This window comes from Blautia ammoniilytica (assembly GCF_025566965.1).
Lineage (GTDB): Bacteria > Bacillota > Clostridia > Lachnospirales > Lachnospiraceae > Blautia_A > Blautia_A ammoniilytica.
Genome location: NZ_JAOQJL010000028.1, coordinates 1 through 50,023, shown reverse-complemented (window position 1 = coordinate 50,023; position 50,023 = coordinate 1). Strand labels below are relative to the sequence as shown.

Annotated in this window: 47 protein-coding genes, 1 tRNA gene and 1 riboswitch; of the genes, 18 read left to right on the top strand and 30 right to left on the bottom strand. The window is 40.8% G+C overall.

Annotation, left to right across the window (positions count from 1 at the left end; translation table 11 throughout):
* Positions 1 to 59: 59 nt before the first annotated feature.
* The 18 genes from OCV61_RS13175 to OCV61_RS13090 form a co-directional block, all read right to left on the bottom strand.
* Positions 60 to 218: a Maff2 family mobile element protein gene (locus tag OCV61_RS13175; protein WP_005929973.1), complete on the bottom strand. Its 159-nt coding sequence runs from the start codon at positions 216 to 218 to the stop codon at positions 60 to 62.
* Positions 219 to 301: 83 nt separating this feature from the next.
* Positions 302 to 694, bottom strand: a complete 393-nt coding sequence (locus OCV61_RS13170; protein WP_118629860.1) for a helix-turn-helix domain-containing protein — start codon at positions 692 to 694, stop codon at positions 302 to 304.
* 3 nt (positions 695 to 697) lie between these two features.
* The gene (locus OCV61_RS13165) at positions 698 to 1,018 is read right to left on the bottom strand and encodes a hypothetical protein (protein ID WP_002304332.1); all 321 of its coding nucleotides are present in this window, start codon (positions 1,016 to 1,018) and stop codon (positions 698 to 700) included.
* 12 nt (positions 1,019 to 1,030) lie between these two features.
* Positions 1,031 to 2,782: a VirD4-like conjugal transfer protein, CD1115 family gene (locus OCV61_RS13160; protein WP_148342135.1), complete on the bottom strand. Its 1,752-nt coding sequence runs from the start codon at positions 2,780 to 2,782 to the stop codon at positions 1,031 to 1,033.
* Positions 2,782 to 3,264, bottom strand: coding sequence for a PcfB family protein (locus OCV61_RS13155; RefSeq protein ID WP_002304320.1), 483 nt, complete (start codon positions 3,262 to 3,264; stop codon positions 2,782 to 2,784). Before OCV61_RS13155 ends, OCV61_RS13160 begins: the two co-directional genes overlap by 1 nt.
* A gap of 36 nt (positions 3,265 to 3,300) precedes the next feature.
* Entirely contained in the window at positions 3,301 to 3,612 is a 312-nt protein-coding gene (locus OCV61_RS13150) for a DUF5720 family protein (RefSeq protein WP_117416131.1), read from the bottom strand.
* 10 nt (positions 3,613 to 3,622) lie between these two features.
* Positions 3,623 to 4,264, bottom strand: coding sequence for a DUF3846 domain-containing protein (locus OCV61_RS13145; protein WP_158422177.1), 642 nt, complete (start codon positions 4,262 to 4,264; stop codon positions 3,623 to 3,625).
* 54 nt (positions 4,265 to 4,318) lie between these two features.
* Positions 4,319 to 4,846, bottom strand: a complete 528-nt coding sequence (locus OCV61_RS13140) for a hypothetical protein (RefSeq protein ID WP_148342137.1) — start codon at positions 4,844 to 4,846, stop codon at positions 4,319 to 4,321.
* 8 nt (positions 4,847 to 4,854) lie between these two features.
* A complete protein-coding gene (locus OCV61_RS13135; protein ID WP_148342138.1) occupies positions 4,855 to 5,781 on the bottom strand; it encodes a ParB/RepB/Spo0J family partition protein in 927 nt (308 codons plus the stop codon).
* Positions 5,738 to 6,565 carry a ParA family protein gene (locus OCV61_RS13130; RefSeq protein WP_148342139.1) on the bottom strand — a complete coding sequence of 276 codons (828 nt, stop codon included), beginning with the start codon at positions 6,563 to 6,565 and terminating at the stop codon, positions 5,738 to 5,740. The genes OCV61_RS13135 and OCV61_RS13130 overlap by 44 nt, the downstream gene beginning before the upstream one ends.
* 6 nt (positions 6,566 to 6,571) lie before the next feature.
* Positions 6,572 to 7,501 carry a DUF6017 domain-containing protein gene (locus OCV61_RS13125; protein WP_148342140.1) on the bottom strand — a complete coding sequence of 310 codons (930 nt, stop codon included), beginning with the start codon at positions 7,499 to 7,501 and terminating at the stop codon, positions 6,572 to 6,574.
* On the bottom strand, positions 7,498 to 7,701 hold the full coding sequence (locus tag OCV61_RS13120; RefSeq protein WP_242700963.1) for a hypothetical protein: 204 nt from the start codon (positions 7,699 to 7,701) through the stop codon (positions 7,498 to 7,500). Before OCV61_RS13120 ends, OCV61_RS13125 begins: the two co-directional genes overlap by 4 nt.
* A 569-nt stretch (positions 7,702 to 8,270) precedes the next feature.
* A tRNA-Arg gene (locus OCV61_RS13115) sits at positions 8,271 to 8,347 on the bottom strand.
* 210 nt (positions 8,348 to 8,557) lie between these two features.
* Complete coding sequence (locus tag OCV61_RS13110) at positions 8,558 to 9,427, bottom strand: DUF3881 family protein (RefSeq protein WP_158422176.1); 870 nt, start codon at positions 9,425 to 9,427, stop codon at positions 8,558 to 8,560.
* 109 nt (positions 9,428 to 9,536) lie between these two features.
* Positions 9,537 to 10,832 carry a serine--tRNA ligase gene (serS, locus tag OCV61_RS13105; protein WP_158422175.1) on the bottom strand — a complete coding sequence of 432 codons (1,296 nt, stop codon included), beginning with the start codon at positions 10,830 to 10,832 and terminating at the stop codon, positions 9,537 to 9,539.
* 168 nt (positions 10,833 to 11,000) lie between these two features.
* Positions 11,001 to 11,525, bottom strand: a complete 525-nt coding sequence (locus OCV61_RS13100) for a DUF4446 family protein (RefSeq protein WP_158422174.1) — start codon at positions 11,523 to 11,525, stop codon at positions 11,001 to 11,003.
* A gap of 9 nt (positions 11,526 to 11,534) precedes the next feature.
* Positions 11,535 to 12,482: a ParB/RepB/Spo0J family partition protein gene (locus tag OCV61_RS13095; RefSeq protein WP_158422173.1), complete on the bottom strand. Its 948-nt coding sequence runs from the start codon at positions 12,480 to 12,482 to the stop codon at positions 11,535 to 11,537.
* Complete coding sequence (locus tag OCV61_RS13090; protein WP_158422172.1) at positions 12,482 to 13,249, bottom strand: ParA family protein; 768 nt, start codon at positions 13,247 to 13,249, stop codon at positions 12,482 to 12,484. The genes OCV61_RS13095 and OCV61_RS13090 overlap by 1 nt, the downstream gene beginning before the upstream one ends.
* Positions 13,250 to 14,823: 1,574 nt before the next feature.
* Between OCV61_RS13090 and OCV61_RS13085 the strand changes: the two genes are divergently transcribed.
* Entirely contained in the window at positions 14,824 to 15,783 is a 960-nt protein-coding gene (locus tag OCV61_RS13085; protein ID WP_158422171.1) for an alpha/beta fold hydrolase, read from the top strand.
* Between the two features lie 781 nt (positions 15,784 to 16,564).
* Here the strand turns inward: OCV61_RS13085 and OCV61_RS13080 are convergent.
* The 12 genes from OCV61_RS13080 to rpmH all read right to left on the bottom strand — a co-directional run bounded on the left by OCV61_RS13080 (position 16,565) and on the right by rpmH (position 29,614).
* On the bottom strand, positions 16,565 to 18,304 hold the full coding sequence (locus tag OCV61_RS13080; protein ID WP_158422170.1) for a DUF4340 domain-containing protein: 1,740 nt from the start codon (positions 18,302 to 18,304) through the stop codon (positions 16,565 to 16,567).
* Positions 18,304 to 19,782, bottom strand: coding sequence for a GldG family protein (locus OCV61_RS13075; protein WP_158422169.1), 1,479 nt, complete (start codon positions 19,780 to 19,782; stop codon positions 18,304 to 18,306). Before OCV61_RS13075 ends, OCV61_RS13080 begins: the two co-directional genes overlap by 1 nt.
* A gap of 12 nt (positions 19,783 to 19,794) precedes the next feature.
* Entirely contained in the window at positions 19,795 to 20,658 is an 864-nt protein-coding gene (locus OCV61_RS13070; protein ID WP_158422168.1) for an ABC transporter permease, read from the bottom strand.
* Positions 20,642 to 21,778, bottom strand: a complete 1,137-nt coding sequence (locus OCV61_RS13065) for an ABC transporter ATP-binding protein (RefSeq protein ID WP_158422167.1) — start codon at positions 21,776 to 21,778, stop codon at positions 20,642 to 20,644. The genes OCV61_RS13070 and OCV61_RS13065 overlap by 17 nt, the downstream gene beginning before the upstream one ends.
* A gap of 298 nt (positions 21,779 to 22,076) precedes the next feature.
* On the bottom strand, positions 22,077 to 22,826 hold the full coding sequence (gene rsmG, locus OCV61_RS13060; RefSeq protein ID WP_158422166.1) for a 16S rRNA (guanine(527)-N(7))-methyltransferase RsmG: 750 nt from the start codon (positions 22,824 to 22,826) through the stop codon (positions 22,077 to 22,079).
* 66 nt (positions 22,827 to 22,892) lie between these two features.
* Positions 22,893 to 24,761: a tRNA uridine-5-carboxymethylaminomethyl(34) synthesis enzyme MnmG gene (gene mnmG / locus OCV61_RS13055; RefSeq protein WP_158422165.1), complete on the bottom strand. Its 1,869-nt coding sequence runs from the start codon at positions 24,759 to 24,761 to the stop codon at positions 22,893 to 22,895.
* 20 nt (positions 24,762 to 24,781) lie between these two features.
* Entirely contained in the window at positions 24,782 to 26,155 is a 1,374-nt protein-coding gene (gene mnmE, locus OCV61_RS13050; protein WP_158422164.1) for a tRNA uridine-5-carboxymethylaminomethyl(34) synthesis GTPase MnmE, read from the bottom strand.
* A 323-nt stretch (positions 26,156 to 26,478) separates the two neighbouring features.
* Positions 26,479 to 27,444 (bottom strand): RNA-binding cell elongation regulator Jag/EloR, encoded by a 966-nt coding sequence (gene jag / locus OCV61_RS13045; protein ID WP_158422180.1) that lies wholly within the window; start codon positions 27,442 to 27,444, stop codon positions 26,479 to 26,481.
* 29 nt (positions 27,445 to 27,473) lie between these two features.
* Complete coding sequence (locus OCV61_RS13040; RefSeq protein ID WP_262582973.1) at positions 27,474 to 28,769, bottom strand: membrane protein insertase YidC; 1,296 nt, start codon at positions 28,767 to 28,769, stop codon at positions 27,474 to 27,476.
* Positions 28,770 to 28,811: 42 nt separating this feature from the next.
* Positions 28,812 to 29,024, bottom strand: coding sequence for a membrane protein insertion efficiency factor YidD (yidD, locus tag OCV61_RS13035; protein WP_158422163.1), 213 nt, complete (start codon positions 29,022 to 29,024; stop codon positions 28,812 to 28,814).
* A complete protein-coding gene (rnpA, locus tag OCV61_RS13030; protein WP_158422162.1) occupies positions 29,021 to 29,365 on the bottom strand; it encodes a ribonuclease P protein component in 345 nt (114 codons plus the stop codon). Before rnpA ends, yidD begins: the two co-directional genes overlap by 4 nt.
* 114 nt (positions 29,366 to 29,479) lie before the next feature.
* Positions 29,480 to 29,614, bottom strand: a complete 135-nt coding sequence (rpmH, locus tag OCV61_RS13025) for a 50S ribosomal protein L34 (protein ID WP_158422161.1) — start codon at positions 29,612 to 29,614, stop codon at positions 29,480 to 29,482.
* A gap of 568 nt (positions 29,615 to 30,182) precedes the next feature.
* Between rpmH and dnaA the strand changes: the two genes are divergently transcribed.
* The 17 genes from dnaA (at position 30,183) to OCV61_RS12940 (ending at position 49,910) form a co-directional block, all read left to right on the top strand.
* Entirely contained in the window at positions 30,183 to 31,544 is a 1,362-nt protein-coding gene (gene dnaA, locus OCV61_RS13020) for a chromosomal replication initiator protein DnaA (protein ID WP_158422160.1), read from the top strand.
* Between the two features lie 277 nt (positions 31,545 to 31,821).
* Complete coding sequence (dnaN, locus tag OCV61_RS13015) at positions 31,822 to 32,937, top strand: DNA polymerase III subunit beta (RefSeq protein ID WP_158422159.1); 1,116 nt, start codon at positions 31,822 to 31,824, stop codon at positions 32,935 to 32,937.
* Between the two features lie 83 nt (positions 32,938 to 33,020).
* Entirely contained in the window at positions 33,021 to 33,242 is a 222-nt protein-coding gene (locus OCV61_RS13010) for an RNA-binding S4 domain-containing protein (RefSeq protein ID WP_158422158.1), read from the top strand.
* An 8-nt stretch (positions 33,243 to 33,250) separates the two neighbouring features.
* Positions 33,251 to 34,327 carry a DNA replication/repair protein RecF gene (gene recF / locus OCV61_RS13005; RefSeq protein ID WP_158422157.1) on the top strand — a complete coding sequence of 359 codons (1,077 nt, stop codon included), beginning with the start codon at positions 33,251 to 33,253 and terminating at the stop codon, positions 34,325 to 34,327.
* 88 nt (positions 34,328 to 34,415) lie between these two features.
* Positions 34,416 to 36,827, top strand: coding sequence for a hypothetical protein (locus OCV61_RS13000; protein ID WP_330382940.1), 2,412 nt, complete (start codon positions 34,416 to 34,418; stop codon positions 36,825 to 36,827).
* 13 nt (positions 36,828 to 36,840) lie between these two features.
* Positions 36,841 to 37,710, top strand: coding sequence for a 16S rRNA (adenine(1518)-N(6)/adenine(1519)-N(6))-dimethyltransferase RsmA (rsmA, locus tag OCV61_RS12995; protein WP_158422155.1), 870 nt, complete (start codon positions 36,841 to 36,843; stop codon positions 37,708 to 37,710).
* Positions 37,711 to 38,169: 459 nt separating this feature from the next.
* Positions 38,170 to 38,619 carry a DUF1002 domain-containing protein gene (locus OCV61_RS12990; RefSeq protein WP_158422154.1) on the top strand — a complete coding sequence of 150 codons (450 nt, stop codon included), beginning with the start codon at positions 38,170 to 38,172 and terminating at the stop codon, positions 38,617 to 38,619.
* A 481-nt stretch (positions 38,620 to 39,100) separates the two neighbouring features.
* Positions 39,101 to 40,003: a 30S ribosomal protein S1 gene (locus OCV61_RS12985; RefSeq protein WP_158422153.1), complete on the top strand. Its 903-nt coding sequence runs from the start codon at positions 39,101 to 39,103 to the stop codon at positions 40,001 to 40,003.
* A gap of 32 nt (positions 40,004 to 40,035) precedes the next feature.
* Complete coding sequence (locus OCV61_RS12980) at positions 40,036 to 41,706, top strand: putative manganese-dependent inorganic diphosphatase (RefSeq protein ID WP_158422152.1); 1,671 nt, start codon at positions 40,036 to 40,038, stop codon at positions 41,704 to 41,706.
* Between the two features lie 87 nt (positions 41,707 to 41,793).
* Positions 41,794 to 42,375, top strand: coding sequence for a flavin reductase family protein (locus OCV61_RS12975; protein ID WP_158422151.1), 582 nt, complete (start codon positions 41,794 to 41,796; stop codon positions 42,373 to 42,375).
* Between the two features lie 63 nt (positions 42,376 to 42,438).
* Positions 42,439 to 42,933: a shikimate kinase gene (locus OCV61_RS12970; RefSeq protein ID WP_158422150.1), complete on the top strand. Its 495-nt coding sequence runs from the start codon at positions 42,439 to 42,441 to the stop codon at positions 42,931 to 42,933.
* 82 nt (positions 42,934 to 43,015) lie between these two features.
* Positions 43,016 to 44,308: a UDP-N-acetylglucosamine 1-carboxyvinyltransferase gene (locus OCV61_RS12965; protein WP_158422149.1), complete on the top strand. Its 1,293-nt coding sequence runs from the start codon at positions 43,016 to 43,018 to the stop codon at positions 44,306 to 44,308.
* A 147-nt stretch (positions 44,309 to 44,455) separates the two neighbouring features.
* Positions 44,456 to 44,559: riboswitch (SAM riboswitch) on the top strand.
* Between the two features lie 77 nt (positions 44,560 to 44,636).
* On the top strand, positions 44,637 to 45,827 hold the full coding sequence (gene metK, locus OCV61_RS12960) for a methionine adenosyltransferase (protein WP_158422148.1): 1,191 nt from the start codon (positions 44,637 to 44,639) through the stop codon (positions 45,825 to 45,827).
* A 166-nt stretch (positions 45,828 to 45,993) separates the two neighbouring features.
* A complete protein-coding gene (locus OCV61_RS12955) occupies positions 45,994 to 47,148 on the top strand; it encodes a sensor histidine kinase (protein ID WP_158422147.1) in 1,155 nt (384 codons plus the stop codon).
* Positions 47,145 to 47,834, top strand: a complete 690-nt coding sequence (locus tag OCV61_RS12950) for a response regulator transcription factor (protein ID WP_158422146.1) — start codon at positions 47,145 to 47,147, stop codon at positions 47,832 to 47,834. Before OCV61_RS12955 ends, OCV61_RS12950 begins: the two co-directional genes overlap by 4 nt.
* A 40-nt stretch (positions 47,835 to 47,874) precedes the next feature.
* Complete coding sequence (locus tag OCV61_RS12945; RefSeq protein ID WP_158422145.1) at positions 47,875 to 49,305, top strand: aminotransferase class I/II-fold pyridoxal phosphate-dependent enzyme; 1,431 nt, start codon at positions 47,875 to 47,877, stop codon at positions 49,303 to 49,305.
* Between the two features lie 20 nt (positions 49,306 to 49,325).
* Positions 49,326 to 49,910, top strand: coding sequence for a nucleoside/nucleotide kinase family protein (locus OCV61_RS12940; RefSeq protein ID WP_158422178.1), 585 nt, complete (start codon positions 49,326 to 49,328; stop codon positions 49,908 to 49,910).
* Positions 49,911 to 50,023 lie beyond the last annotated feature (113 nt).

Sequence of the window (50,023 nt, the reverse complement as noted above, 5' to 3'; positions counted from 1 at the left end):
TTCTTGTAGCCTGCCGCTGATACCGTCTGGATTGTGCATTCCCTTTCTTTTTGTTCCCTTTAATTAGCCATGAACTGCTTCATACCCTGGGACTTTGCGCCGGGGTTATCGTTGCCGTAGCCCTCAAGCAGATTGATTGCACCCCAGATGCCAAGACCTGCGCCCAGAGCGATAACGAGAGTCTGAAGAACGGTTACTGCGCTATTGAAAAATGCCATAATATTTTCCTCCTAAAATTTGAAATTGTTTTGAGAATAGAAAAAGCCCTCCGTACTACCGGTATCAAAACCGGACGGAAGGCTTAGTTTGCGAGAATCTTTTCAAGGAACTCCTCAACGGTTATCACGCCAAGTTTCTGTTCCATTCTGCTTCTTGCATATTCAGTTTCACAATCATATATATCACCACCACCTTTCATGAGAAACAGCCAATACATTGACTGCAACAAATCTTCACGAGAAGCACAGATCGTCGGTGAAAAAACAGCAGGTGAAACCTTCAGAACCTCTGCGAGTTTCGCTGTGGTTTCTGCATTAGGGGTTCGAGCGTTTTTCTCATACTGAGCAATACGGACATCCGCTGTTTTCTCGGAATACCCCATCAGGAGTCCAAGCTCTTTCTGTGTAAGGCGGCGAAATCGTCTAATGAACTTCAAACGCTGCCCAATAGAGGTATCTGTGATCCACCAAGTCATTTTTTACACCTCGCTTTCTGCAAATTCTCGATATACAACCTCATTTTTTGCTCTGCGTTTGCCTACGGCTTCACTGGGAGCAAGGTCAGGGTAGGTTGCCTGCACTTTCTGTCTGCTTCTGCGGACAGTTTCAAACCCCGGAAAGCTGCGTCTATCCAGTTCCTTCAAAAACACAGGAACCGTCATGGCATGAATGTCGATGCCACGCAGCCCGGAATAGTGTTCCAGTACCATCAGGTACAAATGATTGTCGGTATTTCTTGCCTTGTGGTCGTGTTCCAAGATGTTCTTAACCAGGGCAGATACCGTTTTCAGATTTTCCAAACAGAAACCTCCTTAATCCGCATCGACTACCACAAACTCATCACCTGCCTTGAGCTTCAACCTTCGACTCAGAAACTGTTCAATGTTGAACTCATTTCTCTTATCAAAGTCTGATGTGTACTTATAATTGGGGTGCTGCGTCAGATCGTACTTGTCAGAAAGAAACGGTCTGACACCACGCAACTGCAAAATACACTTGCTTCCATCCAGAACCGCAAGCTCATCTACGCTCGCAAGGTCTTTGCCTAACTTCTGATAATTCAAGCCGTAAGACGGGCTGTTACCTCTGGTGTTGGAGGTGTTGTAGGTGTCGATAGTTTCTTTTCCCAATGCCTGATTTAGTTCTTTAAGCGTGGTTGGCTCAGAACCACCCAGGAAAATTCGGGAATCCATGTTGCCGATGATGGTATCGGCATTGTCTTTATAAATGGCTTTCAGCTGTGATTGTGCCTGGAGAACAAGGCAAGCTGATATTTCACGGCTTCGGATTGTCGCTACCAGTTTTTCCAGATTGGGAATCTGACCGATGTTTGCCATCTCATCAATCAGGCAGCGCACATGAACCGGCAGTCTGCCGCCGTACACATCATCTGCTTTCTCGCACAGCAAGTTGAACAGCTGTGTGTAAATCATGGAGATCAAAAAATTAAAGGTCGCATCCGTATCTGACATAATCAGAAAGAGCGCCGTTTTCTTATCTCCGAGAGTATCCAACTGCAACTCATCATAGGCAGTCACATTTCTGACCTCCTGAATATCAAAAGGAGCCAGACGAGCGCCGCAGGAAATCAAAATCGACTTAGCGGTCTTGCCGGCAGCCAGCTTGTATTTTTTATACTGACGGACTGCAAAGTGATTTGGCTTTTTCTTTTCCAGGGCTTCGAACATCAGATCCACCGGATTCTGGAACTCCTCATCATCTTCCCGCACCTCCATTGCGTTCAGGAACTCAATCAGGGTGGAGAAATTCTGTTCCTCAACCGGAGCTTCATAGTGGATATATCCGATCAAGGCGCAGTAGAGCAGCGTTTCCGCCTTCGTCCAGAACTCGTCACCGGCTTTTCCATCACCCTTTGTGTTGGCAATCAGCGTTGTCACCAGTTTCAGAATGTCTTTTTCTGAATGGATATAGGCAAAAGGGTTATAGTGCATCGACTTCTGAAAGTTGATGGTGTTGAAAATCTTTATGGTGTAGCCATGCTTCAAAAGGGCGTTGCCGCACTCAATCACGATGCTGCCTTTGGGGTCAGTGACCACATAGGAGCTGTGCATCTGGAGAAGGTTTGGCTTCAACCAAAAGCGAGTCTTACCGGAACCCGAACCGCCGATAATCAGAACATTCTTATTTCGGGCATTGGCAGGATTCTTCGGGCGATTGCTCATCATCAACCGCTCCGTTTTTGTCAGGATCACATTGTCCTCGAACTTTGGTGCAATAAACGGCTCAATATCTTTTGCCGTTCCCCAACGAGCAGAACCGTACTCAACATTGTGTCGGTACTTCTTTGCGTTTTTGCCTTTTAGATAGACAGCCAGCCGGAGTCCTGCGCCGCAGAAAATGCCAATCAGCAAATCCAACGGGTGAAAGCTGGGCAACGGATTGTTCAGGGCTATCGGAAGGGCATTAAAAAAGCTGAGGATTTTCGCAGATGAATCTGCACCCTCAGCCAATCTCCATGCTTCTCCTAAATTCGTAGCGAACAACCCTACCAGAAAATACGGTAAATTCAGAATCAGGAGCTTTTTAATTTTTCTCTTATCCATCACAGATCACGCTCCTGTTTCTTCTCTCGAACCTTCTTCGGAATCGCTGCGACAATTTCCTTGAACTTCTTCAGTTGCGCCAGAACGCTCGGCTTTTCATTCTTGGTTAATGCCCTTGCCTGATGTTCCTTGCAGATCGCATCCAAAGCATCTGCATCTTTGGAACGGACAAAGACAAGAAACCGGGGAGGATCAACGGACTTATCTTTCCTTACGGCAAAGTCCACGCCGTACTTCTTGGCGAGCTTTTCAAAATCACGGATACTCTCTTTGTCGATCTCAACATTCGTAGCACCCTGATTCTGTCCCAAAAGCTGTTTCACGGATTGTTTTCCATGAACGGCAGGGTCTCGTGCCTTTTTCATTTTCACTTTTTCCCGGTGCTGCAAATACTTGCGGATACCGGCAATGATAGTGCGCCCCGTCAGCTTGGTAGTGCTGATCGCCAGGTTCACTGTCCTGTTTTCAACTTCTTCCTGCATGATTCATCACCTCCTGCAAGCAGTAGAGTGAACAGATTATCGTGCCATATCTCTGTGGTCGTAATACAGATTGCCCTTGGCAACTGCGGCATGGCTGATAATCTTGATATTGCCAGCTTTCTGGTTATCCAGAGCCTTCTGATAACCCACATCGCTCAAATACAGGCGATTTCTTTCGCCTTTCCAACCGACAGGCGATTCATCGGTCAGCACATCGAAAATAATCATGTGCTTGGTGGCTTCATCAAATCGTGCCAAGTCCATATAGGTATGTCCCTGGTACTCCTTGGCACCATCCTGAATCCGCTTTCGCTCCATCAGCTCTCCAATCGTCGAATTTCTTTGCATAAGAACCTCCTTACAGAACATCTCGGTCAGGGTTAATTTTATGGGGAACCGAATCAGCTTTGACAGGTGCATCTTCTTTCTTCACCATGTCATCCGGCAGGGGAAGCGCCATAATGCTGCGCCCCATGCGTACAAAAGTCTCAGGCTGATGAAAGTGTTCCTCAAACTGCTTCATCAGTTCCGGGGACAGAGAACAAAAATCCTCCTCACCCAAACCAACCACCAGGAAATCACCGGCGATAATGTCATAAATATCGCCGTCATCATCACGCAGCGCACGGTTCAGGTCTTTGCCTGCGAGTTTACCTTCGTCGTGCATGAGCAGTGCAACCGGCTCATTGAACGGATAAGTTGCCTCAATATCGCCACCTACGGCTTTCTGCAACTCCTCCAGCTCACAGCCGATCTGCACAGCCTGCGGATACATGAACGGCTTTACCAGCAACACATTCATGGTATCTGCCTGTTCTTTCTGAACCTCCCGTTCCTCGGTCGTGCCGAACGCAACACCGGTAAAGTTTTCGGAGTCCAGAATGTACTCCGAATTGTAATAAGCGGCTCTAACCTGTTCCTCTGCCGCATCGTGAGATTCTGCTTGCACCGTAACCGTTTTCTCCAAGGTTTCGGTAATCTTCACATCGTATTCTTTCAAGTTTCGATACCTCCGTTTCTTTGGAAATAAGAAAAGCGACCATCCATGAACCTGTTACAGTTCATAAATAGTCGCATCCGCATCGGCTAAAAGCTCGAACAAGCAAATATCGTCCAGTTCGCAAATCAGGGAACCCATGTCGAAGAAAATATCGTCCTCGCATTCCACCGTAGTAACTACACTGCGGTGTTCGTTAAGACAAATGGCTTCTTCCTTGTCCATCGTAATCGTGGACATACAGGACACCACATAGAAGGTCATATCTTCTGTTAACCACAGCTCCTTGCTCTGAATCGTGCGAACTTTTTCATTGCCGCTCGTATCTTCTACATAGGACAGAAGCCGCACGGCTCTGCTGTTCAGAAGTACCGTTCCCTGATAGTCGATACCCTCACCAGCAGAGGACAATACTCGGTACTCGCAAACCATCTCGGCATTTTTCTGGAACGACCTTGCCAGAAGCGTAGGAGAAATATCATCGAACTCCTCACTGTAATTTACGAGCATATCTACCATATAATCAGGATCGCAAAGGTCGTAGAGTTCTTCCAAAGCGCCCTGAATGTTTTTGGGTGTAAACATTTTTTACCTTACCTTTCCATAGATTTTTCTCTTTTTTTCTGCCACTGTTCCAAAAGCTGAATAATTTTATCCTCCATCTGCTTGTTGGTATAGGACTTCGGGAAGTATTTTCGCAACGAATCCGTTTTGAAGGTTACTCTGTCCAGCTCTCCCTTCTTGATTTCATTCATAATCTCGCACATCGCATCCAGCGTACACTCGCCCTCCTGTGCGAGCTTTTTAATTCGCTGTGCTTGCGAAAGGGAAGGAGCTGCTTGAGCATAATCCATTGCAGAAAGAAAATCCTGCTGTTCTTCTCTTGCCAGATAGGAAAGCTCCACCGCAGGATTGAATTTGATCTGACCCGTATCCACCATATCCAACAGTTCCGGAATCAGTTCGGTTAGACGGATATAGCGTTGCACATTCTTGTAGCTTTCACCGGTTCCTTCAGCCACTTTTTCTACTGACAACAACTTCTGGACAAGTTGTCCAGAAGTTAAATCTGTCCTTTCGCCCTGATGTTTAATTGCATCCAACTTCATCTTGTAGGCAAATGCTCTTTCGCTCGGAAGAATGGTTTCTCTCTGCAAATTCGCATCGACCATCAGAATAATGGCTGCATCATCGTCCAGGTCACGAACAATCGCAGGCATGGTTTCCTTACCCGCAAGCTCCGATGCCCGGTGCCGCCTGTGACCAGAAACGATTTCATAACCACCATCGGGGTCAGGACGGACAATCGCCGGGGTGAGAACTCCGAAATCTCGGACGCTCTCTGCCGTTTTCATCATTTCTTCATCATCAACCACACGGAAGGGGTGTCCCTCGAAAGGGTGCAATTCAGAAAGCGGAATTTCCTGCACTCGCTCCTGCTGAGATTCGGCTCTGGATTGCTCGGTCGAGAAAATATCATCGTACCCCTTCAAGCTGATGTTTGCGCCTTTTCTCTGCATTGTTTAACACCTCCTTCGTCAAGACTCGGTAAGCATCCGCCACTTTTCCTTTTGGATCATGCTTAAAAATGCTGTGTCCTTCGGCACTGATTTCTTCTGCACGAACAGAGCGGGGAATGTCTGTCTTGTAAACCTTCAGCTTTCCTCCATAGCTCTCCCGAATCAGATTGCTGATGTCTTTGGAATAGTTGGTGCGATTGTCTACCATAGTCAGAAGAATACCCTCAATCCTCAATTTCGGGTTGATTTGTCTCTTGACCTTGTTGATGGTTCCAAGCAGCTGTTCCAGACCCTTTGCAGGAAGGTATGCTGCCTGAACCGGTATCAGCACATTGTCGGCAGCTGCCAACGCATTGACGGTCAGCATACCCAAAGACGGCATACAATCCAGAAGAATGTAATCATAGTTCTGTTTGACCGTATCCAGGTATTGCCTGAGAATGGTTTCCCGGCTCATGGCATTGACCAGTGCAACTTCCATACCGGACAGTTCGATGTTGGACGGCACCAAATCAACGCCCTCCGGATGATGAAGAATCCCTTCACCGGGAGCAATGGGGCTTTCCACCATAATCTTTCCCATCAAATCGGAAAGTGTCGGAGACAGCTCATCCGGGCAGGGATTGCCCAAACTGACTGTCAGGGAAGCCTGGGGATCGGTGTCTACCAGAAGCACCTTTTTTCCTTCAAGTGCCAAGCCAACGCCCAGATTTTCGGTGGTGGTGGTCTTGCCGGTTCCTCCTTTCTGATTGACCACCGCAATGATGGTTGCTTTTTTCGACATTTTTCGTCACTCTCCTTCCTCTCGCTTCATTTTCAATTTCTTAAATCCTCCTTCCAAATATCCGTGTGACATATCGTGCCGAACAAGAGCATCGTAGTAGGTGTCTATTGTCGTCGGCGCATTGTATATCGTAGTCAGCATATACTGACGGATATTTCTAATCTTTGTGGTGTTCTCTTTGAAGCAGTCCATAACATATCGAATGTGTTCGGCATTCAGTTTCATAAACCGACTGCGGACAATTTCTGTCGGACGCTCCTCTGCACCAATGCGAATCAACGGTCGCTTTGTGCAAACCGTTTCAACGATCAGTTCCAGAATGTTATCCAGCATTTCAGAATCGTAAGGGTAATCTTTCTTCAACAAATCCATACTGAGCTGATCCGAGAAATAATCAAAGTATTCTTGATACCGGTCATTCTCGTCCATCATTCCACCATTTCCGGAAGGAAAGATAGAATCAGTATCACTAAATTCAGTATTTTTAATATCAGTATTATTACATTGTGATTTCGGAAGTTCTTGAGTTGTGATTTCCATTGTTCCAGAATTGTGATTTTCACAATTCAAGAGTTGTGAATCCACAGCAGAGATAAAGTTCTTCACATAGATCAGGTTGGGTTTTCCCAAACCCTGACGCTTACGTTCAATCAATCCTGCTTTCTTCTCAAGTTCACTGAGCAGCTTGATAGCCTTTTGTTCAGCACAGTTCAGAGCCATCTTCGCTTCGTCGATTGTAAAAATTATATACACTCGACCGTTTTTATCTATCCAACCATTCTTGGCAGACAGGCTCATGCGGTCAAGCAAAATGCCATACAGCATCTTGGCATCGGCAGAAATATTCCAGAACCTCTCGTTCGTGAACAACACCTTCGGAACTCGATAGAATGTGAATAGATCGGATTGCTGACCGTAAAAATAATCAAAACTCACACGGCTTCACCACCTTCTTTCTGCGGAAAACTTTCTGTTGTCAGCGGAATGCTGCGGAAAGTCGTATCCGTCTTTTCGTAAGGACATCGGGCAAAATAGCAGAAGCGGTATTCCTGTTCATACGCATTTATATCAACGAAGCCCCACTTCACGCATAACCTTCTTCGTACACCAACCAATGCACGGGTGATCTCGCCCATAGGGACAGCCATCACATTCCGACTTAGGTTTCGGTGGCAAAGAGATTAAGTAGTAGCAATTATTTCTACCCAGACGGCAGCCCTTTCTGCCATTCGTCCAATAGTAGCAGTAATGGCAATCGCTCGGCTTGTCTGCGGCATAAACAGGCTTGCTCAAATAAAACACCTCCAATCTCTTGTATTTGCCCATGGTTTTGGGCATAAAAAAAGAGCGCCTATCCATCCCCAATGCGGGGCAAATAGACGCTCTATGTATATAACGATATTCAATTTTATCTGCTATAACTGCATGGTACTCAAAACATCCGCCTTTTTTGATTAGCAGGATTTTTGGCACGATTTTGGGGCTGATTAGCAGGAAGGGCATTTTCATTAGCAAGAACAGCCCGTTTTCTGCTAAAAATTAGCTGGCGATTTTGTCTTATAACAACCGTTCGATTCTGGAGGGGTTGTCAAAAATCAAATTTTGGAGTAGAATTTTATCTCATACAGTGAAAGAGCTTTTTCGTGCCTTTTCATATAAGAAAAGCCGAAAACCCTTGAAAACAAAGGCTTTCGGCGTTGTTAGCTGGCGTCCCAGAGAGGATTTGAACCTCCGGCCCCACGCTTAGGAGGCGTGTGCTCTATCCAACTGAGCTACTGAGACATGGCTGGTTTTATGACTAAGCCCGAAGAAACTCGAACTTGAATCCTATATGAAGTTTTTCCAAGGTGGCCGTTGTAACGCAACCTTAGGAGGCGAGTGCTCTATCCAGCTGAGCTATGACGACACATGTGATTTTATATATTCCAAAACCACATCGACAATTGTACTATATTTGCACCTAAAAGGCAAGGTCTAAATCAAATTTAACTTTTAAAAATGCAGCTGTCCCTGAAGCCAGATGATTCCTTTAAATCTTCTTCCCACCTGCGGTTCTCCAAATAGATCCTGTTTGTTAATGCATATATCAAACTGCATATCATTGCTTTCCACGGTCATCTGATAAAGGTTTTCACCTGTAAGCACATTCTGGAAGCTTACAACATCTCTAATCTCTCCCATAATATTATACTGATCACATTCAATACCATATGGCATAAAATAGGAATCGACGATAGTCAAAATATCATCATTCACAATTCGCTCGGAAATCATTGAATAAGTGTCCATATCTTCCATTGTCAGGCTTTCCATGGCTTCCTCGTCACCATTTCTGGCAGCCTCGATCAAATTAGTACGATTTCTTGTCGATTCCTGAGCCACTATCACTGCTTCCTTATCTTTCTGAACAGGCAGGAGAATTGTTCCCTTTTTGGCAAGTCCGGTAAGGGTCAATGGCTGCCCGCCAAAAGTTCCCTTTGAACTTTCAAGTATATATTCTGCAGGATTTTGCAAATAAAAAATCAATGTTACACCAATTCTAAGATCATCACAGGCACCTGCAAAAGATTCCTTATCCGCATGTCGTTCAATCGTAACTTTCTCCTGTGTGGTAATCCCTGTCCCCCTAAAAAAGGGGAAGGAATATTCCACCTGAAACTGATTGTCTTCATCATACTGTCCGCAGACGGTGATCCCGCAATCACATCCATAATTTTTAGAGAATTCAGCAAAAGCACCATCCGGATGGTTCTCCACAACATATTTTTCGTCATAAGAATCAATCACGTCACGGATCAATTCCTGCATTTCTTTTCTTTTTGTGATCTTTGAAAATCCGATTGATCTCAAATAGCTGTGCACGAAAACACCTCCTGTTTTGCTGTACGTTTAATGACACTTTATTATTTAAAATATCAATGCTTTCTTGTTTCGCTTCAATATTGTGCTGGAAACGCCTTACATATGTGTATTATTTATTGGACTTTTTCTCGATTTTTGTCATTCCACCCATATATGGCTGAAGTGCTTTTGGAATATTAACACTTCCATCTGCATTCAGATTATTTTCAAGGAATGCGATCAGCATTCTTGGCGGTGCTACAACAGTATTATTTAAGGTATGTGCAAGGTATTTCTTTCCATCTGCTCCATTTACACGGATTTTCAAACGGCGTGCCTGTGCATCGCCCAAGTTAGAACAGCTTCCTACTTCAAAATACTTTTTCTGTCTTGGAGACCATGCCTCTACATCCAGGGATTTTACCTTAAGATCTGCCAAATCACCGGAACAGCATTCCAAGGTACGTACCGGAATATCCAAGGAACGGAACAGATCTACTGTATTCTGCCACAACTTCTCAAACCACATTTTGCTTTCTTCAGGCTTGCATACAACGATCATTTCCTGTTTTTCAAATTGATGGATGCGGTAAACGCCTCTCTCCTCCAGTCCATGTGCACCTTTTTCTTTACGAAAACAAGGAGAATAACTTGTAAGAGTCTTTGGAAGTTCTTCCTCTGGGATGATCTGGTCAATAAATTTACCAATCATGGAGTGCTCACTGGTTCCGATCAGGTATAAATCTTCACCTTCGATCTTATACATCATTGCATCCATCTCAGCAAAACTCATAACACCCGTTACCACATTGCTGCGGATCATAAAAGGAGGTACACAATATGTGAATCCCCTGTTGATCATAAAATCTCTTGCGTAAGCGATTACTGCGGAATGAAGTCTGGCAATATCGCCCATCAGATAATAAAAGCCATTTCCGGCAACTCTTCTTGCACTATCAAGGTCAATCCCGTCAAAGCTTTCCATAATATCCGTATGATATGGAATCTCATAATCCGGCACAACCGGCTCTCCAAACTTTTCAATTTCAACATTCTCGCTATCATCTTTTCCAATAGGAACAGATGGATCAATAATATTCGGAATAACCATCATATCTTTCAGAAGCTCTTCTTCTACTTCTTTCTCTCTTACGGAAAGCTCCTCAATACGTGCACCAGATGCAGCTACCTGTTTCTTTACTTCTTCTGCCTCTTCTTTTTTGCCCTGTCCCATCAGAGCTCCGATCTGCTTGGAAATTTTATTTCTCTGTGCACGCAGTGCTTCGACTTCCTGTTTGATTTCTCTGTTTTCTTTATCCAGTTCCAGTACCTTGTCTACCAGTTCAAGCTTATTATCCTGAAATTTATTACGAATATTCTGTTTTACTACTTCCGGGTTTTCTCTTACAAATTTAATGTCTAACATAATGTCCTCCTGATACTAATATTCCTTTTGGTATACTTTCTTTTTTTCATGATCTTATTGTATAGAAAACGTCACTTTGTTTTCTGTTTTTCGTTTTGCATTCTTTTCAAGTTTATTTCTTTATTGTTTTATAACAACAATCTAACCCTGCATTGATACCACACTATTTTACTCCTCAGTCTCAAGATTTCCAAGGCCAAAATTAACAGCTTTTCTCAATGCTTCAACTTCTTCCTGACTTAAAACAACATATGATTCGCCTTTTACTATTTCTTTCAAATACAGGAAACAATTGTCACGGCTATGCACTGCATTTAGTATAAGACCTGTATTATCTTTGTCAAGTAAGGCAAGCGCAAAACTTAATTTTCCACCTACATCATCAAAAGCATCGTACTTTTCTATCCCATATTTGCTGAACATAGTTTCCATATTATGCTTAATAAAACTAATGTCATGTTCATGATCCTCTTTTGCTTCATAAAGCCGGTCAATCTGATTAAATTTTCTCACAAATACCTTTTCCAGTGATTGGGCATCGCTGCCTTTCATGAACATTTTGTACTTACGTTCCAATCGACTGAGACGCATTTTACTGCCCAACACATTTGCCAGGAGAATTAATGTGAGGATCAGCAATATAATGATAATAATTCCTGGATCGATTCCCATGCTGTCAAAAATACTGCTCATAGATTCTCCTTATCTGATAGATTCAAACAGCTCAATAATTCTTTCCAACTCATCTCTTGAATAATATTCGATTTCAATTTTTCCTTTATTATTCTTTTTTCTTTGGATATGAACCTTTGTGCCCATGATTCCTTTCATTTTTTCTTCCAGACTTTCATAGATCACATCCTCTGTAGTACTGCCTACATTTCCCTTTCTTTCTTTTGCAGGCTCAAGAAGCTTCTTTACCAGTTTTTCAGTCTCCCGAACACTAAGTTTTTCATCGAATACCTTCATTGCAACGGAATACTGTGTGTCTGGTTCTGTAATCGCAAGGATTGCCCTGGCATGGCCTGCAGAAATCATTTCATCAATCAGCATTTGCTGCACTTTGGGAGCCAATTTTAAAAGTCTCATTGAATTTGTAACCGCAGTCCTGCTCTTTGATACTCTTTCTGCGATCTCGTCCTGTTTCAGCGAAAATTCCTCAATTAGACGCTTATATGCCATAGCTTCTTCAATAGGATTCAAATCTTCCCGTTGAATATTCTCAATCAGTGAAATTTCCACAACCTGCTGGTCACTTAACTCTTTTATAATTACCGGCACTTCTTTTAATCCTGCCAGTTTTGCAGCTCTCCATCTTCTTTCGCCTGCAACGATTTCGTAATAGTCCTTTTTATTGGATACTAGTAGTGGTTGCAAAACTCCGTACTGTTTAATGGACTCTGAAAGTTCTAACAATGCATCTTCATCAAACTGTTTTCTTGGTTGACTTCGATTTGGCTCAACCTTTGAAATTTTCACGGTTAACACAGACTTGTTATCTTCGCCATGTGAATCCTTACTTTTCACAGATATTTCTGTCGTTTCTACTGAAGTATTTTCTTTTTTAACAGTTGTTTTTACTTTCTCTCCGTTCTTTTCAGGAAACAAAGCATCTAATCCTCTTCCCAATCCTGTCTTCTTTGCCGCCATTACTCACCCTCCCTGTTGATTACTTCCTCAGCCAGGAGGCGATAGCTTTCTGCGCCTGCTGACTTCGAATCATAGATTGTAATTGGCTGACCATAGCTGGGAGCTTCTGCCAGTCTGACATTTCTTGGAATAATAGTTTTATAGATATTCTGATCCAGATTATCCTTTACATTTTCTACTACCTGTAACGACAAATTTGTCCTTGCGTCATACATGGTAAATACAACGCCTTCAATCTCCAGAGAATTATTCAATCTGTCTTTTACCAATTCAATCGTATGGATCAGCTGTGACAGTCCCTCCAACGCATAATATTCGCACTGAATAGGTACCAGTACAGAAGTAGCAGCTGTCAATGCATTGATTGTAAGCATATTCAATGAAGGGGGACAATCCATGATAATATAATCATAATTATCTCTTACTTTATCTATAATCTTTTTTAATATATACTCTTTTTCATCAATACCAACCAGTTCTATTTCTGCACCCGAAAGATTAATATTTGATGGTATCAGATCCACGTTCTGTACCACATCTTCCACAATTGTATTTTCTATTTCTGCTTCATTTAACAGAAGTTCATACAAAGTATTCTCTGTTGAGTTTTTATCAACACCTAATCCACTGGTAGTATTTCCCTGCGGATCAATGTCTATTGTAAGAACCTTTTTTCCCCGTTCAGCAAGACACGCTGAAAGGTTAATTGCTGTTGTAGACTTGCCTACGCCACCTTTTTGGTTGGCAACAGCTATAATTCTCCCCAATGCTCTTCCTCCTTCTTGTGTTACTTCTATTTAAACTCCCCTATTTCCTTTTGATACCAAAATCAAGAATTAATTTTTTGACTTACATTACAGTTCAATCTGCAAATATATATGTTCACATAAACTGTTGTACTTATGTTATCATGAATTTTTGAACTCAGCAACTATATATCATGATACTAGTACAAGTCTAACTCCACATGAGTTTGCTCATAAGTAGATGAAAGACCTTGGCGCACGTCAATATAATTATAAAATCAAAACGTCAAGTTCATATTCAAGACAGTTTTAATCTTTTTCCAGACTGCTCTTTTTGTTCTTTCTGAATCTGATTCTTTTCTAATAAATTATAACACTTTTATTTTTTTCATGCTACATAATGTTTCACGTGAAACATAGAAAAAGATGTTTTATTTGTCAATAAACTTGTGTAATATGATAATTTGTAAAAAGTCAAAATAATTCAAGAATGCCTCGGCATTCTTGCTGCGAGGTGCGCGTCATGCAATTGCATGACATACTTCTCCTGCGCGCCTCTGCAATCCTGCCGGAGGCTATATCAGTTGGGGGATTGACTCCCACCACTGATACCAGCTTGTTTCTCACCACCTATAGAGGTGGGAGTCATCTCCCAGCTGATATAGCCAAATCACATAAGTCACCTATTTCAATTGTAGAAAACAATAAGCAATGGATAGGAGCTTGCGGACTTGATAATATCAGAAAGAGTGCCGTTCCTTCTGATATATTGTGGAGCAGTTATTTTGTTATGAACAAACAGTGAAACAGATTGCGAATGTGGGTTTGAACAAATACGAACCTCATGATTTGAATCCTTTAATGAATACGCATATCTCAATCAGAATTACTTAATGAATACGCATATCTTACTCAGAATTATTTATAACCAAAGTAACAGACATCATTCATGAAAGAAATGAATCTTAATGAATCTGTCCTATACATTTCAAAGCTTCAACAAAAATCCAGAATGAATTTAGTAAAGCGTACTGAACGATAATTAATCAAATAATGCAAGATAATTTTTATTCAGCAAAAGAAAAAATTATTGATGTAGTTGGCTTTAACTCAAGTATTGGATATGTATATGCCGCAGTGAGAAAATAAGACCAGTTATTTGTAAAACAATGTACCGGTAAATAATTGATATGAATAACAAAAATGTTTTATGTTACATCCTAATAGGAAACTTAACATTGTAAATTCACCAAAATTGGCTTATAATATGAACTATAATGTAACTAAAAAGTATTTTCATAGTTACAAAGAAAAATGGCAGCTATTCAGAAGATAATAACCCGTAAAATTTTTGACATGTATTTTGCCAAAATTCCGAGACATACAAAGCAAATACCATCACCAAAAGTAATTTGACGCTCACTTCTTGTAATAGTGGTCGTCACCTCGCATCCAATATAACAAGAAGACTTTTGGGTATGCATATTACAAAACAGTCCGTATATTCATGCTCCGTAAGTTTTTGCTATTTGAATTAATTTAGATTATTATAATAATTTTTAATGAGAATTTTTTAATCATCAGGAGGGATTGTAATGAAAGAACATAACCGAAAAATTATTACTCTTGCAGCTCTGACTACAATTGCTGCCGGAATTATCCATGTAGCAAACCGCTGTATTGCTGCATCCTCCCAAATTAAGAATTTGCTTCCAGCAACTGAAAACCAATATTATGATTGGAGATTTGGAAAGGTTTTTTATACAAAAAGAGGATCTGGAAGTCCAATATTATTGATTCATGACACAATAACAGGTTCTTCAGGATATGAATGGTCATTAACTGCTGATCGTCTTGCAGAAGAGCATACTGTATATACCATTGATCTTTTAGGTTGTGGTCGTTCTGATAAGCCTGGAATCACATATACTAATTTTTTATTTGTACAGTTGCTTTGTGATTTTACTAAGAATGTAATTAAAGAAAAAACAGATGTAATTGCTTGTGGTTTTTCATGTTCTTTTATTACAATGGCTTGCCGTTATGACAATACCTGTTTCAATAAAATTATATTTGTGAATCCACCTAGCATCAATTCCTTAAAGCAATATCCTTCTGAAAAGAATAAATTATTCAAATATTTAATTGAATTCCCCGTTTTTGGAACATTAATATATCATATGATTGTTTCACGTGAAACAATTAGTAATTTGTTTATTGATAATCTCTATTTCAATCCGTTCCATGTAGATGATCGAACAATTGATGCTTACTATGAATCAGCTCATAAAGGTGGCTATTATGCCAAATACATGTATTCCAGTCAAAAATCCAAATACATGAATATCGACATTAGCAAAAGTATTCAGGAAATGGATAATAGCATATATATTCTAACAGGCGAAGCTGAATATAAAAGAGAAGCTATTGTTGATGAATATATGCAGTTAAATCAGTCTATAGAAACATCCGTTATAGAAAAAAGCAAGCATTTTCCACACATGGAAAATGTACCAGGATTTTTAAATGCTGTTTCTGATTATCTAATTCAATAATCTAGATTTGCATATATTCTGGATTTTAACAACATAACTGCGGAATAGTGATTCGGTTATGACAAGTAACAAAGCGGATTGCAAATATCCGTTAAATTACAATTTCAAATAACAAACAAATTGGTTTCACTCCTACTAAGTCCCTCAATTTCTCGAGGGACTTAGTACTTTTTCATGCCAGTAGTGGCATTTTTCAGTAAACATATTTCACTTGTATCTAATACAGTGAAAATTAAATATCTACTATATTGACGCAGAATGATTTTCTCATATGCAAGGTGGAGGGTGGAGGCGTAGTGGTGACTACAGCGACTGCCGACAACACAACATACGGAAAATAAGGCAAGTCAATATGGTGGTTGCTTAATATTCACTATACCAGCACATCCTTGCGAAGCAATTTATATGTACTAGTGATATTACTCTGTAAGATTCCCATTACAACTAAAAGTGACGGTGATAAATCACAACACTCCAAATATCGGACTTCAAACCCAATTTTGGATGTTAAAAATATCACCGTCACTTTTATCACTTTTTAACTCAGATGAGAAGGCCCCACTTCTATAAGTGATGAGTAATAAGAAATACTCCATGGGATAGCATAGCACAAAGTAATTCGTAGATATCATAATTTGGGGCTTTTACCCTATCATCATTATAATAGCACTTATCAAACCAAGGATAAGATAAACTCCAGATTACTTGACAAGCCAAAGATTTCTGATAAATTTTATATGTCTTGAAAATTTCAAAACTATATCATTCGTTTTTCAGTCGCCTAATCTACATCTACACCATTTGTATTATCAGTATTATCTGCTGAATTAGAATCTTCATCAGTAGCATTCTCTTCACTTACCAAATCCGAATTTTCATCAGATGATTCAGAATCTGTTTGTCCTACAAGAGTTTTATAACTATCAATCAATTCTTTTACTGTCATCTTATTTACCAAATACACCTTCTGACCAACAACAGCTGCATAAAAATTGGTATCATATTGATAATAGTCAATCTTTGTCTTTTCACCGTCTACATCTTCTAATTCTACATCAAAATCTGATTTATTGTTATTTTCATATTTTTCCGTCAGTCGTTTCTGTCCGGTCATATTAATCAGCTTATTATAAAATGTAGTAAATGGAGTGCTGTCATCCATTTCTGTTCCATCCAGCTGATAGCTTAAGGTTGTAGTACTTGTTGTGGAAGAATCATCACCACTATTATCCTCAGATGTTTCACGTGAAACATCAATTACATGCGTCTCTCCCTGATATTCTGCCTGCAAGCTTTCAAGATTGTTTACAGAAAGATAGCTTACTGTCATATCCCAGAAATCTTCTTTTGTTTTTCCAAGGAATACAGATAATGTATCATTTGAGATAGTGTATATTTCTTTACTGTTATTTACCATTACATATCTTCCGTCATCATCAGACTGATCACCTACAAGAATTGTCATCTCACGATTCACCATTCTAGTCTGAGTATCTGATGAATCCGTAACAGAGGTATCTTCCTCTGTAGAATCCGTAGCGGAGGTATCTTCTTCTGTAGAATCTACAGCAGAGGCATCATCCTTATCTTCTGTAGAATCCATAGTAGAGATATCTTTCTTGTCTTCTGTAGTGTCCTGCTCATCTGTGGAATTTTCTTCAGATGCATCTCCATCTTCTGTAGGATCACTTTTCTCCTCCACTTCCTCCTGATAATTAATGGTAATGGTTCCATAAGGTTTATCCAGACCATACTCTGAAAGATCTTTACAATTGTAATTTACAAATGATCCATAAGCAATGCTTGCAATCGATGAAGTAAGACTGCTGACTTTTGCGGAGTCTGCTTTCTCGGCCCCGTCCTGATCCTTGATATTCCAAAGCCCAGTATTATTATCTTTGGTCAAAGTGTAACTATCATCATTTTCATCAACTGTAACATTGCTGACCGTTGAAGAATCTATAACAGGGAATGTTCCAGCTTTTGCATAATCATACAAGGTCTTCATAAATGGCTGGAATACTGAATCTGCTACAACATAAATTTTTGACTCATCTTCACCATTTTCTACATAATACTGACTTGTAGATGCATTTTCCATTCCCACATGCAGTACTGTCTCTTTACCATCTTTATCAGTTATCGTAATAGTATTTGTAGGATCATCTAAGCCATACTCCGTAGTATCTGTAACATTGTCCAGAACACGATCCGCTTCAACATTATTCAGACTTCCTATGGCCTCAATCAGTTTATCCTGATCTACCGGAAAGTCCCTTTCATCGCTTTTAACCCATTCATCATTATTTTTTTCAAAAGTAACTTCTTTCTTATCAATCACAAATTTGATTGAATGAACATCCTCAGAGGAAATGGAGAAAACCTGGGTTTTCTCCTCTTCCTCTTCTGCATTTTCTTTTTCTTCCTGTTTGGCCACATATGTCTTAACACCTACATATACACCGCTTAAAACGACTAATACTGCAACTGCAGTTATCAGATTCATTGATTTTTTCTTCATCAGGCTTTTCTCCTCTTAAACCAGATCACAAAACCTGCCACTAAAAAGATACCAGGGATCAAACCAATTGTACAAATCTTCCAGAAACTTGCATCATAATCAGATATTGTCAGATATGATACTTCCAGGCTCTTGGACGGAATAGAAACAGTGGTTGTTTCCTCTGTAGATACCATAGAGTTAAGGCTTTCTGTTACAAGCTTCTCATTTCCTCCGGAAACCAGCTGATTCATTTGCGAATCCATAATATAGGAAGAAGAATAGTAGATTATTTGAGTCTTTTTTCCATCTCCCACATCTTCTTTTATGCTTACACCAAGAGCAAACGGTCCTTCTACATCTCCGTCTTCCTTTTCCAGCGTCTCGCTTTGCAGGTTTGTTTTTGAATAAGCACTGTCAGATGTTGTAAGAATATCCTCAACGGTTACAGTATCTCTAACATCATCAAGCTTCTGGATTCCCTGTGCGTAAGGCATGATAATATAATATCCGGAAGAGGCTGTTTCAGAGGATGCGTCTGTACTGTTAACAGTAGGAAGCAAATAATATGGCATCTGCATTCCGTAATGCTGGTTATCTCCCTCAAAAACAATGCCATCAGCTGCTTTTACTCCGTAGTTTTCAAGCACAGCAGCAAAATTGGTCAATGTACTCTCTGTATAATCGGAGAAGACCATTGCTTTTCCCCCATTTTCCAGATAATCCAACAATGCTGTTTTTTCATCCTCAGAAATATCGCTGGATGGGGAATCGATCAGCAGACACGCTGCATCATCTGGCACACTACCCTCACTGATCAAATTCAGAGTCTTGATCTCCATATTGGCTTTTTCAATATCTTCTTTTATGGTGCTGTCCAGTTCTTTCTCTCCATGTCCTTCCAATGTATAAAGAACAGGAAGATTCTCTGTTGTTACATAAGCAATCGCACTTGTGATCTGTCCTTCTCCATCAAATCCGGTTGTTTGGTAACTGTAAGTATTATAATCCATTGTAGATTCGTACATGTCATTATAATTCACTACTTTATTTCTGTCGCCACAAACAACGATCAGACTATTAGAAGATACCTGATCACTGGTATATTCAGAAACAAATTTGGGACTTACAACCGGATCCTTCAATTCAACCTTCACATGTTTGGACTCATCTGCATATTTCTGAAGCAGATTACTGATAGTTTCGTCTTCAGAACCACTTTGAGCAATCTGATAGATGGTAACATCCTTGTCCAGATTATTCAGGACTTTCTTTGTCTCATCACCAATACTGTACAGCTGCTGATCACTAATATCAATCTGCGTATACTTGGATGGCAGTTTTCCTACGATCATGTTGATCACTACCACGATTGCCACAAAAATCACGATCAACAGCGTACTGTAAGAGCCGTTCCGCAGATATTTCTTATTAAGCGGCATCTTTTCCTTAGATTCTTTTTTTGTCTGTTTGTTTATATTTTTTCCTAACAATTTCATTTCTCCACCTCCTTAATTCCAGCGTCTCTTCACGATTGACTGGACAGTAAGGAATATACAGATTGCAATTACAGAAATAAAATATACAATTCCTGTTACATCCAAAATATTATTCGTAAAGTTCTCGTAATGTGCACTCAGGTTAAACACTTCCAGAATCTTTTGAATCCCGCCTTCAAAAATACTGGACTTCACTATATATGTGACGACAAGTGCGGCTTCTCCGCAGATACAGATGACTGCTGATATTATTGTATTCTTAATCATAGTATAAATAATGATACAAAACGCAAGAATCAGGCAACCAAATGCAATACATGTAGAAAGTGCTGTCTGTGAAAAGAATGAGGAAATCCCACTCATCATATAAAATGCAAACAGAAATACAAACGTAAGCACTGCTGCGATCACCTGGCTTTCTGTTATAGATGAAAAGAATACGCCAATGGCAATATTGGCACATCCAAGAAGAAAGAACCCAAGAATCGCTGTGTAAGCTCCCTTATAGGATATAGTTCCAAACTTTGACATGATCAGCGGATATGTGCACATCACTGCCATCGGTATTGCAAAAACAGTTACCAATGCCAGATATTTTCCCATTACAATGCCTTTAACAGACACAGGGGATGTAAGAAGCAGCTGGTCTGTTTTCTGCTTTCTTTCTTCTGCCAATACACGCATAGTAAGAATGGGCACACTAATAAGAAATACAAACGTAAGCGCACTCATAGTATACTCAAACTTTGGATAAGCGGATGAAAGCTGATAGGCAGAAAAATAAATTCCTGCTAAAACAAGGATAAAAAATATAAACAGGTATCCGATCATGGAGGTCAGATAGCTTTTTAGTTCTCTTTTATAAACGGCTGTCATCTGGATTTTCCTCCTTTTCTGCCGGTCCGTTTACAGATCCAGCACTTGTTTCTATATCCACATCTGCAACGCTTTCTGTATCTTTTTCTGCAGCTATATCTGTTTCAGTATCTGTATCCATATCTGCGTCTGAAATGGCTGCTTCTGACTTCTTATCAGTTTTTTCATCTTTTGCCTGATCTTGCTTTTCATTTTCGGTAAGCTCAAGGAATACTTCCTCAAGAGAAGCCCTCTTTGTTTTCATCTCAAGGATTGGGCAGTCAGCTTTAACCATACTGTAAAATACCGCTTCTCTTATATCTTTATTTTCATCCAGGGTTAGCGATGCATTCCAAATATTTTCTTCAGATGATTTTTCCAGTTTTATCTGTTTAATTCCTTCCACTTCAGCAAGTGCGTTCTGAATTTCACTGCGATTTCCTTTGATCAGCATATTCAGATTATTAGATCCTGCTGCCAGTTTAGCCAAATTCTCCGGTGTATCACTGGCAACCAGCTTCCCGTGGGAGATAATCAAAACATAATCACATACCGCACTGACCTCTGACAGAATATGTGAACTTAAAATCACAGTATGCTTCTTTTTAAGACCTTTGATCAGTTCCCGGATCTCATTGATCTGTTTCGGGTCAAGACCAACGGTAGGCTCATCCAGAATGATCACTTCCGGATATCCCAGCACTGCCTGAGCAATTCCTACCCTCTGCCTGTATCCTTTGGATAGATTCTTGATCAGACGATGTTTCATGTCCGTTATTTTAACCATATCCATAACTTCTTCGATCATGGACATTTTTTTTGCTCTTGGAATTTTTTTAAGATCAGCGACAAACCGCAGGTACTCAAGAACCGTCATGTCAAAGTAAAGAGGTGGCTGCTCCGGAAGATAGCCAATACATTTTTTCGCTTCCTCAGGCTCCTCCAGAATATCATGCCCATCAATAACAACGCTTCCTTCTGTGGAAGCAATATAGCCGGTGATCATATTCATGGTAGTAGATTTACCGGCTCCATTTGGTCCTAGAAAACCGTAGATTTTGCCTTTTTCGATAGAAAAAGAGAGATGGTCAACCGCTTTGTGATCTCCATACCGCTTGACCAGATTATTCACTTCAATCAAGTTCTTCTCCTCCTTTTTTTGCTGTGAAAGTCCAGGATGACTGCTGACTTTCATATATGGTAATGCGGCTCATAGGCCACATTTCCACACAGCAAAAATGCCTCAGCATTTTTGCCGCATGGATACTTCTTTAACATATATTTTATGTTTAAGATGTGAGGAAAATTGTATGATTGTGTGAAAAAAGTGTGATAGTTATGTGTTTCAAATGTGAAATTTCAGGTGTTTTATCCAGTATTTTTTCTAGTATTTTATGTGCTATTTTTCGCAGTATTTTATCTGATATTTTATCTGGTATTTATGATAGTATTACCGCTCCTAATGGCTCTTTGGAAGGAAGTCCAGCCTTTCTTGGATACTTCTTTGGTGTTGGTTTTGCCTTGCGTATCACCACAAAGGATCTGTCCATATCTGTGTCTGCAAGGGAAAAACGCACCACCTCTTCTCTTTGTCCTCCCAGGATCTTTACAGCCTTTTCTGCCTGGATAAGCTCCTGGTCAACACTACCGGACTTATAGGAAATAAAGCATCCGCCCTGCTTGACAAATGGGATACAATACTCGGAAAGTGTACTTAAATTAGCAACAGCACGGGATACACAAAAGTCAAAACTCTCCCTGTATCCCTTCTGTTTTGCATAATCTTCGGCTCTTCCATGCACAGTATTGATCTTTGTAAGCCCCAGCATTTCTGTTACCTCATTCAGAAAATTGATTCTTTTATTCAGTGAATCCAGCAAAAGGATCTCCAGCTCTGGGAAAGCAATCTTCAGCGGGATTCCTGGAAAACCGGCTCCTGTTCCTATATCTATCAGCCTTTTTCTAGCCAGCTTTTCCGGCTTAAAACAGCTGGTTTTTACCACAGCAAGACTGTCAAGAAAATGCTTAGTGATCACTTCTTCATATTCTGTAATCGCCGTAAGATTCATAACTTTATTCTTCTCTACAAGGTATTCATAATAGGTGAGAAACTGCTGTTTCTGCTCCCCGGAAAGGGTAATAGAAAGCTGTTCCAGCCCTTTTTCAAATGATGTCAGATCATAATTCATCCGGATTTCCTCTTTCTAAATAAATGTGATGTTGGGTGCAAAACACCCAACTATTTTAAGAATGTTTCAGTGGGACAAATATACCAGAAGTACAGAAATATCTGCGGGAGATACTCCTGAAATTCTGGATGCCTGACCAATGGATACAGGCCTGTAAAGTTCCAGTTTTTGTTTTGCTTCCAGACGCAGGCTTCCTACCTTTTCATAGTCCAGATCTGCAGGTATCTTCTTTTCTTCCAGCTTCTTAAACTGCTCCACCTGCTTCAGCTGACGACGGATATATCCGTCGTATTTCACATTAATATTTACCTGTTCCTCCACATCCCTGGACAGCTTTGGTCTTGCCGGATCAATAGACTGGATCGCATCATAAGAAAGCTCCGGTCTGCGGATCAGTTCTGCAAGTGTTGTACCGGATTTTAATGGTGTGCTTCCTAAGCTTTCCAGAAGCTGCTGTACCTGCGGTGTTCCTCCAATAGTAGCATTTTCGATCCTCTTAATCTCATCTTTAATTTGCTGCTCTTTAACAAGGATCTTCTGATAAGTGACATCATCCACAAGCCCTACCTGCCATCCTTTTTTACGCAGACGCAGATCTGCATTATCCTGCCGGAGAAGAAGCCTGTATTCTGCACGACTTGTCATCATACGGTATGGTTCATGGTTTTCCTTTGTTACCAGGTCATCTATCAGCACTCCGATATATGCCTCTGAGCGGTCCAAAATCAGCTGTTCCTGGCCTTTTACCTCCATAGCCGCATTAATTCCTGCTATTAATCCTTGAGCCGCTGCTTCCTCATATCCGGAGCTTCCATTAAACTGTCCTCCACTGAACAATCCTTGGATTTTCTTAAATTCCAAAGTGGGATAAAGCTGCCTTGGATTAATGCAGTCATACTCAATTGCATATGCATTTTTCACGATCTTTGCATGCTCCAGACCAGGTACTGTATGGTACATAGCCTTCTGCACATCCTCAGGCAGGGAGCTGGACATACCTCCGATATACATTTCATTTGTATATTCACCTTCAGGCTCAATAAACACCTGATGCCTTTTTTTATCTGCAAAACGTACTACCTTATCCTCAATAGAAGGACAGTATCTGGGACCTGTTCCGTGGATCATTCCGGAGTAAAGAGGAGATCGATCCAGATTATCCCGGATGATCTTATGTGTCTCTTCATTGGTGTAGGTGAGCCAGCAGGATTTCTGAGGGATCTGTACATCTTCCGGATCAGTAGAAAAGGAAAACGGCACTACTTTTTCGTCTCCGAACTGTTCTTCCATCTTGCTGTAATCAATGGTATTTCCTGCGATTCTGGCCGGTGTACCGGTTTTAAAACGGAACATTTCAATTCCCAGCTCCTTCAGGGAATCGGTAAGATAATTAGCTGCCTGAAGGCCGTTAGGTCCTGTATAATTGCTTATATCCCCATAAATACACCTTGCCTTCAGATAAGTGCCTGTACAAAGAACTACTGCTTTACAATGATAAATAGCGCCTGAATATGTTTCCACACCTGTGATCCTGCCATCCTGTACCAGCAGCTTTGTCACCTCGCCCTGACGAATGGTAAGGTTCTCCTGATTTTCCAGTGTTTTACGCATTTCATTGCTATAAGCCTGCTTGTCTGCCTGGGCACGAAGGGAATGAACGGCCGGTCCTTTGGAACAATTCAGCATCTTTGACTGTATAAATGTTTTGTCAATATTCTTCCCCATTTCGCCGCCAAGTGCATCCAATTCTCTTACCAGATGTCCCTTGGAACTGCCGCCGATATTAGGATTACAGGGCATAAGCGCAATACTTTCCACACTGACTGTAAACATAATGGTATTAAGTCCAAGGCGTGCCCCTGCCAGTGCTGCCTCACAGCCTGCATGCCCTGCACCTACAACAACAATATCAAAATCTTCTTCTATTCTTTTCATTTGCTGTCTGCTCCTTTTACCTATTTTCCCATACAGAATTTACTGAATATCTCATTTACCAGATCTTCGCCTACCGACTCCCCTATGATCCTTCCAAGGCTCTCATAAGCGCTCATAAGATCTATGGAAAAGAAGTCTTCAGGCATATCATCAATAATACTTTGTTCCACCATTTTCAAGCTTGCCAATGCATCTGTAAGGGCTTCCTTATGCCTTGCATTTGTAATATAAACCTGGTCATTAAAAGTGATTTCCCCTTGAAAGAAAAGCTTCCGGATCTGTTCTTCCAGTTCTCCTATCCCAGTCTCTTCTTTAGCCGAAACCGGAATTACAGGATGTGAAACCAGTGCCCGAATATCTTCTGTTGTAACAGCCGGATCCAGATCTGTTTTATTATAAAGCACAATGGCTTTTTTTCCTTCCAGCATCTTCATGATCTCATGATCATTTTCATCAAGAGGCGTAGACGAATCTACCACATACAGGATCAGATCTGCGTCCTTTGCCAGCTCCTTTGCCTTCCCTACGCCAATCTTTTCAACCACATCCTCTGTCTGCCGTATTCCTGCAGTATCTGCCATTTTCAGGGTGATCCCATGAAGATTAATATACTCCTCAAGCACATCTCTGGTAGTTCCTGCAATGTCTGTAACAATAGCCCTGTTTTCCCCTGTCAGAAGATTCAGCATGGAAGATTTTCCTGCATTTGGCTTACCAAGGATCACTGTGCGGATACCCTCACGGATCATTTTTCCATCTGAAGCTGTTGCAATCAGATGATCCATCTTCTTTTCCTGTATTTTTACTACTTTAAGGAGCTGCTCCGGATATCCATCCAAACTGATATGTTCCGGATCGTCCAGTGCAGATTCAATATATGCAATATGGTAGATCAGCTCACTACGGATCTGTGTGATCACTTTTTTTACAGAACCCTTCAGCTGGCTCATAGAACAGTTCAAAGCTGACTGATTCTTTGCCTGGATCACATCCATCACTGCCTCAGCCTGGGACAGATCCAGCCTTCCGTTTAAGAATGCCCGTTTTGTAAATTCACCTGGCTCTGCAATCTTAGCTCCGTTTTTCAAAACTGTTTCCAGTACCCTGTTCATGGCATACACACCGCCATGGCAATCGATCTCTACAGTATCCTCTCCTGTAAAAGTGCGAGGTGCCTTCATGATCATTACCAGAACCTCATCTACCAATTCCTCTCCATCATAAATATATCCATAATGAATAGTATGAGATGCCGCTTTACGGATATCCTTTTTCCCGCCTTTGGATCTGTAAATCCGACTGATCACATCCATGGATTCTTCTCCACTGATACGGACGATCCCAATGCCGGATACACTGACAGCTGTAGAAATTGCAGCGATGGTTTTTTCCATTTTCATTCTCCTCTTGTTTTTTCAATAAAAAAATGTTACTCCAGGTGCACCTTGCTATGCTGGAATATATCCCGAATAACAAAGCTGCTTTTCTATCTTTCACCTAGAATAACATCTTTTCAGTTTCATATTCAACTGGATTTTCGGAAAACAGATATTCTTATATCTGTTTTCTGAGCTTTCGCAAAACAAATAAATTCAAGAATGCCTCGGCATTCTTGCTGCGAGGTGCGCGTCATGCAATTGCATGACATACTTCTCCTGCGCACCTCTGCAATCCTGCTGGAGGCTATATCTGCGTCCAGATTTTCCATCCTGTAATCTTAGTACCTTTTCAGTCTTACAACTACATGACGATATGGCTCTTCGCCCTCGCTGATGGTCTCCACATACTTGTTTCCCTGCAGAGAGGAATGGATGATCCTTCTCTCATATGGATTCATCGGCTCTAAAACTACCGGCTTCCTGGTCTTCTTAACCTTGTAGGCAATCCCTCTTGCCAGGTTCTCCAGTGTCTCTTTACGACGACGGCGATAGTCCTCTGTATCAAGCTTTACACGAATATAATTACTCTTGCCTTTATTTACCACAAGGCTGGTAAGATACTGAAGGGAATCCAGAGTCTGTCCTCTTTTTCCGATCAGGATACCCATATCTTCGCCTTCAAAATCCACCTCCAGACATCCGTCAGTTGTGTCGTACTTGGATGTGATCTCTACTTCTCCAAGATCCATGGATGCAAACACATCCTTCAGGAAAACAATTGCTCTCTCTTCGATCTCTTTGATCTCCTGTGGATCTGTGATCACTTCTACAGGCTTAGACGGCTTTACCGGTCTTTCCTTCGGCTGACGTTCTTTTACTGTGCCTTCTGTTTCTTTTGGCTGTCTTTCTTTAACCGGACGTTCTTTATAAGTTTTCTCTTTTGCCGGCTTAACTGGCTTTTCCTTTGGTTCTTTTGCAAGATCCGCTTTCTTTGGCTCTTTCTTTTCTTCCTGTCTGGGTGCCTGTTTCTTCACTGGCTTCGGAGCCTTTTTGCGGTTTTCATCTTCTTTGATCGCTTCCACTTTTACAGTATCAACGATTTCCTTGATCTCTTCCTCATCAGAAACGGTTTCGATCTTACGTACTTTAATAATTGCAGGCTTACTGCCGATGCCAAAAAATCCAGAGCTGCCTTCGCTTACAACCTGAATATCAAGCTGGTCACTGGATGTACCAAGCTCTATACAGGCTTTTGTGATTGCTTCACTTTTAGTTTTTGCGGAAAACTGAACGTAATCCTCCATCATAGCCCCTCCGTTCCTTATTGTTGTTCTTATTTTTTCTTGTTTCTCTCATCAAAATCCCTTACCATATTGGCCTTTGCAGTAATACTGCCTGGCTTTGCGTTTCTTGCCTTCTGGTAGGATTCCTCAAGTTTTTTTGTTTTCTCAGCAGCATTGCCGCCGCCATTTCCCTTATCAATCTTTGTTGTATTAATGTTCTTTGTATTTTGATTTGCCTGATTTGTGATCTTCTGTGGCGGAAGCCCCTGTTTTGCACGCTTCTTTTCCATTTTTTTCATGTTTTCATTAATCAGGTCATTAATATCAATCTTATTCAGAATACGATTGATCACTACCTGCTGTACGCTTCGTACCACTGCACTGGCAATCCAGTAAATACCAAGACCTACCGGGAATGTGAAACAGAATACAGCAGACATCAGGGGCATTACTGTATTCATGGTCTTCATGGATGCATTCATGGTAGAATTGCTGTCATTTGTTACTGCTGCCTGAGGCATCAGCTTATAATTGAGTACCTGTGTTGCCCATGCAAGAACCGGGATCATGATTGCTACAATAGCAAGGATGATAGCACCACCTGTAAATGCAGCCTTAATATAGGTAAGAGGCTGGTCTGCAATATTCAGCCCGCAAAAGCTCTGCATCTTGGAAATCTCGCTGGCTGCTCCATTAATCTCCTTGGAAAATCCTGAAAACTGGCTCATGGAAGAAAGTTCCTTCCACTGAGATGGGGAAAGTGCATACAGGAAATCAATGATTGAGTTGCTTGTAGCCTTTGTTCCATCTAAAACAAGGGATACCCTTGACATGTTGTGATCCTTGATAAAGGTCTGAAGCAGATCTGTATATCCGTTTACGGAAACGATCTTTGTCACAACATCTGTAAATACTTCACCAACACTGCTTACATATGCAGGAATCTTATAGATAACCTGCCATAAAGCCATCAATACAGGAAACTGGATCAACAACTGCACACAGCTTCCTGTAGGAGAAACGCCGTATTTCTGGTAAACAGCCTGTGTTTCTTCCTGCATCTTTTGTGCGGAAACCTGATCTCTCTTACCCTGATACTTCTTCTGAATCTTCTGAAGCTCAGGCTGCATAACCGCACTCAGCTTGGAAAATTTCTGCTGCTTAACCTGCAGCGGGGTCATAAACAAAAAAATAACGATACTGAAAATAATGATACAAAGACCCAGGTTCTGAATACCGAACAGACTATCAAACATCTTGTAGATGCCATTCATGATCCATCCCATCAGAGTTGCCAGCTGGCCAATGATCGGAGTAGTACTCTTTGTGGCTAAAATAATATCCAAGGTTTTCTCCTCCTAGATTTCGTACTGCTTAGGTAAAATACCTTATGGTACAGGATCGTAGCCTCCATGTGAAAAAGGATTACATCTTAATATCCTCCACAAAGCAAGAAGGCCGCCTTTCCATGCACCGTACTTTTCGATTGCTTCCAAACCATATTGAGAACATGTGGGAATATAAGGACATTTTGTTCTCTTCATTGGTGACAAGTATTTCTGATAGAGACGAATCATCTTAATCATCCATTTTTTGATCATGGCTTTCCTCCACAGCATTTATGCCGCTGCCCCAGATGCAAAAGGGCGCTTTCGATTTCCTGATAAGACCTTCCCTTTGCCCCGGTTCTGGCAACAACTACTATATCCAAACCTCTTTCAAATAATGTTTCATTCAGGCGATAACTCTCTCTGATCAATCTGGTGATTCTGTGGCGTACCACACTATTCCCTACTTTTTTACTTACTGATATTCCCAGACGATTCTCCATGTGCCCATTCTTCAGCACGTACATCACCAGATACCTGTTTGCCTGTGATGTTCCTTTTCGGTATACTTTCTGAAAATCCTGATTTTTCTTTAAGGAGTCTGAGTATTGCATCTAATCCTCCTTTTTAATTCTTTATAGAAGAAAAGACCACATATCTGCGGTCTTAACGGGTCAAGCATTCTTATTGCTCCAGCATATAAAATTGGCTGCTGACAGCTGTCCTGCTTAAGCAGATAAGCGCTTTCTTCCTTTTAATCTTCTGGCAGCCAGAACTTTACGTCCGCCTTTTGTACTCATACGTGCACGGAATCCGTGAACCTTTGCTCTTGATCCTTTTTTCGGCTGAAATGTCATTTTCATAGGTAAAGCACCTCCTTTATCTATTTATCATTTTAATTATCTATCCTAATCAGAACATCATTTCAATTATATTCATAAAAACCTGATACGTCAAGCATAAAATGGGAATTTTCCGGCTTTTTTTCGTCTCATTTTTTTTGCCATTTTGGGAAATAGTGGATAGTTTAAATGGTTTACGTAATATTATCCACAATTTGTGGATAACTTGTGGATAACTTGTCAATAATCTATAAAACTATCCACTTTTTTCGACATATTTATACACACCTTTTGCTAAAAAGCCATTTTTTTCAAGTGGTGGACAGTGGATAAACTTATACACATTATTTTAAACCATTTTGTCGCTATTTCGGATTTTATGGAAACCTGTGTGGTTATTTCCACTGTTATCCACACTAATCCACAGCTAAAATGTGGATAACAACCCACCTAATCCACATTATTCTTCTCATTACCCACCATTTATTTTCCATTACTGCCCTATTTTCTCATTGCGAAACCAGGAAATTTATTATAATATATAAAAGGATATTTATGTCCTTTTATCAATGCACCACGGGAGGAAAAAATGAACACAGTAATCGAAAAATGGGATGAAATCCTTAATATAGTAAAAACAGAACATGATCTTTCTGAGGTTTCCTTTAATACATGGCTGAAACCCCTTAAAGTATATGAAGTAAATGGTAATGTAGTCACCATCATCGTGCCCTCTGAGCAGGTAGGGCTTTCTTATATTACAAAGAAATATAAGCTTCCTCTGCAGGTAACCATCAGTGAAGTTGCAGGCATGGACAACTGTGATGTGCGTTTTATCCTTCCCGAAGACGTACCAGCCAAAAAAACAGTTTCTTCTGGCAACAGCCATACAGCGCAGGATATCCGTTGCGAAGAAGCACATTTAAATCCCAAATATACATTTGATACCTTTATCGTAGGCAGCAACAACAAATTTGCACAGGCTGCAGCCCTTGCAGTTGCAGAATCACCGGGAGAAGCATATAATCCGCTTTTCATCTACGGCGGTGCCGGACTTGGAAAGACCCATCTGATGCATTCTATTGCCCACTTTATTATTGAACATAACGAAAAAAGTAAGGTACTTTATGTTACCAGTGAAGAATTTACCAACGAACTGATCGAGACGATCCGTAATGGAAATAATTCTGCCATGACCAAATTCCGTGAAAAATACCGTAATATTGATGTTCTTCTGGTTGATGATATTCAGTTTATTATAGGTAAAGAATCCACCCAGGAAGAATTTTTCCATACTTTTAACAGCCTGCACAGCGCCAAAAAGCAGATCATCATCTCCTCAGATAAACCGCCAAAAGATATGGAGATCCTGGAAGAACGATTCCGTTCCAGGTTTGAATGGGGGCTGATCGCAGATATCACCCTGCCAGATTACGAAACACGTATGGCCATCCTTCACAAAAAAGAAGAAATGGACGGCTATAATATTAATGAAGAAGTTATCAAATACATTGCCAATAATATCAAATCTAATATCCGTGAGCTGGAAGGCGCCTTTAATAAAGTAATGGCTTCCGCAAAGCTGGAACAAAAAGATGTTACCTTAGAACTGGCTGAACAGGCATTAAAGGATATTATTTCACCTGATGAAAAGAGAGTTATAACTCCTGAATATATTATTTCCATTGTTGCAGAACATTATAATGTAACAACCGCTGATCTTTGCGGCAATAAGCGAAGCTCCAAAATCGTGATTCCAAGACAGGTAGCAATGTACCTTTGCCGTGAACTTACTTCCACACCATTAAAAAGCATTGGTAAATCCCTTGGAAACCGTGACCATACCACTATTATGCATGGTATCGAAAAGATGGAAAAGGAAATAATTACAGACAGTAATCTTAACAATACCATTGACATCTTAAAGAAAAAGATTAATCCACAAAATTAACATCGCTTATCCACACACCCGGTGTATAGTATGTGGTTTAATGTGGAAAACTTAAGTGGTTTTTTTACCCGTTTTTTTCCACATTTGTTTTACACAAGTTATTCACACACCTAACCCTGAATTTTACACGAAGTTATCCAATGCTTAAACCCTTTGATTTTGGGGCTTTTATGAAGTTATTCACATTTTCACACCCCCTACGGCGATTACTTCGGATTTCTTCTTTTATTTAAACACATAAAAACCCACATCAGCCAGAAAAGGAGTTATACACATTATGAAAATTATCTGCTCTAAAAATAATCTTCTGAAAAGCGTAAGCATTTCATTAAAAGCAGTTCCATCAAAAACAACCATGCCAATTCTTGAATGTATTCTTATTGATGCATCAGCCAGTCAGATTAAATTTACAACAAATGATATGGAACTTGGTATTGAAACCATAGTTGAAGGTACTATTGAAGAAAAAGGTATGGTTGCACTGGATGCTAAAATCTTTTACGAAATCATAAGAAGACTTCCTGATAATGATGTAACCATCAAAACAGATGATAAATTTACTGCAACGATTACCTGTGAAAAAGCAAAATTTACGATTCCCGGCAAATCTGGAGAAGATTTTGCCTATTTGCCAATGATTGAAAGGGATGAACCTTTGACTTTATCCCAGTACACATTGAAAAATATGATTTGTCAGACAATTTTCTCAATTGCAGTGAATGAAAACAACAAATTAATGACCGGTGAATTGTTTGAAATAAAGAATAATTGTCTGAAAATAGTTTCTCTGGATGGACACCGTATTGCTATTCGTAAAATGCCGTTGAAAAGAGATTACTCAGACAAAAAAGTGGTGGTACCAGGTAAGACTCTCAATGAGATCAGCAAGATCCTTTCTGGCGAAGTAGATGAACAGGTAAGCATTTTCTTTACAAAAAACCATATTCTTTTTGAATTTGACCAGACAATGGTAGTATCCAGACTGATTGAAGGAGAATATTTCAGGATTGACCAGATGCTTTCCAGCGATTATGAGACTAAGCTGACTATTAACAAAAAAGAATTTTTAAGCTGTATTGACCGTGCCACTCTTCTGGTACGTGAAGGTGATAAAAAACCTATCATTATTTCCATTACAGACAGCAGTATGGAGTTGAAAATCGATTCTGCCATGGGTTCTATGAATGAGGATATTGATATTTCAAAAGATGGAAAGGATATTGTAATCGGCTTTAATCCTAAATTCCTGATCGATGCATTGAAGGTCATTGATGATGAAAACATTAATATTTATCTTGTAAATCCCAAGGCTCCATGCTTTATCAGGGATGATGAGGAGTCCTATACGTATCTGATCCTGCCTGTAAACATTAATCAGAATCAGGCAAGATAAAAGAAGAGAAAATAACTGACACAGATAGAAAGCCGGATCTGTGTAAAAAATAAAATCTAAACAGTAAAAACATCAGGAGGCGGATTGTTTTGGTTATCCATATCAGAGACGAATTTATCAAACTTGGACAGGCAATGAAGCTGGCAGATCTGGTATCTGACGGTGTAGAAGCAAAATATGTGATCAGTGACGGACTTGTAAAAGTAAACGGAGAGGTTGACACACGCAGAGGCCGTAAGCTATATGTGGGCGATACGATTTCCTATAATGGACAGGATGTGCAGGTTGAAGGAGAAAGTGAATAAGCAGTCCCATGTATATTGAATCCATCAAATTAAGCAATTTCAGAAATTACGAGAATCTTGAACTGCATCTGGATCAGGGAACCAATATTTTTTACGGAGATAATGCGCAGGGAAAGACAAATATCCTGGAGTCTGTTTATCTGTGTGGTACAAGCCGTTCCCATAAAGGAAGCCGGGATAAAGAAGTGATCCGTTTCGGGCAGGATGAGTCCCATATACGGATGAATGTATGTAAAAACAGGATGAATTATCAAATAGATATGCATCTTCGTAAAAATAAGGCAAAGGGCGTGGCAATTAATGGAATGCCTATCAAGAAAGCAAGAGAACTGCTAGGTGTGGTAAATCTGGTTTTCTTTTCGCCTGAGGATCTGAATATTATCAAAAACGGTCCTTCAGAGCGAAGAAGGTTTATGGATTCAGAGCTTTGCCAGCTTGACCGGCTTTATCTTACAGACCTGGCAGGATATAATCATATACTGAATCAGAGGAATAAGCTGCTGAAGGAGATATTGGGGAATACATCTCTGAAGGACACTCTGGATGTATGGGATATGCAGATGGTTAATTATGGGAAGAGGGTAATTGCTAAGCGAAGGGATTTTGTGGCAGAACTTAATGATATTATCCGGGAAATCCATAAGAATCTTACGGGCAGGGAGGAACTGTTGGAGATCCTTTATGAGCCAAATGTAAGTGACCAGGATTTTGAAGAGACTTTGTTTAAAAACAGAGACAGGGATTTTCGTATGCGCTTAAGTTCTACAGGACCCCACAGAGATGATTTTGGTGTAATGGTCAATGGCATCGATATCCGTAAATATGGTTCTCAGGGACAGCAAAGGACAGCAGCTTTATCTTTGAAGCTTTCAGAAATATATCTGGTAGAAAAAATCATTAAGGATAAGCCTGTGCTTCTTCTGGATGATGTGCTTTCTGAACTGGACAGCAGCAGGCAGTCCTGTCTCCTGGACAGCATCCATGATATACAGACATTGATCACCTGTACAGGACTTGATGATTTTGTAAGCAGGCAGTTTCACATTAATAAGGTTTTTCAGGTTGTTGCAGGTCATGTACATTAGATGTGAAACATTTATTTTTTGACAAGCATGACTGCTTATGATAAACTATCCGTAATTGTGAGTTGGTATTGGAAAGTTGGTGAAAATTTTGGACAAGGAAGAATTTCGTATTAAGCTGGAGGAGATTAATCACCTTGTTGAGAACAAGGATTATAAGGGGGCTATGGGCGTTGTTGACAGTATTGACTGGCGCCGTGTAAAGAATGTACGTACTCTTTGTGTAGTAGGTGAGATCTATGCAGCCAATAAGCGGTATGAGGACAGTAAGGAGATTTTTCTTCTGGCTTATCACAGGGCACCTATCGGCAAGAATATTCTTTACCGTCTGATCGAGGTTTCTCTGAAGATGGGGGACATTGAGGAGGCTAAGGATTTTTATCAGGAATACAAGGAGGTTGCCCCAGGGGACAGCACTCTTCTGGTTCTGAAATATAAGATCTTAAGTGCAAAGAATGCTCCTATCAGTGAACAGATCAAGGTTCTTGAAGAATATAAAGAAAAAGAATTTACAGAGAAATGGTCTTATGAGCTGGCAAATCTTTATTATCAGGCAGGCGAAAAGGAAAAGTGTCTTGAATTATGTAATGAGATGATCCTGTGGTTTAATGAAGGCAGCTATGTGATGCGTGCCATGGATCTGAAGCTTCGTATGGGAGCACTTACAGGAGATGAGAAGCAGCGTTATGAGCAGCAGTTTGTGCCTAAGCTGTTTACACCTGAGGAAGTACAGAGTCTGAAGGACAAAGGCGAGGAGCCGAAAGAAAGCAGTGAAGAAAAAGAACAGCCACTGATCGAAAGTATTCCGGTTGGAAATGATAAAGACCTGAGCGGAGTAGAAAGTCTTCAGGAGAAGATATCCAAAGGAATCCGTGACATTTTCGGTAAACGTATGGAATCGGATGAAGAGCTTTTAAGCGAGGAGTATGGTGCAGAGGATGAGATGATCAAAAAGCCTTCAGATAAAGAACTGGCGAATGCACCTGCACTGGAGCCTGAGAGCGGCAAGTCCATTCTGGTTAAAGAGGATGCTGCAGAAAAGAAAGAATCTGCAGATCTGAAAGAGAATTTCACCATGCCGGAGCTTAAAATTCCAGAGTCCATGAAGAATTTTGAAGCAGAAGAAACACCGGAGGTACCTAAGGCAGTTCTGGATGATACTCCTGTTTTTGCCAATCAGAAAGAGGGCAAAGAATTTAATCTGGAAGATACCATTCTGGCAGCAGCAAGTGCCCAGGGCATCAATATTCCAGAAGAACCTGAAGTAAAGGAAACTCTTGTTTCCAAAGAAGAAAAGATTCCTGAAAAAGAAGAAGCACAGCCGGTGAAAGTAACAGTTCCTGTTCAAGAGCCAATAAAAGAAGAAGTGCCTTCACCACAAAAGAAAATGGTGGAACTTGAGGAAGAAGAATTTCTTTCCGAGGAGGATCTGCAGGAAGCAGAAGCTGAATTCCTGAATGGTCCGAAGAAGCCTGAAGAGAAAAGCCTTGAGAAATCTTCTGTACCTGAGATCCCAAGACTGGAAGATGAAGAATTATTTACCAACGATTACAGTGCAGATGATGAGCCGATAGAAGAATTAAAAGAAAAGGCTGCACCGAAAGTGCCTGAAGCTGCAGAAGAGATACAGCCATTGAAAGAAGAGTCAGAAGAAGAGAAGCCGGTTCTTTCTGAGGAAGAGGAATTAGAGCAGTTTATTGATTCTATTCAGCCTAAGGATGAAAGAGATCCTATGGATATTATCCCAAGAGAGCGTACACTGACTGATGAGGAGAAAAAGCTGTTTACATATTTTGTAAAAGTTCCCGGTATGAAGGAGCAGCTTCTGGACGCCCTTCTGGACGCCCAATTGGCAGCAGCAGATAAGACCTCAAAAACAGGCAATATTATTGTTATGGGAGGTCATGATACAGGTAAGACAAGGCTGATCGGAAGTCTTATTCCTGCTATTTGTAAAGAAAGAAATATTGAAGCCTCAAAAGTAGCCTACGTATTTGCTGACCAGATCAATGGCATGGATATGTCAAAGGTAGTAGATAAGCTTTCCGGTGGATTTTTGGTGATTGAGGAAGCCAATTCCCTTACTCCGGAGACTGTAGAAGAACTGGATAAAGCTATGAATTTCAGAACGGATGGTCTTACAGTGATCCTTGAAGATGAGAAGATTGGCATGAGGAAGCTGATTGCCAAATATCCCAGGTTTGCAAAGAAGTTCACATCCATGATCAATATACCTGTTTTCACTAATGATGAGCTTGTGAATTTCGCAAGAGTTTATACAAAAGAAAATGGATACCGTATCGATCAGATGGGAATGCTTGCCCTTTATAATCTGATTGGCATCAACCAAAAAGAAGATGAGCCAATGAATATCGGTTCTGTGAAAGAGCTTCTGGATAATGCAATTTCCAGATCTCAGGGAGGCCTTCTGAAATTCAACAAGAAAAAAAGAGTTGACAGAGACGGATACATCGTACTCTATGAGAAAGATTTTGCAAAATAAAGGAGATTAAAAAATGCCCAGACCTTATCTTGGAAATCCAAAATATACCATTGAAGTCCTTCAAAAGTATCATTTTGTATTCCAGAAAAGGTTTGGGCAGAATTTTTTAATTGATACCCACGTTCTGGAACGGATCATTGAAGCTGCCCAGATAACAAAGGATGATTTTGTGATTGAGATAGGTCCTGGTATCGGTACGATGACCCAGTATCTGGCAGAGGCTGCCAGGGAAGTGGCAGCGGTGGAGATCGACCGTTCTCTGATTCCAATCTTACAGGATACCTTACAGGATTGGGATAATGTAACTGTGATCAATGAGGATATCCTGAAGGTAGATGTATGTAAGCTGGCCCAGGAGAAGAACGGTGGACGTCCGGTAAAGGTGGTTGCCAATCTGCCATATTATATTACAACGCCTATTATTATGGGATTATTTGAAAATCAGGTACCATTGGACAGTATTACTATTATGGTGCAGAAAGAAGTGGCAGACAGGATGCAGGTAGGTCCGGGTACTAAGGATTATGGAGCACTGTCACTGGCTGTACAGTATTATGCAAGGCCACAGATCGTGACCAATGTTCCGCCAAACTGTTTTATGCCAAGGCCAAAGGTAGGAAGTGCTGTAATCAGGCTTACCAGATTTTTGGAGCCGCCGGTAAAGGTAGATGATGAAAAACTGATGTTTGCCATTATCCGGGCATCCTTTAATCAGAGAAGAAAGACTCTGGTAAACGGACTTAAGAATGCTTCTGAATTGTCTTTTACGAAGGAGCAGATCGAAAGTGCGCTGACAAGTGCTGGTCTTCCGCTGAATATCAGAGGAGAGGCACTGACGCTGGAGCAGTTTGCGCAGCTTTCCAATGAATTTTCCAGAATATAAATAAAATAAAAAGCATCCGTTGGCTAGGCGGATGCTTTTTATTTTGTCTCAAATATATTTTTTAAAAGGAAGGAGAGTTAATTACCGTATTGGTAATTAACATATGAAAAAGAAATTTATAAAAATAATGTTGGCTGTATTATTTTTACGTTTTTTAGTATATCCATAAATTGTGATGGAATCATGTTTATATTATGAAAAAACAATGAACGAGAAAAAAAATAATTGTAACTGAGATTTGGAATTGAGTGAAAATTATAACTTCCTTTTGGATATTACTTATAAAATGATTATAGAAATTTTATATATATTTTACAAATTTTAAATACCAACTGTGTTATAATAAACCGAACTTTATGATATAAGAAACGGATCGTAAGGATGTAATGATTTGATGATATCATAGAGAAAATTATGAGATACAAAGATCATTTGGCTATTTAACAGGAGGTTATTATTTTGAAGAACATAAAGAAATTAACAGGTATTATGATGGCTGGGGCACTTGCTTTTTCTGTACCGGTACCGGCGATAGCTTCCGGTTTTGATACTTCTTCTCTGGAAGCTCTGATCGACAGTGGAGTGGATGCAGTATTCAGCGATCCGGATCAGACAGTAGACATTATCATGTATGTGAAGGACAAGATCGGACAGCAGGATGTAACTGATGATCAGATCCGTACTGTGATCAATGAGGCAGCGGATGCTTTCCAGATCAGTCTTACAGATTCAGAGAAGGACAATATGGTAGACCTTGCCAGAAAGGTAAAGGATGCCAATATTGATGAGGATGAGCTTCGCAGTGATGTAAATGCAGTATTTGACAAGATGGATGCTCTTGGAGTTGAGAAGAATGATGTGAAAGGATTCCTGAAGAAGATTCTTAATTTAGTAAAAGGATGGTTCTGATTTATCACTTTAATGTACTAAATACACAATAAATAAAAACATTATGAAAAAATTGCATGTGGTAATTTTATAAAAAAAGAATAGAAAAATAGAAAATATTGTGCAAAAAAACTAAAAGTTCACTACAGGTTCATAGTTTGTTCACAAGTAACTGCTATGATGTAATCAGTTCGAAAGAACAATACCAAAGACGTTGTAATGACACCATTACACATAAAATTTTTTCATAATAATTGCCCCGGTAAACCACTACCGGGGCACTCCTCGTTTTTAGGGAAAGTTTATCTTTATTTCCAAGAAGAAAGCAAAATGTTATATAAAAATATAAAAATCCATATTTTCATCTTTTCAGCTAGTATGCTATAATTCACTTCAGATAAGATGAGAATTATCTGTGAAATGTATTTTTAACAGTAATACTATAAGGATATGGATTATTTACAATGAGAATAATTAATATTGAAAGATGGGAGAATAGATTATGTCTGAAACAATGAAAGATTATGAGAAGGAGCTGGAGGCTTCTTTTAAGAAGGTACAGGAGGGAGACATTCTTACCGGTACAGTGATCAGTGTAGATGAGAAGGAAGTAGTGCTTGACCTGAGATATTATGCAGAAGGTATTATTCCGGCAGAGGATTACAGCAGGGAGCCTGGTTTTAACCTGAAAGAAGATGTGCATGTAGGTGATGAGGTTTCTGCCACAGTAGTGCGTACAGATGACGGACATGGGAATATTCTGCTTTCAAGGGTGGAGGCTACTGATGTGCTGGCCTGGGATCGTTTAAAAGAGATGAAAGCTTCCGGTGAAGTGATCGATGTGATTGTAAAGGGAGTTGTGAACAGCGGTGTAGTTGCCTATGTAGAAGGCATCAGAGGCTTTATCCCTGCATCTAAGCTGGCACTTTCTTATGTGGAGGATACCAATGATTACCTGAATAAGCATCTTCAGGTACAGGTGATCGATGTTGATGAAGATAGCAAGAAGCTGATTCTTTCTGCAAAAGAGCTTCTCAGAGAGAAGGCAGAGGAAGAGCGTAAGAACAAAATTTCAAATATTCAGCCGGGCTTTGTTACGGAAGGAAAAGTAGAAAGCCTGCAGCCTTATGGCGCATTTGTTGATCTGGGAAATGGTCTTTCTGGTCTTGTCCATATTTCACAGATCTGTGAGAAAAGGATCAAGAAGCCTTCAGAAGTATTGACAGTAGGAGATACTGTTAAGGTAAAAGTGATTTCTGTGAAGGACGGTAAGTTAAGCCTGAGTATTAAAGAGGCTTCCGACCTGATGGCAAAAGATGTAGAAGAAGAAACCTTTGAAATTCCTGATTCAGGAGAACAGGCTACAACATCCCTTGGTTCTCTGTTTGCAAACATCAAGCTTTGATCAGGGTTCTGGATCGTGGAAGGACGGTATGAATGGGTACACAGGAAAAAATATTTGTAATAGGACATAAGAATCCGGATACGGATTCCATCTGTTCTGCCATTGCTTATGCAGACATTAAGAATCAAAAAAGCCTTGTAAAAAAATATATTCCCAAGCGTGCAGGTCAGATCAATGAAGAGACTCAGTATGTACTGAAGCGTTTTGGGGTACAGCCTCCTGCATATCTGGGAAATATAGGTACACAGGTAAAGGATATGGATATTCGTGTCAGTCCTGAGGCGGATAAGAGTATGTCCCTGAAGAATGCATGGGATATGATGCAGGAGAATAGTATTGTGTCACTGCCCATCCGGGACAAGGACGGAGAACTGGAAGGCCTTGTCACCATCGGAGATATTGCAAAGACTTACATGGATACAACAGATAGTTACTTTCTGTCTAATGCCAGGACCCAGTACAGAAGGATTGCGGAAACCCTTAGCGGCAAGGTAGTTGAGGGTAATGAACATGCTTATTTTGTAAAAGGTAAGGTTCTTGTAGGCACTGCCAATCCTCAGGTACTGAAGGAATTTGTAAAAGAAGACGATATGGTGATCATGGGCAACCGTGAAGAAGACCATATCCAGGCAATCAGACTAAATGTAAGCTGTATCATTGTGGGTATGGGTGTTGAGGTATCTCAGAAGGTGCTATCTCTTGCACATGAGAAGAACATTGTGGTGATCACCTCACCATGTGATTCTTTTACAATTGCAAGGCTGATCAACCAGAGTATTCCTTTAAGATTTGTAATGAAAAGGGATAATCTGGTGACTTTTAATACAGAAGACTTTACAGATGATATTCAGGATGTTATGATTAAACACCGTCACCGTGCATTTCCTGTGATCAATAAGCGGGGGAAATGCGTAGGTACTATTTCTCGCCGTAATTTTCTTGATATGCACAGGAAAAAGGTGATTCTGGTAGATCATAATGAGAAGGATCAGGCAGTTGATAATATAGATAAAGCTGAGATCGTTGAGATCATTGATCACCATAAGCTGGGATCATTGGAGACGATGAAGCCTATCAGCTTTCGGAATGAACCGGTAGGCTGCACAGCCACCATTCTTTATAAGATTTATGGGGAAGAAAGGCTGGAGATTCCGCCAAAGATCGCAGGACTTCTCTGTGCGGCAATCATCTCAGACACGCTGATGTTTCGTTCCCCTACATGCACGCAGCAGGATAAGATTGCTGCTAGTGCATTGGCACTGATCGCTGATATTAAGATAGAAGAATTTGCAAAGGAAATGTTTAAGGCAGGCAGCAATCTGAAGGACAAGTCTCCGGAAGAGATTTTTTATCAGGATTACAAGAAATTTATTGCAGAAGGAAATGTTACTTTTGGCGTGGGACAGATCAGTTCCATGGACAAAGACGAGCTTCTGGAGATCAAAGAGAGGCTGGAGCCATTTATGGTAAGCGAATGCGGGCGGCATGGTGTTACCAGGGTTTATTTTATGCTTACTAATATCCTGGACGAGTCTACTATGCTTCTTTACTATGGAGAAGGCAGCCGGGAAATGGCAGAGTCTGCTTTTCATATTGAGCCTGAGAACGGAGCATTTATGCTTCCGGGAGTGGTTTCAAGAAAGAAGCAGATCATTCCTGCGATGATGGAAGCTGCACAGCTTATGACCAACGAATATGCATAATCTTGCAGTAAGATCATTACAGTAAAGACCATTGTATAAAAATCGTTAGGATAAAGAGCATTAAAGAATACAGAAGGATAGATAAAAATTATGAAAGAAACATGGAAACCCGGGAATATGCTGTATCCTCTTCCGGCAGTGATGGTAAGCGTTACAGACGGACAGGGAAATGACAACATTATTACAGTGGCCTGGACAGGAACCATATGTACTAATCCGCCTATGGTTTATATTTCTGTGCGCCCGTCAAGATATTCCTACGAAATGCTTAAAAAAACCGGAGAATTTGTGATCAACCTTACTACTGAGGAATTGGCTTTTGCTACAGATTACTGTGGTGTCCGTTCAGGAAGGGATGTGGACAAATTTAAAGAAGCCCATCTTACCAAGGAGCCGGCACAGTTTGTAAAGGCACCTATGATCAAGGAATCACCGGTATCTATTGAATGCAGGGTAACAGAGGTGAAGGAGCTTGGTTCCCATCACATGTTTCTTGCAGAGGTTCTGGCAGTCCATGCCCAGCAGGAGTACATAGATAAGAATAATAAATTTCAACTGAATAAAGCAAAACCGATCGTATATTCCCATGGTGAATATTTGGGAACAGGCAAAAGCCTGGGCACTTTCGGGTACAGCGTAAAGAAAAGAAAAAAACAGGAAAAGCGCTGATTTCACGGTGGGATTGCACATTTGATCAGAATGTGTTAAAATCGAAAGGAATTTATTGAGAACATGAATAATATTACATTGATTGGCATGCCGGGAGTGGGGAAGAGCACCATTGGTGTTGTTCTTGCCAAGGTACTGGGATATGAATTTATGGATTCAGACCTGTTGATACAGCGTCAGGAGAAAAGGCGTCTGCATCAGATCATTGAGCAGGAAGGAGTCGAAGGATTCAAAGCCATAGAGAATCGTGTGAATGCATCCATTGAGACTGAGAATACAGTCATTGCCACTGGGGGAAGTGTGGTATATTGTGAGGAGGCAATGGATCATCTCAAAAAAATAGGAAAAGTCGTTTATCTCAGGCTTTCTCTGGATTCCCTTGCTAAAAGACTGGGAAATCTTGAAAAAAGAGGAGTTCTTTTGAAGGAAGGACAGACTCTGAAAAGCCTTTATGAGGAACGAGTTCCCTTATATGAGAGATATGCAGATATTGTGATTGATGAAGAAGGGAAAGATTTGGAAGCAAGTCTGCAGGCAGTTTTGGAAACACTGGTATAGTGAAAAGCATCAGTAGCTATATGAGAATCAAAGGGGTAAAAGTAACTGTTGACATGAGGAGAGTAAATAATAGAGGTGTTTTATGGAACAGTATGTTATTAAAGGCGGAAATCCACTGGTAGGTGAGGTGGACATAGCCGGTGCAAAGAATGCGGCTCTTGCTATTTTATCCGCAGCAATAATGACGGACGAGACTATCCTGATTGAAAACCTGCCTGATGTAAGAGACATAAATGTTTTGCTGGAGGCTATTTCCGGTATTGGTGCCCAGGTAGAGCGTGTGAACAAATCAACCGTTAAGATCAATGGTTCTACCATTGCGGACGTAAGTGTGGATTATGAATATATTAAGAAGATCCGTGCGTCTTATTATCTGTTAGGAGCATTGCTTGGCAAGTATAAGCATGCAGAAGTCCCCCTTCCGGGAGGATGTAATATCGGAAGCCGTCCTATCGACCAGCATTTAAAGGGATTCCGTGCCCTTGGAGCAAAGGTGGATATTCTTCATGGTGCGATCGTGGCCAAAGCAGAGAATCTTCATGGAAGCCATATTTTCCTTGATGTGGTATCTGTTGGAGCTACCATCAATATTATGATGGCTGCATCCCTGGCGCCAGGACGTACGATTATCGAGAATGCAGCACGTGAGCCACATGTAGTAGATGTTGCCAATTTCCTGAACAGTATGGGAGCCAACATCAAGGGTGCAGGTACAGATGTGATTCGTATCCGTGGAGTTGAGAAGCTTCACAAGACAGAATATTCCATTATTCCGGATCAGATCGAGGCTGGTACATTTATGTTTGCTGCAGCTGCTACAGGCGGCGATGTTACCGTAAGAAATGTAATACCGAAGCATCTGGAAGCAACCACTGCCAAGCTGGAGGAAATCGGCTGTGAGGTACAGGAGTTTGATGATGCGGTTCGTGTACGTGCTACAGGAAAGCTTCACCGTACTCATGTGAAGACCCTTCCATATCCAGGATATCCTACAGATATGCAGCCGCAGATTGCAGTTGCCCTTGCCCTTGCAGAGGGGACAAGTATTGTAACAGAGAGTATTTTTGAGAATCGTTTCAAATATGCAGACGAGCTTTCCAGAATGGGAGCCAGCATCAAGGTAGAAGGTAATTCTGCTATTATTGATGGTGTGAAGAAGCTGACAGGAGCTAGAGTCAGTGCACCGGATCTGCGTGCAGGAGCTGCTCTTGTGATTGCCGGACTTGCAGCAGAGGGTATTACCATAGTGGATGATATCCAGTATATCCAGAGAGGATATGAGGATTTTGAGGATAAGCTGAGAAGTCTTGGTGCCGAGATCGAGCGTGTATCCAGTGAGAAGGAGATCCAGAAGTTTCGTCTTCGTGTAGGATGATCTTATGGATTTGGCCTGATGCTATAGCATGCTGTAAAGCGGTGTTAATACTATGAAATGACTGGCGGTCAGATTTTTTAAAAATCTATTGACAATTGATATTAATGAGTATATTGTATTGTTTGCAACGATACAATTAAAAATAGCCTTTTATTCAGAGTGGTGGAGGTACATAGGACCTGAGAAGCCACGGCAACCCCTGAGAGATCATGGAAGGTGCCCTGCCTGAGCGAGCAATCGAACAATAAGAGGACTGATTATATATAGCATTTATTAAACAGTCCGATTATTCGGGCTGTTTTTACATTTAAAGAGAAAAGGAGAAATCATGGAGAAACTTTTATTTACTTCCGAATCAGTAACAGAAGGTCATCCGGACAAAATGTGTGATGCTATTTCAGATGCCATTCTTGATGCATTGATAGAACAGGATCCGATGAGCCGTGTAGCCTGCGAGACAGCAACAACCACAGGTCTTGTGCTTGTTATGGGAGAGATTACTACAAAAGCATATGTTGATATCCAGAAGATCGTAAGGGATACGGTTCGTGAGATTGGTTATACCAGAGGCAAATACGGATTTGATGCAGATACCTGTGCTGTGATTACTGCAATCGACGAGCAGTCAGGAGACATTGCAATGGGTGTTGATAAAGCATTGGAGCTGAGAGAGGATAAGATGGATGAGGATGAACTGGATTCCATTGGAGCCGGCGATCAGGGCATTCAGTTTGGTTATGCTACCAATGAGACGGAAGAATATATGCCTTATGCCATCAATATGGCACACAAGCTTTCATATCAGCTTACAAAAGTACGTAAAGATGGTACTTTAAAATATTTAAGGCCAGATGGCAAGACTCAGGTAACTGTAGAATACAGTGAAGATGGAAAGCCGATCCGTATTGATGCAGTTGTATGCTCTACACAGCATGATCCGGATGTAACACAGGAGCAAATCCATAAAGATATTAAAAAATATGTATTTGATGAGATCATCCCAAGTGATATGGTAGATGAGGATACCAAGTATTTTATTAATCCTACCGGACGTTTTGTAATCGGCGGACCTCATGGTGATAGTGGACTTACAGGACGTAAGATCATTGTAGATACATACGGTGGAACAGGACGTCACGGCGGCGGTGCTTTTTCCGGAAAGGACTGTACAAAGGTAGACCGTTCTGCAGCTTATGCAGCTCGTTATGTAGCTAAGAATATTGTGGCAGCAGGACTGGCCGACAAGTGTGAGATCCAGCTTTCTTATGCAATCGGTGTTGCACATCCTACATCTATTCATGTAGAAACATTTGGCACAGGAAAGCTTTCTGATGCAAAGCTTGTAGAAGTGATCCGTGAGAATTTTGATCTTCGCCCGGCTGGTATCATCAAAATGCTGGATCTGCGTCGCCCGATCTACAAACAGACTGCTGCTTACGGACATTTTGGACGTACAGATGTTGATCTTCCATGGGAGCATCTGGACAAAGTTGATGATCTTAAAAAATATCTGGCATAAGCCGTTAATAGATTTGGAAAATGCGCTTCACTGTATGGTGGGGCGCTTTTTTTCGTAATAGGATCGTGCCCAGTGAAGCTTTTTTATAGAAAATTTAGAGATAAACAATGGTATCTGTGATATAATACTGCTAACGTACAGGATGAATAAGTAAAGGATATTGCCTATGAAACTGAAAGCAAGAATCATCGTAGGATTTACGATGATCATTTTGGTTCCGTTACTGCTTTTTGCTGCAGCATTATATGGTTTTAGAGAGACTCAGTCCAAGCAAACCGTTACCCAGACAGAGACTGACAGTGATGGAGAAGTATATGATATTGCCATTTCGCAGTCCGATGAAGGACATGCCAGGATCCATTTGATGACCAAGGATCTGTTTTTGTCTGCATTTATTATTCTTATATTTACAGCGCTGGCAATTGGTCTCTGGCTGTACCGGAGTATTGCCACTCCCTTGGTAAAACTTAAAAAAGCGACGCAGAACATCAAAGAAGGGAATTTGGACTTTGTCCTGGATGTAGAGGGAAATGATGAATTTTCCCAGTTGTGCCAGGACTTTGAAGAGATGCGCCGCCGTCTGAAAGAATCCACAGAAGAGAAGAATCTGATCGAAAAAGAGAATAAAGAGCTGATTAGCAATATTTCCCATGACCTGAAGACCCCGATCACTGCTGTGAAAGGATATGTGGAGGGGATCATGGATGGTGTTGCAGATACACCGGAGAAGATGGACAGATATGTGCGTACCATTTATAATAAGACAAATGAGATGGATCATTTGATCAATGAGCTTACTTTTTATTCCAAGATTGACACCAACCGTATCCCATATACGTTCAGCAAGCTGAATGTAGAGGATTATTTCAGTGACTGCGCAGAAGAAGTTGGTCTGGAGCTGGAAACAAAAGGAATCGAGTTGGTTTATGCCAATTATGTGGAGAATGATGTGGTGGTGATCGCTGACGGTGAGCAGATCCGCAGGGTGATTCACAATATTATCGGCAATGCCATCAAGTACATGGACAAGAAGAGAGGTATTATACAGATCCGTGTAAAGGATGTTGGAGATTTTATCCAGGTTGAGATAGAGGACAATGGCAAGGGTATTGGGGCCAAGGATCTTCCATATATTTTTGACCGTTTTTACAGGACGGATATTTCCCGTAATTCTTCTAAGGGGGGCAGTGGCATAGGGCTTTCCATTGTAAAGAAAATCCTGGAGGACCATGGCGGCAAGGTATGGGCTACAAGCCGTGAAGGGATTGGTACGATCATGTACTTTGTTCTCAGAAAATATCAGGAGGTACCTATGAAATGAGTAAGATATTGATCATAGAAGATGAAGAAGCAATTGCAGATCTGGAAAAGGATTATCTGGAACTTTCCGGGTTTGAAGTAGAGATAGCCAACCGGGGAGATACAGGACTTGATCGGGCACTGACAGAGAAATTTGATCTGATCATTCTGGATCTTATGCTTCCGGAGGTGGATGGCTTTGATATTTGCAGGCAGGTGCGCCAGGAGAAGAATATCCCGATCATCATGGTTTCTGCCAAGAAGGATGATATTGACAAGATACGAGGACTTGGACTTGGAGCAGATGATTACATGACCAAGCCATTCAGCCCCAGTGAACTGGTTGCCCGGGTAAAAGCTCATATGGAAAGATACAATCGTCTGGTAGGATCTAATGTCCAGAAGAATGATGTGATCGAGATCCGTGGGATCAAGATTGACAAGACGGCCAGGAGAGTATGGATCAATGGGGAAGAAACCACCTTTACTACCAAGGAATTTGACCTTCTTACTTTTCTGGCAGAGAATCCCAACCGGGTATTTACAAAAGAAGAATTGTTCCGGGAGATCTGGGATATGGAATCTGTAGGGGATATAGCCACAGTTACTGTACACATTAAGAAGATCCGTGAGAAGATAGAGTTTAATACAGCAAAGCCACAGTATATTGAGACGATCTGGGGTGTTGGATACAGGTTTAAGGTTTGATCCTGCTGGATCGGCCATACAGACAGGATATGAGGACAGGATGGAACGATTATATAAAAAGCTGGAAGCATACGGTCAGGAAGGGTCTTACCCGTTTCACATGCCGGGGCACAAAAGAAACAAAGCATCTGTGTACGGAGATTTTCCAATAGAGCAGGATATTACAGAAATATATGGATTTGATAATCTTCATCATGCAGAAGGGATCATTAAAGAAGCACAGGAAGAGCTGGCCAGACTTTACGAAGTAAAACAAAGTTTTTTTTCTGTAAATGGAAGTACGGCAGCTATCCTTTCGGCTATTTCTGCTTCTGTGGAAAAGGGAGGACAGATCCTGGTAGCACGTAACTGCCACAAAGCGGTATATCATGGGATTTATTTAAGAGATCTTGAACCAATATATATTTATCCACAGACAGACCCAAAATTGGGGATAAATGGAGAAATTTTGACTTCCCGTGTGGAAAGATCGCTGGAAGAAAATAAAAATATCCAGGCAGTGCTGATCACTTCTCCTACTTATGATGGAGTAGTGTCAGATATTCAGGAAATCGCCAGGATCGCACATGAGCATCAGGTTCCACTGATCGTAGATGAGGCTCATGGTGCTCATTTCCGATATTCTTCTTATTTTCCTGTGCCAGCAGAGAAGCTGGGAGCAGATGTGGTAATCCAGAGTTTTCACAAGACCCTGCCTTCTATGACACAGACTGCAGTTCTCCACAGGTGCAGTGATCTTGTAGATGGGACAAAGCTTGCCAGATTTATGGATATTTATCAGACCAGCAGTCCCTCCTATGTACTTATGGCAAGTATTGATGCCTGTGTAGACAAGATGAAAAGAGAAGGTACGGACATGTTTCGCACCTTCACCAGGCAGTTGGAGCAGGCAAGGCGAAGATTGGCGAAATGTAATTATATAAGATTGGTTCCTGAGCCGGGCAATAAAGAATATTTCGATTTTGACAGATCAAAGATCATATTGTCTACGGAGCATTGTTCCTTTAATGGCACACAGCTTGCCAAGATCCTGCGTCAGGAATTTAAGATCGAAGTGGAGATGGAGACAGAGCAGTATGTGATCGCTATGGCAGCAGTAGGTGATACAGAAGAAGGATTTTTACGTTTGTGTGAGGCCATACAGACCATAGATGAAAGAGAAGCAGCCGTTTTGAAGGTGGAAGATAAGAGGACAGAGTATGATTTTCGCTGGGAAGAAAAGAAGCAGTTTATGAGGATCACCCAGGCAATGGATGCTCCGTCTGTGCCTTGTCCTTTAGAAGAAAGTGCAGGGAAGATTTCTACAGAATTTGCTTATCTGTATCCACCGGGGATTCCGATTCTGGTACCAGGTGAGCAGATTACTGGACTTTTCATAAAGAATGTGAGAAGATACATGGAGCAGGGACTGAATTTCCAGGGGCTTGCAGACAATACAAATGAAACCATAGCAGTAGTAAAGGAGTTATAGGGCTTATGCCCTGGAACCATATGGGAAAGATTTTTTATATCATGGGAAAGAGTGCATCAGGTAAGGATCATATCTACGCAAGACTGATGCAGCATACAGAACTGAATCTGAAAAAAATGGTTTTATATACAACACGTCCTATACGTGACGGAGAAGAAGAAGGAAAGCAATATTTTTTTACAGATGAAGAAAAGCTGAAAGAATTCAGGAGAAAGGGTTGTGTGATCGAGGCGCGTTCCTACAGTACCATGCATGGAATCTGGTATTATTTTACCGCAGATGACGGACAGGTGGATCTGACACAGGATGATTATCTTGGGATTGGCACATTGGAATCCTATCTTAAACTGAAAAACTATTATGGTGAGGATGCAGTACGTCCGGTTTATATCGAAGTGGAGGATGGAGAACGTCTTACCCGTGCACTGAATAGGGAGAAGGAGCAGGAGAAGCCAAAGTATGAGGAAATGTGCAGACGTTTCCTGGCAGATCAGGTAGATTTTTCTGAGGAGAATATTCTGAAGGCAGGAATCTGGAAGAGGTTTCAGAATGTTGAATTGGAGGATTGTGTGGAGGAGATTGTAGGCTATATCAAAACACAATAAAATACGAAGATACAATATGTGGGGGTAAATTTTAACATAATATATAGCAAGAATTCTCCTTCCTCTACAGGTGGGAGATGAATTGCATAAAAGCAAAAAGAACACTTGTTCTT

Coding starts and splice junctions, on each gene's coding strand:
- rsmG (WP_158422166.1), bottom strand. CDS start 22,826: ATGAATTATGATCTGACATCATTTGAAAAAGGGCTGGAACAGCTTTCT.
- OCV61_RS12955 (WP_158422147.1), top strand. CDS start 45,994: ATGAAACTGAAAGCAAGAATCATCGTAGGATTTACGATGATCATTTTG.
- OCV61_RS12945 (WP_158422145.1), top strand. CDS start 47,875: ATGGAACGATTATATAAAAAGCTGGAAGCATACGGTCAGGAAGGGTCT.
- mnmG (WP_158422165.1), bottom strand. CDS start 24,761: ATGAAAAGAATAGAAGAAGATTTTGATATTGTTGTTGTAGGTGCAGGG.
- OCV61_RS12985 (WP_158422153.1), top strand. CDS start 39,101: ATGTCTGAAACAATGAAAGATTATGAGAAGGAGCTGGAGGCTTCTTTT.
- OCV61_RS13160 (WP_148342135.1), bottom strand. CDS start 2,782: ATGGATAAGAGAAAAATTAAAAAGCTCCTGATTCTGAATTTACCGTAT.
- OCV61_RS13080 (WP_158422170.1), bottom strand. CDS start 18,304: ATGAAGAAAAAATCAATGAATCTGATAACTGCAGTTGCAGTATTAGTC.
- OCV61_RS13155 (WP_002304320.1), bottom strand. CDS start 3,264: ATGCAGGAAGAAGTTGAAAACAGGACAGTGAACCTGGCGATCAGCACT.
- OCV61_RS13075 (WP_158422169.1), bottom strand. CDS start 19,782: ATGAAATTGTTAGGAAAAAATATAAACAAACAGACAAAAAAAGAATCT.
- OCV61_RS13175 (WP_005929973.1), bottom strand. CDS start 218: ATGGCATTTTTCAATAGCGCAGTAACCGTTCTTCAGACTCTCGTTATC.
- OCV61_RS12940 (WP_158422178.1), top strand. CDS start 49,326: ATGGGAAAGATTTTTTATATCATGGGAAAGAGTGCATCAGGTAAGGAT.
- OCV61_RS13085 (WP_158422171.1), top strand. CDS start 14,824: ATGAAAGAACATAACCGAAAAATTATTACTCTTGCAGCTCTGACTACA.
- dnaN (WP_158422159.1), top strand. CDS start 31,822: ATGAAAATTATCTGCTCTAAAAATAATCTTCTGAAAAGCGTAAGCATT.
- OCV61_RS13170 (WP_118629860.1), bottom strand. CDS start 694: ATGACTTGGTGGATCACAGATACCTCTATTGGGCAGCGTTTGAAGTTC.
- rsmA (WP_158422155.1), top strand. CDS start 36,841: ATGCCCAGACCTTATCTTGGAAATCCAAAATATACCATTGAAGTCCTT.
- OCV61_RS13130 (WP_148342139.1), bottom strand. CDS start 6,565: ATGTCGAAAAAAGCAACCATCATTGCGGTGGTCAATCAGAAAGGAGGA.
- OCV61_RS13100 (WP_158422174.1), bottom strand. CDS start 11,525: ATGAGCAGTATTTTTGACAGCATGGGAATCGATCCAGGAATTATTATC.
- OCV61_RS13135 (WP_148342138.1), bottom strand. CDS start 5,781: ATGCAGAGAAAAGGCGCAAACATCAGCTTGAAGGGGTACGATGATATT.
- dnaA (WP_158422160.1), top strand. CDS start 30,183: ATGAACACAGTAATCGAAAAATGGGATGAAATCCTTAATATAGTAAAA.
- rpmH (WP_158422161.1), bottom strand. CDS start 29,614: ATGAAAATGACATTTCAGCCGAAAAAAGGATCAAGAGCAAAGGTTCAC.
- rnpA (WP_158422162.1), bottom strand. CDS start 29,365: ATGCAATACTCAGACTCCTTAAAGAAAAATCAGGATTTTCAGAAAGTA.
- OCV61_RS12965 (WP_158422149.1), top strand. CDS start 43,016: ATGGAACAGTATGTTATTAAAGGCGGAAATCCACTGGTAGGTGAGGTG.
- OCV61_RS13070 (WP_158422168.1), bottom strand. CDS start 20,658: ATGACAGCCGTTTATAAAAGAGAACTAAAAAGCTATCTGACCTCCATG.
- jag (WP_158422180.1), bottom strand. CDS start 27,444: ATGGAGGATTACGTTCAGTTTTCCGCAAAAACTAAAAGTGAAGCAATC.
- OCV61_RS13140 (WP_148342137.1), bottom strand. CDS start 4,846: ATGTTTACACCCAAAAACATTCAGGGCGCTTTGGAAGAACTCTACGAC.
- OCV61_RS13095 (WP_158422173.1), bottom strand. CDS start 12,482: ATGGCGGCAAAGAAGACAGGATTGGGAAGAGGATTAGATGCTTTGTTT.
- OCV61_RS13120 (WP_242700963.1), bottom strand. CDS start 7,701: ATGGGCGAGATCACCCGTGCATTGGTTGGTGTACGAAGAAGGTTATGC.
- serS (WP_158422175.1), bottom strand. CDS start 10,832: ATGTTAGACATTAAATTTGTAAGAGAAAACCCGGAAGTAGTAAAACAG.
- OCV61_RS12980 (WP_158422152.1), top strand. CDS start 40,036: ATGGGTACACAGGAAAAAATATTTGTAATAGGACATAAGAATCCGGAT.
- OCV61_RS13150 (WP_117416131.1), bottom strand. CDS start 3,612: ATGCAAAGAAATTCGACGATTGGAGAGCTGATGGAGCGAAAGCGGATT.
- recF (WP_158422157.1), top strand. CDS start 33,251: ATGTATATTGAATCCATCAAATTAAGCAATTTCAGAAATTACGAGAAT.
- yidD (WP_158422163.1), bottom strand. CDS start 29,024: ATGATCAAAAAATGGATGATTAAGATGATTCGTCTCTATCAGAAATAC.
- OCV61_RS12950 (WP_158422146.1), top strand. CDS start 47,145: ATGAGTAAGATATTGATCATAGAAGATGAAGAAGCAATTGCAGATCTG.
- mnmE (WP_158422164.1), bottom strand. CDS start 26,155: ATGGAAAAAACCATCGCTGCAATTTCTACAGCTGTCAGTGTATCCGGC.
- OCV61_RS12970 (WP_158422150.1), top strand. CDS start 42,439: ATGAATAATATTACATTGATTGGCATGCCGGGAGTGGGGAAGAGCACC.
- metK (WP_158422148.1), top strand. CDS start 44,637: ATGGAGAAACTTTTATTTACTTCCGAATCAGTAACAGAAGGTCATCCG.